The 57671-nt window shown below is 75.7% G+C and carries 49 protein-coding genes, 1 tRNA gene and 1 riboswitch (1 of these 51 running past the window's edge); of the genes, 24 read left to right on the top strand and 26 right to left on the bottom strand.

The genetic code is table 11. The annotated features are described in order from the left end of the window. The 3 genes from KJP73_RS01590 to KJP73_RS01580 all read right to left on the bottom strand — a co-directional run. Positions 1–281: the start of a LuxR C-terminal-related transcriptional regulator gene (locus KJP73_RS01590; protein ID WP_213281006.1), read on the bottom strand. Its footprint begins 2416 nt before the window's first position; only the first 281 of its 2697 coding nucleotides appear in the window; the start codon lies at positions 279–281; the stop codon falls past the left edge of the window. Positions 282–482: 201 nt separating this feature from the next. Then, positions 483–556: transfer RNA gene (locus KJP73_RS01585), tRNA-Met, on the bottom strand. Positions 557–876: 320 nt separating this feature from the next. Further along, positions 877–3900, bottom strand: coding sequence for a UPF0182 family membrane protein (locus KJP73_RS01580; protein ID WP_213281005.1), 3024 nt, complete (start codon positions 3898–3900; stop codon positions 877–879). 158 nt (positions 3901–4058) lie between these two features. Here KJP73_RS01580 and KJP73_RS01575 point away from each other — a divergent pair, with 158 nt between their 5' ends. Beyond that, positions 4059–4622, top strand: coding sequence for a PPA1309 family protein (locus KJP73_RS01575; RefSeq protein WP_213281004.1), 564 nt, complete (start codon positions 4059–4061; stop codon positions 4620–4622). Between the two features lie 18 nt (positions 4623–4640). On the opposite strand, the gene KJP73_RS01570 is transcribed toward KJP73_RS01575, so the two are convergent. Beyond that, positions 4641–5849 (bottom strand): YlbL family protein, encoded by a 1209-nt coding sequence (locus tag KJP73_RS01570; protein ID WP_249669010.1) that lies wholly within the window; start codon positions 5847–5849, stop codon positions 4641–4643. A 126-nt stretch (positions 5850–5975) separates the two neighbouring features. Here KJP73_RS01570 and KJP73_RS01565 point away from each other — a divergent pair, with 126 nt between their 5' ends. Continuing rightward, on the top strand, positions 5976–7409 hold the full coding sequence (locus KJP73_RS01565; RefSeq protein WP_213281003.1) for a zinc-dependent metalloprotease: 1434 nt from the start codon (positions 5976–5978) through the stop codon (positions 7407–7409). A 17-nt stretch (positions 7410–7426) separates the two neighbouring features. On the opposite strand, the gene KJP73_RS01560 is transcribed toward KJP73_RS01565, so the two are convergent. Both KJP73_RS01560 and KJP73_RS01555 read right to left on the bottom strand, forming a co-directional pair. Next, complete coding sequence (locus tag KJP73_RS01560; protein ID WP_213281002.1) at positions 7427–8458, bottom strand: PDDEXK nuclease domain-containing protein; 1032 nt, start codon at positions 8456–8458, stop codon at positions 7427–7429. Between the two features lie 88 nt (positions 8459–8546). Continuing rightward, a complete protein-coding gene (locus KJP73_RS01555) occupies positions 8547–9122 on the bottom strand; it encodes a YgjP-like metallopeptidase domain-containing protein (protein ID WP_213281023.1) in 576 nt (191 codons plus the stop codon). Between the two features lie 315 nt (positions 9123–9437). Here KJP73_RS01555 and KJP73_RS01550 point away from each other — a divergent pair, with 315 nt between their 5' ends. Both KJP73_RS01550 and KJP73_RS01545 read left to right on the top strand, forming a co-directional pair. Next, the gene (locus tag KJP73_RS01550) at positions 9438–9596 is read left to right on the top strand and encodes a DUF5679 domain-containing protein (RefSeq protein WP_146844118.1); all 159 of its coding nucleotides are present in this window, start codon (positions 9438–9440) and stop codon (positions 9594–9596) included. Between the two features lie 84 nt (positions 9597–9680). After that, a complete protein-coding gene (locus KJP73_RS01545; RefSeq protein ID WP_213281001.1) occupies positions 9681–10685 on the top strand; it encodes a ThiF family adenylyltransferase in 1005 nt (334 codons plus the stop codon). A gap of 6 nt (positions 10686–10691) precedes the next feature. Here KJP73_RS01545 and KJP73_RS01540 read toward each other — a convergent pair whose 3' ends face one another. The 3 genes from KJP73_RS01540 to KJP73_RS01530 form a co-directional block, all read right to left on the bottom strand. Next, a complete protein-coding gene (locus KJP73_RS01540; protein ID WP_213281000.1) occupies positions 10692–11039 on the bottom strand; it encodes a WhiB family transcriptional regulator in 348 nt (115 codons plus the stop codon). A 139-nt stretch (positions 11040–11178) separates the two neighbouring features. Then, entirely contained in the window at positions 11179–11379 is a 201-nt protein-coding gene (locus tag KJP73_RS01535; RefSeq protein ID WP_213280999.1) for a hypothetical protein, read from the bottom strand. Positions 11380–11630: 251 nt separating this feature from the next. Further along, on the bottom strand, positions 11631–13673 hold the full coding sequence (locus KJP73_RS01530) for an ATP-dependent helicase (protein WP_213280998.1): 2043 nt from the start codon (positions 13671–13673) through the stop codon (positions 11631–11633). 197 nt (positions 13674–13870) lie between these two features. On the opposite strand from KJP73_RS01530, the gene KJP73_RS01525 reads away from it, so the two are divergent. Continuing rightward, on the top strand, positions 13871–14137 hold the full coding sequence (locus KJP73_RS01525) for a mycoredoxin (protein ID WP_213280997.1): 267 nt from the start codon (positions 13871–13873) through the stop codon (positions 14135–14137). Positions 14138–14184: 47 nt separating this feature from the next. Here the strand turns inward: KJP73_RS01525 and nudC are convergent, their stop codons facing one another. Continuing rightward, complete coding sequence (nudC, locus tag KJP73_RS01520) at positions 14185–15417, bottom strand: NAD(+) diphosphatase (protein WP_213280996.1); 1233 nt, start codon at positions 15415–15417, stop codon at positions 14185–14187. Between the two features lie 125 nt (positions 15418–15542). On the opposite strand from nudC, the gene KJP73_RS01515 reads away from it, so the two are divergent. Beyond that, entirely contained in the window at positions 15543–16478 is a 936-nt protein-coding gene (locus KJP73_RS01515; protein ID WP_213280995.1) for a phosphotransferase, read from the top strand. 101 nt (positions 16479–16579) lie between these two features. Here KJP73_RS01515 and KJP73_RS01510 read toward each other — a convergent pair whose 3' ends face one another. Both KJP73_RS01510 and KJP73_RS01505 read right to left on the bottom strand, forming a co-directional pair. Beyond that, positions 16580–20113, bottom strand: a complete 3534-nt coding sequence (locus KJP73_RS01510; RefSeq protein WP_213280994.1) for an ATP-dependent DNA helicase — start codon at positions 20111–20113, stop codon at positions 16580–16582. Further along, entirely contained in the window at positions 20110–23472 is a 3363-nt protein-coding gene (locus KJP73_RS01505; RefSeq protein ID WP_249669008.1) for an ATP-dependent helicase, read from the bottom strand. The genes KJP73_RS01510 and KJP73_RS01505 overlap by 4 nt, the downstream gene beginning before the upstream one ends. Before the next feature lie 109 nt (positions 23473–23581). Between KJP73_RS01505 and KJP73_RS01500 the strand changes: the two genes are divergently transcribed. Both KJP73_RS01500 and KJP73_RS01495 read left to right on the top strand, forming a co-directional pair. Further along, entirely contained in the window at positions 23582–24301 is a 720-nt protein-coding gene (locus KJP73_RS01500) for a TetR/AcrR family transcriptional regulator (protein ID WP_213280992.1), read from the top strand. Between the two features lie 42 nt (positions 24302–24343). Beyond that, positions 24344–24568 carry a DUF3107 domain-containing protein gene (locus KJP73_RS01495; protein WP_146840067.1) on the top strand — a complete coding sequence of 75 codons (225 nt, stop codon included), beginning with the start codon at positions 24344–24346 and terminating at the stop codon, positions 24566–24568. A gap of 75 nt (positions 24569–24643) precedes the next feature. Here KJP73_RS01495 and KJP73_RS01490 read toward each other — a convergent pair whose 3' ends face one another. Continuing rightward, positions 24644–25390, bottom strand: a complete 747-nt coding sequence (locus tag KJP73_RS01490) for a ferritin-like fold-containing protein (protein WP_213280991.1) — start codon at positions 25388–25390, stop codon at positions 24644–24646. A 141-nt stretch (positions 25391–25531) separates the two neighbouring features. On the opposite strand from KJP73_RS01490, the gene KJP73_RS01485 reads away from it, so the two are divergent. Both KJP73_RS01485 and KJP73_RS01480 read left to right on the top strand, forming a co-directional pair. Then, positions 25532–26785, top strand: a complete 1254-nt coding sequence (locus tag KJP73_RS01485; RefSeq protein WP_213280990.1) for an MFS transporter — start codon at positions 25532–25534, stop codon at positions 26783–26785. A gap of 196 nt (positions 26786–26981) precedes the next feature. Beyond that, complete coding sequence (locus tag KJP73_RS01480) at positions 26982–28748, top strand: DEAD/DEAH box helicase (protein ID WP_213280989.1); 1767 nt, start codon at positions 26982–26984, stop codon at positions 28746–28748. Between the two features lie 180 nt (positions 28749–28928). Here KJP73_RS01480 and KJP73_RS01475 read toward each other — a convergent pair whose 3' ends face one another. The 3 genes from KJP73_RS01475 to KJP73_RS01465 are packed head-to-tail and all read right to left on the bottom strand — an operon-like array spanning position 28929 to position 31332. Then, positions 28929–29813, bottom strand: a complete 885-nt coding sequence (locus tag KJP73_RS01475) for an oxygenase MpaB family protein (RefSeq protein WP_249669007.1) — start codon at positions 29811–29813, stop codon at positions 28929–28931. A gap of 56 nt (positions 29814–29869) precedes the next feature. Then, entirely contained in the window at positions 29870–30493 is a 624-nt protein-coding gene (locus KJP73_RS01470; protein ID WP_213280988.1) for a MarC family protein, read from the bottom strand. Beyond that, positions 30490–31332, bottom strand: a complete 843-nt coding sequence (locus KJP73_RS01465) for a PHP domain-containing protein (RefSeq protein ID WP_213280985.1) — start codon at positions 31330–31332, stop codon at positions 30490–30492. The genes KJP73_RS01470 and KJP73_RS01465 overlap by 4 nt, the downstream gene beginning before the upstream one ends. A 70-nt stretch (positions 31333–31402) precedes the next feature. Between KJP73_RS01465 and KJP73_RS01460 the strand changes: the two genes are divergently transcribed. Next, entirely contained in the window at positions 31403–32962 is a 1560-nt protein-coding gene (locus KJP73_RS01460; RefSeq protein ID WP_213280983.1) for an aminopeptidase P family protein, read from the top strand. A 60-nt stretch (positions 32963–33022) separates the two neighbouring features. Here the strand turns inward: KJP73_RS01460 and KJP73_RS01455 are convergent, their stop codons facing one another. Then, positions 33023–33745 (bottom strand): general stress protein, encoded by a 723-nt coding sequence (locus KJP73_RS01455; RefSeq protein ID WP_213280981.1) that lies wholly within the window; start codon positions 33743–33745, stop codon positions 33023–33025. 163 nt (positions 33746–33908) lie between these two features. Here KJP73_RS01455 and KJP73_RS01450 point away from each other — a divergent pair, with 163 nt between their 5' ends. The 6 genes from KJP73_RS01450 (at position 33909) to galK (ending at position 40280) form a co-directional block, all read left to right on the top strand. After that, complete coding sequence (locus KJP73_RS01450) at positions 33909–35261, top strand: magnesium transporter MgtE N-terminal domain-containing protein (RefSeq protein ID WP_213280980.1); 1353 nt, start codon at positions 33909–33911, stop codon at positions 35259–35261. Continuing rightward, positions 35254–35865 (top strand): DUF1003 domain-containing protein, encoded by a 612-nt coding sequence (locus KJP73_RS01445; protein ID WP_213280979.1) that lies wholly within the window; start codon positions 35254–35256, stop codon positions 35863–35865. The genes KJP73_RS01450 and KJP73_RS01445 overlap by 8 nt, the downstream gene beginning before the upstream one ends. A gap of 69 nt (positions 35866–35934) precedes the next feature. After that, on the top strand, positions 35935–37101 hold the full coding sequence (locus KJP73_RS01440; RefSeq protein ID WP_213280978.1) for an Mrp/NBP35 family ATP-binding protein: 1167 nt from the start codon (positions 35935–35937) through the stop codon (positions 37099–37101). A 106-nt stretch (positions 37102–37207) separates the two neighbouring features. Next, positions 37208–38089 carry an NAD(P)H-binding protein gene (locus tag KJP73_RS01435; protein WP_213280977.1) on the top strand — a complete coding sequence of 294 codons (882 nt, stop codon included), beginning with the start codon at positions 37208–37210 and terminating at the stop codon, positions 38087–38089. A gap of 80 nt (positions 38090–38169) precedes the next feature. Next, positions 38170–39024, top strand: coding sequence for a DeoR/GlpR family DNA-binding transcription regulator (locus tag KJP73_RS01430; RefSeq protein ID WP_213281021.1), 855 nt, complete (start codon positions 38170–38172; stop codon positions 39022–39024). Beyond that, positions 39021–40280: a galactokinase gene (gene galK / locus KJP73_RS01425; protein WP_213280976.1), complete on the top strand. Its 1260-nt coding sequence runs from the start codon at positions 39021–39023 to the stop codon at positions 40278–40280. The genes KJP73_RS01430 and galK overlap by 4 nt, the downstream gene beginning before the upstream one ends. A 22-nt stretch (positions 40281–40302) precedes the next feature. On the opposite strand, the gene KJP73_RS01420 is transcribed toward galK, so the two are convergent. Beyond that, positions 40303–40848: an ArsR/SmtB family transcription factor gene (locus KJP73_RS01420; RefSeq protein WP_213280975.1), complete on the bottom strand. Its 546-nt coding sequence runs from the start codon at positions 40846–40848 to the stop codon at positions 40303–40305. Positions 40849–40904: 56 nt separating this feature from the next. Here KJP73_RS01420 and KJP73_RS01415 point away from each other — a divergent pair, with 56 nt between their 5' ends. Next, positions 40905–42197 carry an MFS transporter gene (locus KJP73_RS01415; protein ID WP_213280974.1) on the top strand — a complete coding sequence of 431 codons (1293 nt, stop codon included), beginning with the start codon at positions 40905–40907 and terminating at the stop codon, positions 42195–42197. A 21-nt stretch (positions 42198–42218) separates the two neighbouring features. Here KJP73_RS01415 and KJP73_RS01410 read toward each other — a convergent pair whose 3' ends face one another. Together KJP73_RS01410 and KJP73_RS01405 are read right to left on the bottom strand one after the other, a co-directional pair. Then, positions 42219–43016 (bottom strand): exodeoxyribonuclease III, encoded by a 798-nt coding sequence (locus tag KJP73_RS01410; protein ID WP_213280973.1) that lies wholly within the window; start codon positions 43014–43016, stop codon positions 42219–42221. 44 nt (positions 43017–43060) lie between these two features. Beyond that, positions 43061–44305: a TetR/AcrR family transcriptional regulator gene (locus KJP73_RS01405; protein ID WP_213280972.1), complete on the bottom strand. Its 1245-nt coding sequence runs from the start codon at positions 44303–44305 to the stop codon at positions 43061–43063. An 87-nt stretch (positions 44306–44392) separates the two neighbouring features. On the opposite strand from KJP73_RS01405, the gene KJP73_RS01400 reads away from it, so the two are divergent. The 5 genes from KJP73_RS01400 (at position 44393) to KJP73_RS01380 (ending at position 49609) form a co-directional block, all read left to right on the top strand. Further along, the gene (locus KJP73_RS01400; protein ID WP_213280971.1) at positions 44393–45325 is read left to right on the top strand and encodes an ATP-binding cassette domain-containing protein; all 933 of its coding nucleotides are present in this window, start codon (positions 44393–44395) and stop codon (positions 45323–45325) included. Beyond that, positions 45322–46134: an ABC transporter permease gene (locus tag KJP73_RS01395; protein ID WP_213280970.1), complete on the top strand. Its 813-nt coding sequence runs from the start codon at positions 45322–45324 to the stop codon at positions 46132–46134. The genes KJP73_RS01400 and KJP73_RS01395 overlap by 4 nt, the downstream gene beginning before the upstream one ends. A gap of 115 nt (positions 46135–46249) precedes the next feature. After that, complete coding sequence (locus KJP73_RS01390; protein ID WP_213280969.1) at positions 46250–47440, top strand: MalY/PatB family protein; 1191 nt, start codon at positions 46250–46252, stop codon at positions 47438–47440. A 58-nt stretch (positions 47441–47498) separates the two neighbouring features. After that, positions 47499–49043 carry a purine-cytosine permease family protein gene (locus KJP73_RS01385; protein ID WP_213280968.1) on the top strand — a complete coding sequence of 515 codons (1545 nt, stop codon included), beginning with the start codon at positions 47499–47501 and terminating at the stop codon, positions 49041–49043. Further along, a complete protein-coding gene (locus KJP73_RS01380) occupies positions 49040–49609 on the top strand; it encodes a cysteine hydrolase family protein (protein ID WP_213280967.1) in 570 nt (189 codons plus the stop codon). Before KJP73_RS01385 ends, KJP73_RS01380 begins: the two co-directional genes overlap by 4 nt. A 404-nt stretch (positions 49610–50013) precedes the next feature. On the opposite strand, the gene KJP73_RS01375 is transcribed toward KJP73_RS01380, so the two are convergent. The 3 genes from KJP73_RS01375 to KJP73_RS01365 form a co-directional block, all read right to left on the bottom strand. Continuing rightward, the gene (locus KJP73_RS01375) at positions 50014–50889 is read right to left on the bottom strand and encodes a bifunctional methylenetetrahydrofolate dehydrogenase/methenyltetrahydrofolate cyclohydrolase (RefSeq protein ID WP_213280966.1); all 876 of its coding nucleotides are present in this window, start codon (positions 50887–50889) and stop codon (positions 50014–50016) included. 13 nt (positions 50890–50902) lie between these two features. Next, positions 50903–52192, bottom strand: a complete 1290-nt coding sequence (gene glyA / locus KJP73_RS01370; RefSeq protein WP_213280965.1) for a serine hydroxymethyltransferase — start codon at positions 52190–52192, stop codon at positions 50903–50905. Positions 52193–52252: 60 nt separating this feature from the next. Next, positions 52253–52340: riboswitch (ZMP/ZTP riboswitch) on the bottom strand. Positions 52341–52391: 51 nt separating this feature from the next. Next, on the bottom strand, positions 52392–52892 hold the full coding sequence (locus tag KJP73_RS01365) for a GNAT family N-acetyltransferase (protein ID WP_213280964.1): 501 nt from the start codon (positions 52890–52892) through the stop codon (positions 52392–52394). 120 nt (positions 52893–53012) lie between these two features. Here KJP73_RS01365 and purU point away from each other — a divergent pair, with 120 nt between their 5' ends. Then, a complete protein-coding gene (gene purU, locus KJP73_RS01360) occupies positions 53013–53870 on the top strand; it encodes a formyltetrahydrofolate deformylase (RefSeq protein ID WP_213280963.1) in 858 nt (285 codons plus the stop codon). An 18-nt stretch (positions 53871–53888) separates the two neighbouring features. Here purU and KJP73_RS01355 read toward each other — a convergent pair whose 3' ends face one another. From KJP73_RS01355 to KJP73_RS01345, 3 genes are all read right to left on the bottom strand, one after another. Then, a complete protein-coding gene (locus tag KJP73_RS01355; protein ID WP_213280962.1) occupies positions 53889–54659 on the bottom strand; it encodes an ATP-binding cassette domain-containing protein in 771 nt (256 codons plus the stop codon). Between the two features lie 49 nt (positions 54660–54708). Further along, positions 54709–55827, bottom strand: coding sequence for an ROK family transcriptional regulator (locus KJP73_RS01350; protein ID WP_249669006.1), 1119 nt, complete (start codon positions 55825–55827; stop codon positions 54709–54711). A 231-nt stretch (positions 55828–56058) separates the two neighbouring features. Next, positions 56059–57276, bottom strand: coding sequence for an NADP-dependent isocitrate dehydrogenase (locus KJP73_RS01345; RefSeq protein ID WP_213280960.1), 1218 nt, complete (start codon positions 57274–57276; stop codon positions 56059–56061). Positions 57277–57671: the final 395 nt, after the last annotated feature.

The raw sequence follows: 57671 nt of genomic DNA, 5'->3' as shown, positions 1-57671 counted from the left end.
GCACCCGGCACCGCCGCGTCGAGCGCGTCGAGCACGGACGGCCACAGGACGGCGGGGTCGCCGTCCCGGTCGTCGAGCGCCACCCAGCCGACGCGGGCACCACCCGCCCCGGCGGCGAGCCACTGCGCCAGGAGCGTGCTCTTGCCGTAGCCCGCCGGTGCGGTGACGACCGTCAGGCGCGCGTGCGTGACGGACGCCAGCAGGTCCAGCAGCCGCGGACGCGCGACCCGGCCCGGACGCGCCGGCGGGACCCGCACCCGGCCCATGGGGGCTGCCTGCATGTCACTCCCGGTCGCCGCTCGCCGCGGCGTCACCCGCACCGCGCGGGGAATGTCTACCACGCCGCCCGGACGCCGCCGTCGGGCGGTCCGGAGCCGCCCCGCGCGGCTGGCCGGCGGGCGGGCGGGCGACGACGTGCGGGAACGACGAAGGCCCGGACCAACTGGTCCGGGCCTTCGTCACCGATCTGCATCGGCACTGTGTAGCGGGGGCAGGATTTGAACCTGCGACCTCTGGGTTATGAGCCCAGCGAGCTACCGAGCTGCTCCACCCCGCGTCGGTGATCACTACGTTACGCCAGCGTGACGGCAGGTCCAAATCGAGCCCCCGTGCCCTCGGTCACACACCTCGCCCCTCCGGCCCCGCCCCGCGCACCCGGGCCCAACCCGTGCCGGACTGGAGCGTTCGGCCGGACTCGCCGAAGCGTGTCGGGCCGAACGCTCCACTCGGCGACGGAGCTCCACTCGGCGACGGAGCGCGGGACGGCGACGGAGCTCACACCCGCGCGACGACGCCGCGCCCACCCCCGGGACACGGCCACGGGCCGGCCCCCCACCTAGGACGACCGGCCCGTCGCCGTCACGTCACGCCGCCGCGTCAGCCGCCAGGGTTGAGCTCCTGGTCGGCCGCCACCGCGTCGTCGAGGGCCTGCTGCAGCCGCTCCTGGGCCTCGCCGTACCCGGCGAAGTCGCCCTCGGCGAGCGCCGCCTGGCCGTCCTGGATGGCCTGGTTCGCGGCCTCCAGCGCCTGGCTCAGTCGCGCGGCGGCATCGGCGGGCGCCTCGGTGGCCCCGCCCGTCGGCGCGGGCGTCGGTGCGGGCTCGGCGGTGCCGCCGTCGCCCTCCCCGGTGCCCTCGCCCGTGTCCGGCGGCTGCGGGTCGTTGCCCGCGTCGCCGGCCGTCGCGCCGTCGTCCCCGCCGAACACCTGGTCGAGCGCCTCGTCCAGGGTGCTGGCGAACCCGATCTGGTCACCGAAGGCGACGAGCACCCGCTGCAGCAGCGGGAACTGGGTGCCGCTGGCCGCCTGCACGTAGACCGGCTGGACGTACAGCAGGCCGCCGCCGACGGGCAGGGTGAGCAGGTTGCCGCGGATGACCTCGGAGTCGCCGCGACCCAGGATGTTCAGCTCGTTCGACACGTCGGGGTTCGACGTGAAGTTGTTGTTCATCTGGTTCGGCCCGGGCACCGTGGAGTCGCGTGGCAGCTCCAGGAGCCGGAGCTTGCCGTACCCCTCGGCCGGCTCACCCGCCGCCGACCCCGCTTCCGCGTCGACCGCGACGTACCCGGTCAGCACGTCACGGGCGTTGCCGCCCGCCGGCACGTACGTCGACATCAGCGAGAACGACGCCTGGTCCTGCGTCGGCATCTCCAGCGTCAGGTAGTACGGCGGCTGCGCGACGTTGGCGTCACCGGCGGTCGGGTCGTTCGGCGTGCGCCACGCGTCGTTGCCGGAGAAGAACTGCTCCGGCTCGGTGACGTGGTACGTGCCGAGCAGCGTGCGCTGCACCTTGAAGAGGTCCTCCGGGTACCGGATGTGGCTCATCAGGTCGGCGCTGATCTCCGAGACCGGCGCGAGCGAGGTGTCGAACACCTTGCTCCACGACTGCAGCACCGGGTCCTCGGCGTCCCACGCGTACAGCGTGACGCTGCCGTCGTAGGCGTCGACCGTGGCCTTCACGGAGTTGCGGATGTAGTTCACCGTCTCCGGCTGCAGGGCCTCGATGCTCGTGGAGGCGACCGTCAGGGAGTCCGTGGTGGCGTCCTCGAGGGACTGCGCCGCCGCGTACGGGTACTGGTCCGACGTGGTGTAGCCGTCGACGATCCACTTGACCCGGCCGTCCACGACCGCCGGGTACACGCGGCCGTCGAGGGTCAGGTACGGCGCGACCTTCTGCACGCGCTCGACGGGGTCGCGGTCGTAGAGGATCTGCGACTCCTCGGTGACGCGCTCGGAGAACAGGATCTGCTCGGACCCGAACTTGATCGAGTAGAGCAGCTTGTTCCAGAAGCTGCCGATCTCCGGGCCGGCCGACACCTCGTCGGTCGGGAACGACGTGTTCACGGCGCCGCCGGACTCGTCGTCGGGGTAGTCGAGCTCCCACTCCTGACCCTCGGGGGCGCCGACGATCGAGTAGGTCGGCGAGCTCTGGCCGAAGTAGATCCGGGGCTCGTACTCGCCCATCTCACCGGTGGACGGGATCCCGCCCTCCCAGAACGACGGGGCGCCGGTGGACGACGTCGCGTTGCCGTAGGCCGCGACGACGCCGTAGCCGTGCGTGTACACGGTGGTGTCGTTGGTCCAGTTCCGGCGCTGCGCGTCGAGGCCCTCGAGATCGAGCTCGCGCACGGCGATCACGGTGTCGCGGCTCTCGCCCTCGATCTCGTACCGGTCGACCGACAGGGTGTCCGGGAAGGAGTAGAAGCCGCGGATCTGCTCGAGCTGCTTGAAGGAGTTCGAGACCTCCTGCGGGTCGAGCAGCCGGATCGACGCGGTGGTCTCCGCGTCCTCGCGCAGGGCGCCCGGCTCGGCCGTCACCTTCGCGTCGTAGGTCTCGATCTCGACGTCCTCGAGGTCGTAGGCCTGCAGGGTCGCGTCGATGTTCCGTTGGATGTACTCGGCCTCCGCGTCCTGCTGGTTCGGGTTGACCTGGAACCGCTGGACCACCGCCGGGTAGATGCCGCCGATGACGACCGCGCCGACGACCATGAGGCCGACGCCGAGGGCCGGGACGCGCCACGTGCCGCGCACCGCGGTGATGATGAACATGATCGCCACGAGCAGGGCGATGACCGCGAGGATCCGCTTGGACGGGATGACGGCGTGCACGTCGGTGTACGACGCGCCCTCGAACCGGTCACCCTCCTTCGTGAGGATCGAGTACTGGTCGAGCCAGTAGTTCGCGGCGATCAGCACCATGAGCACGGTCGCGATGACGGACAGGTGCACCCGCGCGGCCTTGGTGGTGCGCGGCGTGCTGCTGGACCCGCCGACGCGGAAGCCGCCGTACAGGTACTGGGTCGCGAGGCCCGCGATGGCCGCCAGGACGGTCACCGCCATGAGGAAGCTCACGACGAACCGCAGCCCGGGCAGCACGAACATGTAGAACGACACGTCGATGCCGTACTGCGCGTCGGTCTCGCCGACCGGCGTGCTGTGCATCCACAGCTGCACGGTGCTCCACTGCTGGGAGGCCGCGATGCCGGCGAACAGGCCGAGGACGGCGGGGCCGGCCACGAGCACGACCCGGCGCAGCGGCTCGATGGCCTCGCGGTAGGAGTCGAGGCTGATCTGCTCCTGGTTCGACGGCGCGTACACCGGCCGGCTGCGGTAGCCCACGGCGAGGCTGGTGAAGACGGCGCCGCCCATGATCACGAAGCCGCCGGCGAACAGCGCGGCGCGGGTCAGCCACTGCGTCCACAGGACCTCGGAGTACCCGAGCTGGTCGAACCACATGACCTCGGTCCACAGCTGGGCGAGGACCAGCACCGCGATGACGACCACCGCGAGCACGACGATGGTCAGGGCGATGGGGCTGGGGCGCCGGCGGCCGGCGGCCCCTCGGGGTGGCCGGGGCGGGCGCGGCCCCCGGGGCTGTCGGGCGGACGGGTTGGCGAAGGTCACGGCCTGGGGGTCCTCGTCGTCGGGTACAAGTCACGCGCGCACGCGCCGGTTCACACACCCGGCGCACACGCTGGTCACAACGCGCCAGGCGAGGCCCAGGTTCCCACACCGTCGCGGCCTCGCCGGGCCCCGGCGAGGCGCGCGTAGGTGGTGGGAGGATGACCGCCGTGACGCACTCCCCCGCGAGCACCCCCGCGCAGGCGGCGCTCGCCGCGGCCGTCGTCGAGATCGAGCGGCACGTCGCGTCCGGCGGCTGGGACGGGCCCGTGCGGGTGTTCGCCCTGGTCCGGACGCAGGCCGCCCTCGACGCGGAGCCCGCCCTGGCCGGCCAGCTGCCGCCCGACGTGCTCGCCGCCGCGGCCGCCGACCCGCACCACCTGACCTCGGTCGAGCAGGAGGGGCTGCCGCCGAGCGACGACCTCGAGGGCCTGCTCGGGGCCATCGCCTGGCCCGACGGCGTCGACGGGGCGGCGCTGACCGTCGAGCGCATCGTGCTGCCGCCGGAGGCCGAGGAGGGCCTGCCGCAGGACCCGGCCGCCGCGCTCGACGCGCTGCTCGCCCACCCGCAGCGGCAGGACGTGCGGCTCGCGGTCGGGGTGCTGCGCGACGGCACCTCGTGGTGCGCCGTCCGGCAGCGCGCGGCCGACCTCGACGAGGCCGTCGGCCAGGGGCCGGACGTGGTCCCGGGGCTGCTCGACGCGCTGCGGGCGACGTTCGCCTGAGGCCTCGGCCCTCGCCCCTCAGCCGGCGGCGACGTCCGCGGCCGTGCAGGTCGGCAGGTCGTCCGCCGTGCCCGCGCCGATCGCCTCGACGGCCTCCCGCGCCTCGTGCAGCGTCGACACCTTGACGACCTGGAGGCCGTCGGGCACGTGGCCGACCACGTCGCCGCAGTTGCGCACCGGCGCCAGGAACCAGTCCGCGCCGTCCCGGACCGCGCCGGCCATCTTCTGGCGGATCCCGCCGATCGGCCCGACCGCACCGTCCAGGTCCAGGGTGCCGGTGCCGGCGATGACCTGGCCCGCGGCCTCGTCCTCCGGCGTCAGCCGGTCGATGATCCCGAGCGCGAACATCGTGCCGGCGCTGGAGCCGCCGATCTCCTCGATCTGGATGCTGACGTCCACCGGCGGGTCGAACGCCGGGTCGATGTAGACCCCGAGCTGGCTGCCGCCGTCCTCGCGCTCGCCGGTGACGAGGTCGAGGTCGAGGTCGGTGCCGTCGCGCTGCACGCCGAGCGTGACGGTGCTGCCCGGCTCGGTCTCGTCGAGCAGGTCGATGAGCTGGCCGTACGAGGTCAGCGGCGTGCCGTCGAAGGTGAGCAGCACGTCCCCCGGCTCGACGACGCCGACCGCGCCGGTGCCCTCGACCGCGTCGTGCACCGTCAGCGTGACCGGCACCGTGTACCCGAGCTCCTCGAGCGCCGCGACGGTCGCGTTCTCCTGGGAGGACACCATCTGCGCCTGGGTCTGCTCGTCGAGCTGCTCCTGCGTCGCGTCCTGCGGGAACACCGCCTCGACCGGCAGCACCTGGCGGGACGGGTCGACCCACCCGGCCAGGACGCCGAGCACGCTCGACGGGTAGCCCGGGCCGCCCGTCGTCGACACCGTGGTGAGCCGCAGCTCGCCCGTCGAGTCGAACGTCTCCGCGCCCTCGATGCTGATGAGGTCCGTGTCGTCGTGCGAGCCGAGCGTGTCGAGCGTCGGCCCGGGCGAGTACACCGCGTACGGCACGGGCATGAGCAGCAGCACGACGAGCAGCACCGCCGCGAGCAGCATGCCGCCGGACAGGAGCGCCGCGCGCCGGGTCACCGGCTCGGCGCGGCGGTCCCCGTCGGAGGCCGTGCCGGGCGCTGCGTCGGGCGCCGGGTCCGCCGTGCCGGGCGCGGCGTCGGGCTCCGTGCCGGGCCGGGGGGCGGCGGACGGGTCCTGCGGGAGGTCGGGCTGGGCGTGCACCGGACGATCATGCCGCACCCGCCCGTGAGGGACCCGTGCGCCCTCAGCGAACCGCCGGCCCCGGCCTGGTGGACCCGCAGCCACCTGTGGTTACGGTGGCACCTCGACGAGCCTCGGGAGTCTTCGATGAGCACCGACGACCAGCGCCAGCCGGGCGACCCCTCCGGCGCCTCCGCCTGGGAGCAGATGCTGCGGCAGATGTTCGGCGACGAGGCCGACGAGGCCCTGCGCCAGATGCGCGAGCAGGGCCTCGACCCCGCCGAGATGGCCAAGGCGTCCGGCCTGCCCGACGACCCGGCCCTGGTGAACCAGGTCATCGCGCAGGTGCAGCGCATGCTCTCGGCGAGCGGCGACGGGCCGGTCAACTGGGACGTGGCGCACGACTACGCCCGGCAGGTCGCCGTCACCGGGGGCGACCCGTCGCTCAGCCCGGCCGAGGTCCGGCAGTCCACCGAGGCGCTGGGCGTCGCCGAGCTGTGGCTCGACGCCGCCACCGACCTGCCCCCGGCGGGCGGGCACGTCCGGGCGCTGTCCCGCTCCGAGTGGGTCGAGCAGACGCTGCCGACGTGGCGCACGCTCACCGAGCCCGTCGCCACGTCCATGTCGACCGCGCTCGCCGCGACGCTCGCGGACCAGCTGCCCGAGAGCATGGAGCTCCCCGCCGGGCTCGGGGCAGGCGGGCTCGACCCGGCGGCGATGATGCGGCAGCTCGGCGCGCTCGTGTTCGGCATGCAGGTCGGTCAGGCCGCGGGCTCCCTGTCCCGCGAAGCGTTCGGCCTCACCGACGCGGGCCTGCCGCTCGTGGCCGAGCCCGCGACCGCGCTCGTGCCGCGCAACGTCGCCGACTTCGCGGAGGGGCTCGACGTCCCGCTGGAGGAGGTGCGGCTGTTCCTCGCGCTGCGCGAGGCGGCGCACGCCCGCCTGTTCACGCACGTGACGTGGCTGCGCGGGCACCTGCTCGCCGCCGTCGACGCGTACGCGCGCGGCATCACCATCGACGTCGAGAGCCTCGAGGAGTCGGTGCGCTCCATCGACCCGACCGACCCGAGCGCCCTGCAGGGCGCGCTCTCGTCCGGGGTGTTCGCCCCGCAGAACACCCCGGAGCAGCGGGCGGTGCTCGCCCGCCTGGAGACGGCGCTCGCGCTCGTCGAGGGCTGGGTCGACGAGGTCACGGCGACCGCCGCCCTCCCGCACCTGCCGCACAGCGTCGCGCTGCGCGAGATGATCCGCCGCCGCCGTGCCGCGGGCGGGCCCGCCGAGCAGACGTTCGCGACGCTCGTCGGCCTGGAGCTGCGGCCGCGGCGGTCCCGCGACGCGGCCGCCCTCTGGGCGCGGATCGCCCGGGAGCAGGGACCCGAGGCGCGCGACGCGGTCTGGGACCACCCGGACCTGCTGCCGACGGCCGAGGACCTCGACGACCCCGCCGGGTACGCCGGGCGCCGCGCGGCCGCCGAGGGCGAGCACGCGGACCTCGACAAGGCGCTGGCCGAGATCCTCGGCGACGACGACGGCACGCCCCCCGCCCCGGGCACCGACGAGGACGGCCCGACGCAGGGCTGACGCCGGGCTGGCGCCGGTCAGCGCCTGAGCTCGGCGTCGACCACCGCCTGCAGCTCGTCGGCCGACGGCAGGGCCGCGCGGGCGTCCTCCGGCAGCCCCTGGTAGTCGGCGACCGCCACCGGCGCCGCGGTCGACGCCAGCGCGTACCGGACGGCCGCGCCGCCCTTGCCCGTGCAGAGCAGGATGCCGACCGTCGGCGCGTGCACCGCAGGCCGCCGCAGCTCGCCGTCGACGGCCGCCACGTACGCGCCGAGCTGCCCGAGGTGCGCCGGGGTGAACGGGCCGACCTTGAGCTCGACGACGACGTACCTCAGCTGCTCGACGTGGAAGAGCAGCAGGTCGATCACGAACTCGTCGCCGTCACCCAGCGGCAGCCGGAGCTGACGCCCCACCAGCGACATCCCCCGGCCCAGCTCCATCAGCGTGTCCTGCAGCCGGTCCATCAGCGCCTGCTCGACGTCGCGCTCGCGACTCGTCGCCACCAGCGCGAGGTGCTCGAAGACGTACGGGTCCTTCACGAGCTGACGCGCGAGGTCGGACTCCGCCGGGTCGAGCACCTGGTCGAAGTTCGTCGGCGCGGAGCCGACGGCCCTGCGGAGGTCGCCACCGACGTGGTGCTCCAGCACGGCGCGCGACCAGCCCTGATCCGCGGCGCGGGCGGCGTACCAGTCCCGGTCCTCACGCTCCGCCAGGCGGTCGAGCAGCACCCTGACGTGGCCCCACGGCAGTTGTCCCACAGGCTGCGGGACGAAGTCGGTCCACCCCTCCGCGAACGCGCGCATGTACATGAGGTTCGACCGCGACCACCCCCGCATCTCCGGGAGCTCGCGTCGCAGGTCGGCGGCCAGCCGGTCGACGACCTTGCCGCCCCAGCCGGCCGTCCGCTGGCGGTCGAGGATGTCGTGCCCGATCGACCAGTAGAGCCGCAGCACCTCGGTGTTCGCGGCCCGCACCGCCCGGAGCTGCGCACCGCGTACCCGCGCCTTCAGCTGCTCGAGCAGGTCCCCGTAGCCGGGCGGCTCGACCGGTGCGTCCCCGTGCGTCTCCATCGGGCCATCCTGTCCGGCGTCCGGCACCACCGGTCGCCGCGGCGACCACTCAGCCGGGACCACTCAGCGGCGAATCCGCGACAGCCGCTCAGGCTCCGTCCTCGACCTCGACCGCCTCGGTGTCCTCGTCGACCCCGGCCACGTCGTCCGCGCCGGTCCCGTCGACGGGGTCCTCGCCGGGGGCCCGCTCCGCGAACGAGTAGCCCTCGAGGAACCCGCGCGCCCGCTCAGTGCGCGGGTACGCCTCGAGCTCGGCCCAGAACTCCGGGCCGTGGCCCGCGTGCAGGAGGTGCGCCAGCTCGTGCAGCAGCACGTAGTCGGTGACCCACGACGGCATGCCCCGCAGGCGGTCCGAGATCCGGATGCTGCCGTCACCGACCGTGCAGGAGCCCCAGCGGCGGCCCTGGTTGCCGGACCACCGGACGCTGGAGGGGACGGCCCGGCCGCCGAGGTAGCGCGACGACAGCTCGGCCGCACGCCGCACGAGCTGGTCGTCGGAGGGGCGGCGGCGCTGCTCCTGGGTCGCGAGCCGGTCGAGCATCCGACGGACCCACTCCCGCTCCTGCGCGCGCGTGAAGCGCGCGGGGATCGCGACGATCGTGCGACCGCCCTCGCGGTACGCGGTGACGGTCCGGGACCGGCGCCGCGACCGGCGGACCTCCACCGGGCCGAGGCGCGGGTCGACCGTCCACCCGTCGTCGTCCCGGGGCGCGGCCGCACGCGCCGGCACGGTGGCGGGGGCACCGGAGGGACGGGGGCCCGTCGCGGCGGAGGGCGCGCGGGAGGGGGCCGGGTCTCCCGGCGCCGGGTGGTGCTCCCTCGACGGCTGCACGCCCTGCACGGTAGCGGTTCACGCCCCTGAACACGGTGAACTTCTCCGCCGACGTGCGGCAGAACCCTCCCGTGCCCGGCGTCCGGCGTGGATACTGGGCCGGTCGCCGGGACGCGGCGGCACCCACCAGCACCTGAGGAGACAGACATGGCCGAGACCTACGCCGGCGAGTTCTACTGCGTGAAGTGCAAGGAGAAGCGCCAGGCCGAGGGTGACGTCGTCGTCTCCGAGTCGGGTCGTCGGATGGCGAAGGCCGTCTGCCCCGTCTGCGGCACCAAGCTCAACCGCATCCTCGGCAAGGCCTGACGAGACCCGTCCTGTGGACGACGGGTCCCGCCCCCGTCCGACGTGCCACCGTGGTGACCGTCGACGGGACGGGGGTGGGACGCCGTGCAGCTCAAGCGAGGGCTCCGCGTGCTGCGACGCGCCGCGGACGAGGTGCAGGTCGGGACGGATCCCCGCTGGGCGGTGCGGATCCGGGGCCTGACCCCAGACCAGGCGGAGCGCCTGCTCGGCACGGGTGACCGCGCGCTCGACGCGTCGCTGCCGCGCCCGGTGCTCGACGGGTTGGCAGCCGCCGGCCTGGTGCGTTCCCCGCGCGCCCGCCCGCCGCGCGTCGCCGGGCGGCTGGCCCCCGAGCTCCTGGGAGCCGACCTGACGTCCGGCGAGGGCGACGGGGTGGAGGCGCTGCGTCGTCGCGCGGGCGCCACCGTCGCGATCACCGGGCTCGACCGCGTCGGCGTCGCGGTGGCCACGACCCTCGTGGCCTCCGGCGTCGGGACGCTCCAGCTCGACGACCCCGGTGACGTGCGGCCGGGTGACGTGGGTGGCGGTGTGACCGCGGACCACGTGGGCCTGCGCCGGGACCAGGTGGTGACGGACCTGGTCCGCGCGCTCGCGCCGTCCGTGCGGGTACGCCGGCCCGGCCAGGCGTCGCCCGACGTGGTCGTGACCGTCGCGGCAGGTGCCACGGACCCCGGCACGGCCCTGGAGCTGCTGGGGGCCGACGTCGCGCACCTGCCCGTGGTCGTGCGGGAGGCGGACGCGGCCGTCGGACCGTTCGTGGTCCCGGTGGCGCTCGCCCCGGCCGGGCGACCCCTGCCGTGCGTCCGGTGCGTCGACCTGCACCGGGCGGCGCTGGACCCCGCGTGGCCGGTGCTGCTCGCGCAGCTGACCGCCCGGGACCGCCCGGGCAGGCCGGCCGTGGTGGGGGCCAGTGCCGTGCTCGCCGCGGTGGCCGGGGGGCTCGCCGCGGCCGAGGTGCTCGCGCACCTCGACGGTCACGCGCCCCGCACGCTCGGGGCCCAGTACGAGATCCCCCTGCCCGAGGCGGAGCCCCGGTTGCGCCGGTGGGCGGCGCACCCGGACTGCGGGTGCGCCGCCCTCGCGACGTGAGCCGTGTCAGGCCGCCGGGCTGGCGTCCTTGCGGGGCCGGCCGCGCCCGCGCTTGACGGCGACGACCTGACCTCCGACGAAGACCTCCCCGCCCCACACGCCCCACGGCTCCTGCCGCTCGACCGCCCCGGCGAGGCAGCCCTCGAGGAGCGGGCAGGTGCGGCAGAGCGCCTTGGCGCGCTCGACCTCGGCCGTGCGCTCGGCGAACCAGAGCTCCGGGTCGTTCGAGCGGCACGGGATGAGGCCGGCGACCAGCGCGTCGAACTGCACGTCGGCGACGGCGGTCGTCTCGGCGGGTGGCCAGGGGCCGGAACCGCCCTGGTTGACCGTGTCGAGCAGCGTCGTGAGCCGCACGATGTCCTCCTGATGACTTGCGGGTTGAGCGAGGTGGCGGTGGATCCGCGTCCTCGCTCCCCCCTTGCATCAAGGGCGGAAATGACGAGGGCCGCGGGATCCGGTGGACTCCGCGGCCTGGAAGAGATCGGTCATCGACTCAGATGACCGGTCCTCCTGGGACGGAGTCGGGGGCGACCGTGAGATCGCGTGCACGCAGCCGGAGACCGGCGCCGCCGAAGCCCGGGTCGATCCCGAGGCCGCGGACGGCAGAGGGCGCAGTGGTCCCCTGGAACACGCCGGTGGTGGGTGCGGTGAACGGCGACGCGATCACGGAGATCCCGTTCTTCATGTTCTTCACAGCTGCCCACCTCCTTCTTCGTGTCGCCGACCGGCTGCTGGCGCAGCGTGGTCTTCCATCAGGACTCGTTCACCGTAGAGGTGCCCGGACGGGCCGCACAACCGAATAACCGAGAAAGTTCCGACGAGTTTCTGCCACGGCTCATTGCGGCCCGTGACGGGCGGCGCCGGACCGCCGCCACAGGGCCCGTCCAGCCGGCGCTCAGCGACGGCGGGACCTGCGTCACACCGGACGGGGGCCGGTGCGCCGGGTCAGCCCGCCGCCGCCTCGCCCGCGGCCGCCGGGCGGTGGCCCGCGACGAGGGCGAGCAGCTCGGGTCCGTACCGGTCGATCTTCGCGGGACCGATGCCCTGGACCCGCGCCAGCTCGGGCACGCTCGCCGGCCGGAGCTCGGCGATCGCGGAGAGCGTCGCGTCCCCGAGAACCGTGTACGTCGGCTTGGACGTCCGCCGGGCGAGGTCCGCCCGCCAGGACTGCAGGGCGGACAGCAGCTCGGCGTCGACCTCGCCCGTGAGCCGCGGGACCGCGCGGGGGCGGCCGTCGCCGAACCGCGCTCGACCCTCCTGGGGCCACAGACCGTCGAGGAACCGGGACCGGCGACGGGTGGCGCGCCCGCCCGGCGTGCGGGAGCGGCCGTAGGACAGCTCCAGGTGCTGCCGCGCGCGGGTGATGCCGACGTAGAGCAGGCGGCGCTCCTCGGCGATGTCGGCGGCGGTGTCCGCGGAGGCCCACGGCACCAGACCCTCGCTCAACCCCGTGAGGAACACCGCGTCCCACTCCAGGCCCTTGGCGGCGTGCAGGGACGCGAGCGTGACGCCCTCGACCGTCGGTGCGTGCTGCGCCGCGGCGCGCTCGTCCAGCTCGGCGACGAGGTCCGACACGGTGGCCCGCTTCCCGGCCCGCTCGGCGGCGGCGGCGACGTCGTCCCCGAGCGCCACGAGCGCGTTCATGGAGTCCCAGCGCTCCCGCGCCGCACCCCGCGCGGCGGGCGGCTCGTCGGTCCAGCCGGCGGAGCGCAGCGCGTCCCGCACCGTCTCCTGCATCGGGGCGTCCGCGTCGGCTGCGACGGCGGCACCGCGCAGCCGGACGATCGCGTCCCGGACCTCCTTGCGGGCGAAGAAGCGCTCGCCGCCGCGCAGGACGTAGCCGATCCCGATGGCAGCGAGCGCCTGCTCGAACGTCTCCGACTGCGAGTTCGTCCGGTACAGCACCGCGATCTCGCTGGGCCGGGTGCCCGCGGCGACGAGCCGCCCGATCCGGGTGGCGACGCCCGCGGCCTCCGCCTCGTCGTCGTCGTACACCGCGAACCGCACCGGCCCGGCGGACGGCCGCTGCGCGACGAGCTCGAGCGGCTCCCACCGGGCCGCGCGGTCCTTCGGGGCCCGCCGCAGCACCTCGTTCGCCAGCCCCACCACCTGCGGCGTCGACCGGTAGTCGCGGACCAGACGCACGACCTGCGCCTTCGGGTGCTCGGCCGTGAACCGCGTGAGGTAGTGCGGCGTCGCGCCGGCGAACGAGTAGATGGTCTGGCTCGGGTCGCCGACCACGCACAGCTCGTCGCGGCCGCCGAGCCACTGCTCGAGCAGGAACTTCTGCAGCGGGGAGATGTCCTGGTACTCGTCGACCACGAACCGGCGGTACTGGCCGCGCACCTCGTCGGCCACGGCGCCGTTCTCGACGAGCATCCCGGCCAGCAGCCAGAGGATGTCCTCCATGTCCATCACGCCGCGGGCGTCCTTGGCGTCCTCGTACGCGGTGATGAGGCGGGCGACGGCGTGGTGGTCGTGGCCGGCGGGCGCGGGCCGGTCCGCGGCGGCGGCCGCGCGGACGTAGTCCTCCGAGGTGATCCGGGAGACCTTGGCCCACTCGATCTCGGACGCGAGGTCGCGGACCGAGACGCGGTCGACGGACAGGCCGAGGCGGTGGCACGCGTCGGCGACGACGGGCGCCTTCTGCGCGAGCACCTCGGGCACGGGCCCGCCGACGACCTTCGGCCAGAAGTACCGCAGCTGCCGCAGCGCCGCGGAGTGGAAGGTCCGGGCCTGCACGCCGGGGACACCGAGGTCGCGGAGCCGGGTGCGCATCTCCCCCGCGGCGCGCGCGGTGAACGTCACGGCGAGCACGCTGGTCGGCGCGTACACGCCGGACTGGACCCCGTACGCGATGCGGTGGGTGATCGCGCGCGTCTTGCCGGTACCGGCACCGGCCAGGACGCACACCGGCCCGGTGAGGGCGCGCGCGACCTCCCGCTGGTCCGGGTCCAGGGCGTCGAGGAGGGCGTCGGCGGAAGGCATCGCCCCGATCCTCGCACCCCGCACCGACACCCGTGACCGTCGTCCCCAGGCGGCCGGGCAGGCACCCGGCACGACGTCCCGCAGTGTGACCGGTCGCGCACGCCGGGGCCGCGCGAGGGGGATGATCCTGCGGCGCCCGGGCGTTCACCCCGGTGCACGAGCACGACCGCACGACCCACCGAGCCAGAAGGCAGACGATGACGACCACGCAGGACCTGCCCGCCACGGGCACCGTGACGATGTACTCGACCACCTGGTGCGGCTACTGCCGGCGCCTGAAGACGCAGCTCGACTCCGCGGGCATCGCGTACACCGAGGTCGACATCGAGCAGCAGCCCGACGCCGCGGCGTTCGTCGAGCAGGTCAACGGCGGCAACCAGACCGTGCCGACCGTGCTGTTCCCGGACGGGTCCGCGGCGACGAACCCGTCCCTCGTCCAGGTCCGGGAGCGCCTCGGCGCCTGACGCGCCGTCGGGGCTCGCCCGCGCCGCTCAGCGCTCGCCCGCGCCGCTCAGCGCGTGCCGGGCGGGCCCTCGTCGACGGGGCCGGGCGCGGCGCGGCGCCCCTGCCGCCGGGTGCGTCCCGGTACCTGCTCGGACGCGACCGCCCCGGCCTGGTCAGGCCCGGCCTCATCCGCCCCGGCCTGATCCGGCTGCGCTGCGGCCGGCTCGGCTGCGGCGGGCGTGGCCGCAGCGCGTCCCGTGACCGACCCGTCCGACGACGGCGTGCCCTCGGGCGGCACGGCACCGCGGCTCCAGCCGTCCCGCAGCGGGTCGCTCGGCAGCGGCTCGCCGAACCAGTCCTCGATGAGCGCGCGGGCGATCGAGGTCCCCGGCGGGAGCACCACCGCCCCGCTCGCGACCTCGGACCGCAGCGTGTCGCGGTCGAACCACCGCGCGGCGCGCAGCTCGACGCCGTCGACGGTGATGTCGGTCGACAGCGCCCGGGCACGGAACCCGAGCATCAGCGAGGCCGGGAACGGCCACGGCTGGCTGCCCCGGTACTCGACCTCGCCCACGACGACCGACGACTCCTCCCGGACCTCGCGGCGGATGGCGTGCTCCACCGACTCCCCCGGCTCGACGAAGCCGGCGAGGGTCGAGAACCGGTGCTGCGGCCACGCCGCGGAGTTGGCGAGCAGCAGCCGGTCGTCGTCGTCGACGACGGCCATGATCACCGCGGGGTCCGTGCGGGGGTAGTGGTCCGAGCCGTCGACCGGGCACCGGCGGACCCAGCCGCTCGACACCGGCGTCGTCGCGGCGCCGCAGCGCGGGCAGCGCGGGTGCCGGACGTGCCACTCGAACAGGGCGACGGCGGCGGTCGCGAGGCCCACGTCGCGGGCCGACAGGTCGTTGCCGACCTCGCGGAGCGGGGCCCAGTCGTCGCCCGCCGGGAGCGCGGCCGTCGCGCCCTCGGGCACGTGGTGCGCGACGTACGCCGGGCCGCCGGGCCGGGTCTCCGTGGGCGCGACGCCCGGGACCTGGTCGGCGTCGTCGTAGCCGAGGAACGCCCAGCGCTCCTCGAGCGACCCCGTCGGGGCGCGCAGCGCGGCCTCCTGGGGCGAGTACAGGGCCAGGCCGCGGCGGCGGCCGTTCCGGGAGCGGGTGACCACCCGCCCGCCGGAGACCAGCAGGACCCGGGTGGTGTCGTCGTCGAGCAGCGCGGCCAGCAGGTTCTCGTCACCGCGGAGGTCCGCGGCCCGGTCCGTGACCGTCCGCGACAGAGGGAGGTCGGAGGCGAACACGTCGCCACCGTACGCGCCGCGCGGCCCGGTCGCAGTCGGCGGCCGACGCCCGGACACCCGCGGCCGTGACACGCCCAGCGGGTCAGGGGACGGCCCTCGGCGTGTGCGGGTCCTACCCTGGGACGGTGCGTTCACCCCTCGCCCTCGCCGCCCTCGCGACCGTCGCCGTCCCCGGCTTCGACGCCCGTGAGGTGCGCCCGGGTGCGAGCGCGGGGGACGACGACGTCGCGCTGGTGACCGACGGCCAGCGCGGGCACTGGGTGGTGCGCGCGCCGCGGAGCGCCGCCGCCGGGGCCGCCCTGGAGGCGGAGCTGGTGCTGCTGGCGTCGCTGGCGGAGCAGGTCGACGCCGGGCGGCTGCCGTTCGACGTCCCGCGGGTCGCCGGTGCCGCACCGCTGGAGGAGGGCGGGCGCGTGGTCGTGCACCGGGAGCTGCCCGGCCGGCCCGTCGCGCTCGAGCACCTGGCGCCCGGCCCCGGGGTCGCGGCGTCCCTCGGGCGGTCGATCGCCGCGCTGCACGAGCTCCCGGTGGCCGTGGTCGAGGACGCCGGCCTGCCGGTGTACGACGCCGCCGCGTACCGCCAGCGCCGCCAGGCCGAGGTGGACGAGGCCGCGCGCACGGGCCGCGTGCCCGCGACGCTCCTGCGGCGCTGGGAGGAGCGGCTCGAGGACGTCTCCCTGTGGAAGTTCAGCCCGACGGTGGTGCACGGCGACCTCTCCGCCGACCACGTGCTGGTCGCCGACGGCGCCGTGACCGGCATGGTCGCCTGGGGCGACGCCAAGGTGGCCGACCCCGCGGACGACCTCGCGTGGCTGCTGGTCGCCGCACCCCAGGACGCCGTGGACTCGATCATGGAGGCCTACCAGCTGCGTCGCACCGAGCTCACCGACCGGCACCTCGCCGACCGTGCGCTGCTCGCCGGCGAGCTCGCCCTGGCCCGCTGGCTGCTCTACGGGGTGCGCTCGGGCGACGACGAGGTGGTGGCGGACGCCGTGCAGATGCTCGACGAGCTCGACGAGCAGACCCGCGACGTCGCCGAGCCGGGCGCCGCGCCGGTCTGAGCCGCGCCGGTCTGAGCGCGCCGGCCCGAGCGACGCCGGCCGCAGCGGGCCCGAGCAACGCCGGCCGGGCGGGTCCTCGCTCGCGCGGTCCCGCCCCCCGGTCAGTCCCGCCCGCCGGGCCGCGCCCCGGGTTCGGCGGTCGCCGCCAGGAGCAGCCGCTCGATCTCGTCGGCCTCGAGCAGCCGCTCGGGACGCACGGTCCGCCCCGCGCCGACGTAGCAGAACGCCGCGCCGACCCGGTCCAGCGGCGTGCCGGTCCACCGGGACCACGCGAGCCGGTACACGGCGAGCTGGAGCTCCCGCACCGCCGTCGCGGCCGGGTCGGACGGCGGCGCACCCGTCTTCCAGTCCACGACCACGACGGCCCCGGGCACGCCCGGCCGGTCCGGGTCGGGGAACACGGCGTCGATCCGCGAGCGGAGCACGTAGCCGGCGACCGTCGTCTCGACGTCGACCTCGACGGCCGTCGGCACGAGCGAGGCCCAGGGCGTGGCCAGGAACGCGGCACGCAGGGCCGCCTCGTCGGCGTCGACGGTCACGGAGTCGTCGTCCGCCCCGGGCAGGTCCTCGATGTCCACGAGCGTCGGCGCCCCGTAGAAGCCCTCGACCCACGCGTGGAACTGGGTCCCGCGACGCGCCTGCGGCGACGGGCGGTTCGGCACGGGCCGGCGCAGCGCGCGGGCGAACTCGCCGGCGTCGGCCGCCAGCCGCACCACGGCGGACGCGGAGAGGTGCGCCGGGAGCTCGACCTCGGAGCGGGGCCGCGACTCCGCCTCGCGCTCGGCCAGCAGCAGGTCGACGGTCCGGTCCCACGCCGTCGCGACCCGGGGGGCGTCCTCCGCGGCCAGCGCGGCGCGCACGGCGGCAGCGGCCGCCTCCACCGCCGGCCGGCGGGACGGCGTCGCGTCCCCCGCACCGGCGAACGGGTCGACCGGCCACATCGCGGAGGCCTGCTCCTGGGTGCGGGGGTTCTCCACGCCGTCCTCGGGCTCGAGAGCCCAGGTCTCGACGCGCGCGAGCCCCGCCCCCACCACCTCGGTGAGGAACAGCGACGGCGGCCGGATGCGGCTGCCGTCCCCCCACCAGGCACCCGTCAGGAGCAGCGCCGAGCGCGCGCGGGTGAACGCGACGTACGCGAGCCGGCGCTCCTCGGCCACCTGGTGGTCGCCGGCGTCCCGGAGGAACTGCTTGCGCCGCTCCTCCAGGTCCTTGGGGTCGGCGGCGCCCGCCACCTCGAGCTGCGGCAGGTCGTGCCGGTCCCCGCGCAGCGGGTAGGGCAGCTCGCCGAGCCCGGTCAGCCACGCGGAGTCGGTCGGGCCGTCCTTGCCCTGGGTCCGGGTTGCGGGCAGCCCGCCGTCCACGAGCCCGGCGACCGCGACGACGTCCCACTCGAGGCCCTTGGCGGCGTGCACGGTGATGAGCTGGACCGCGTCGGGATCGGGCTCCGCGACGGGCATGTCGAGGCCGTGCTCGTGCGCGTCGGCGGACTCCAGCCACGCCAGGAAGCCGCCGAGCGTCGGGTCGTCCGTCGCGTCGGAGTACCGCACCGCGACCTCGCGGAAGGCGTCCAGGTGCGCCCGGGCGCGACCCGGGGCCAGCCCGGGACGGGCGGCGACCTCGATGTCGAGCCCCCACAGCCGCTCCGCGTGCGCGACGAGCTCCGGCAGCGACAGGTAGGTGTGCTGGCGGATCGCCCGCAGCACCTCGCCGACCTGGGCCACGCGCGCGAGGCCGGCAGGGGTGAGCCGGCGCCCGGAAGGGCTGGTCCAGCCGGGCGGGGGCGGGGCGTCCACGGCGTCGACGATGCTGCGCTCGTCGACCACGTCGGCGACGACCGGGGCGGCCGCCGGGTCGGCGGTCGTGGCCTCGCCCGGCGGGGCCTCGCCCGCCGGGGCGGCGCTCGTCGGGACGGCGCTCGTCGCATCGGCGTCCGGCCCGGCGCCGTCGGCCGTCCCCGCGGCCCGCTCCCGGGCGGCGGCCGCCGCGGCGCGCCGGTCCAGCCCCTGCGCGAGGTGCGCTGACCAGTCGGCGAGGGCGTGCAGGTCCGCGGCGCCGAGGCGGGTGCGCGCACCCGTGAGCAGGCGCATGAGCGCGTCGCCGCGCGAGGGGTCGTGCGCCGCCTGCAGGAGCGCCACCACGTCGACCACCTCGGGCGTGGCGAGCAGACCGCCGAGCCCGACGACCTCGACCGGGAGGCCGGCCGCGCGCAGGGCGCGGTGCAGCACCGGGAACTGCGCGCGCTTGCGGCAGAGCACGGCGGCGGTCACGCGTGCCCCTCCGGGCGCCGGCGCGCCGCCCGCGACACCGGGGCCGCCCTCGGGACGCCACCGCGCGGCGACGAAGTCCGCGACGGCCTGCGCCTCCTCCTCGAGCGTGGGGGCGAGGTGCGCGACGACGTCGCCCTGCCCGGCGCCGGGGCGGGCGGCGAGCGTCGGCAGCGCGACCTTCGCCCGGTCGGCGCGGCGCAGCGGGGCGGCGACGTGGTTCGCGGCGTCCAGCACGGCGACGTCGTTGCGCCAGGACGTGGACAGCGCGTAGACGGCGGCCGGTCGGCGGTCGCCGTCCTCGGCGACGTCCGGGAAGTCGGTCGGGAACCGCTCGAGGCCGCCCGCGCTGGCCCCGCGCCAGCCGTAGATGGACTGGTGCGGGTCGCCGACGGCGGTGACGGGGTGCCCCGCGCCGAACAACGCCGACAGCAGGACGAGCTGCGCGTAGGAGGTGTCCTGGTACTCGTCGAGCAGCACCACCCGGAACCGGGCCCGCTCCCCTGCGGCCACCTCGGGGACGTCCCGCGCCAGGCGGGCGGCGATCGCCACCTGGTCGCCGAAGTCGAGGGCGTCGACGGCCCGCTTGCGGTCCCGGTACGCCGCGACGAGGTCGAGCATCCGCTGCCGCTCCCGCAGGGACCCCACGAGCTCGCGGACCTTGGCGTACGGCGCGCGCGGCGGCGTGCCGGGGGGCGTTTGCTCGATCGCGTCGACGATGTCGTCGATCCCCCGCCGCGCGCGGTCCGGGTCCAGCAGGTGCTCGTCGAGCGCGCCCGACAGCGTGAGCACCGCCTCGATCACCGTCGACACGGCGGCGGCGGAGTCGAGGTCGGCTGTCCAGGACTCGACGACCTCGCTCGCGAGCTGCCACTGCGCGGCCTCGCCGAGCAGGCGCGCGGCGGGCTCGACGCCGAGGCGCAGCCCGTGGTCGGCGACCAGCGACGCGGCGTAGGCGTTGTACGTCGAGATCGTCGGGCGGGCGACGGTGAGCAGCGCCGCGCCGCCGTCGGACGCGTCCTCCGCGACGGTCAGGCCCGGCAGGTGCACGCCCTCGGCCGCCGCGGCCCGCGCGAGGTGCCGCAGGCGGCGGCGGACGCGCTCCGCGAGCTCGCCCGCCGCCTTGCGGGTGAACGTGAGGCCGAGCACCTCCTCCGGGGCGACCAGCCCGTTCGCGAGCAGCCACACGACGCGGGCGGCCATCGTCTCGGTCTTGCCCGACCCGGCTCCGGCGACCACGAGCGCGGGCCGCAGCGGCGACTCGATGACGGCGACCTGCTCGTCGGTCGGGAGGTCGCGACGCAGCAGCCGGGCGATGTCCTGGGCGGACAGCACGGCGGTGGCGGCCACGGGCACGGCGGGCACGGTCATCCGGCCACCACCTGCCCGCCCTCGTCGCGCAGCGGGCAGGACCGACGCACGGGGCACCGGTCGCACAGCGCGTTGACGGTCGCGGGGAACGTCGCGGCGGCCATCCGCTCCGCGACCTCCTCGATGTGGGTGCGCGCCCAGGACGGCGCGTCCGGGGACTCCGGCCCGAGCGCCGGCTGCTCCCGGAGGGCCGCCTTCGCCTTGTTGACGTCGGAGACGAACACGAGCTGCGCGCCCGCGCTCCGCGCCCCGGCGGGGAGCCCCTCGACCGCCCCGGCGTCGACGGCGAGCTGGTAGGCGCCCAGCTGCGGGTTGGTGGTGGCCTCCTGCGCCGACGGCGCGGTGCGGCCGGTCTTGAGGTCGACGACGCGCACGGGCGTCCCGCCGTCGGGGTCGTCGTCGGCCGCCCGCTCGACGCGGTCCAGGCTGCCGCGCACGACCGCCCGGTCCAGGGAGAGCTCGAACCGCGCCTCGACCGCCAGCGGCTCCCCCGCCTTCGCGAGGTAGTCGGCGAGCCGGTCGACCATCACCTCGGCGCGGCGGCGCTCCAGGGTCGCGGGCCAGCCGTGACCGAGCCCGAGCTCCGGCCAGCGCCGGTCCAGCTCGGCCAGCAGCTCGTCCCGGCCGCCGCGCGGGTAGGCCTGCGCGAGGGCGTGCACCAGCGTGCCGAGCGACTGCCGCGCGCTGCTGGGCGCCGTCCCGCCGGCGGCCTCGAGCGCCCACCGCAGGGTGCAGGTCCCCGCGGTCTCCACCCGCGACGGCGAGACCGGCACGCGCGCCCCGGGCCCCCAGAGCGGCTCGTCGGTCGACGGGTCCGCGAGGCCGTGCCACTCGGCCGGGTCCGCGCCGGGGACGCCCTCGCGGGCGAGGCGCGCCAGCACGGCCGCGGCCGCGGGGTCGGCGGCGCCCAGGCGGGCGGTGTGCTCGACGCGCGCCCGCAGCTGCGCCACCAGCCCGCGCAGGTCCAGCGGCGCGGGCGACGACGTCCGGCGGGGGTCGTCGTCCTCGTCGTTCGGCTCCACGAGGTCCAGGAACGGCGACGGCTGGTCGTCCTCGTCCGAGACCGCCGTGACGAGCAGCACGCGGCGGGCGCGGGAGACGGCCACGTGGAACGACCGCAGCTCGTCCGCGAGCACCGCCGCCCGCGCCGCCGCACCCGCCTGCGCCTGGGCGTGCGCCTGCGCCTCGGCGTCGGCGTGCCGGGGCCCGCCGCGGCCGGCGAGCACGTCGACCAGCGCCTGGGAGCCGAGCAGCGAGTCCCGCAGCCGCAGGTCGGGCCACACGCCCTCCTGCACGCCGGCGACCGCGACGACGTCCCACTCGCTGCCGGCGGCCCCCGCGGGCGTCAGCACGGACACCGCGTCCCGGCGGGCGCGCGCAGCGATCGTGTCGGACGGCAGCTCCTGGGCCTCGACCCACTCGAGGAACGCCGCGGCGCGGGCCTGCGGCATCCGGTCCACGAACGTCTCCGCCGCGCGGAACAGCGCGAGCACGGCGTCGAGGTCGCGGTCCGCGCGCGCCCCACCGGGGCCGCCGGCGAGCGCGGACCGGCGCCACGGCTCCGCGAGCCCGGACGCGTCCCACAGCGCCCACAGCACCGTCTGGGCGTCCGCCCCGGGCACCGCCGCCGCGGCCCGGCCCTGCGCGAGCACGGTGGCCAGCCGGCCGACCCCGCGGCGCAGGGCGGGGGGCAGCACCGAGGCGGCGGACGGCGCCGCCAGCACCTCGACCAGCAGCTCGTCGCTCGGCCGGCCGCCGCCCCCGGCGACCTCCTCCGCGCGCAGGGTGCGGCGCAGCCGGCGCAGGCTGACCGCGTCCAGCCCGCCCAGCGGCGAGCAGCACAGCCGCGCGGCGAGCTCCGCGTCCAGCTCGGCGCCGCCCGCCTCCGGCCCGAGGGCGCAGCGCAGGGCGTCGAGCAGCGGCCGGACGGCCGGCTCGTCGCGCAGGGGGACGTCGCTGCCCACCACCGCGACGGGCACCTCGGCCGCCCCGAGCGACCGGCGCAGCGCGGTCACCTGCGCGCCGGACCGGGCGATCACCGCCATCCGGTCCCACGGGGTGCCGTCCTCCAGGTGCGCCCGGCGCAGGGCGTGCGCCACCCAGGCGGCCTCCTGCGCCGCGCTCGGCAGCACGGCGGCGCGCACCACGTCGGCCGGGGCGCCCGACGCCGCGTCACGGTCACGGGCGGCGGGCACGCCCACCGGCGGCGCCACGTCGTGCGCCACCGGGAGCGCCCGACGGTGCGCCGCACCGCCCACGACCGCGATCCGCTCGGCCACCCGCGCCGCGACCGCCCGCACCGCGGGCCCGTGCCGCCGGACGCCGTCCAGCACCAGGCGGGTCGCCCCCAGCTCGCCCGGCCCGTCGCCGGCCACGTCGGCCCGGCCGACCAGCGCCGGCGTCGCACCGCGGAACGTCTGCACGGCCGCGTCCGGGTCGGCGAGCAGCAGCAGGCGGGCACCGTCGTCCTGGAGCACGCGCAGCAGCCGGGCCGTGGCCTCGGTCGCCTCCTGGTAGTCGTCCACCACCACGACGCGCCAGCGCGGGCGCGGGTGCCCGGGGAGCTCCGTGTCCCACGCCCGCAGCGCCTCCGCGGCCTCCTCGACCACCACGGCCGGGTCGTGCCGCGCGCCCGCGTCGGGCGTCCCGGACCGCAGCGTCGTGACGTCGAGGTACTCCTGGTAGAGCACGGCGGCGGACACCCACTCCGGGCGGTGGTACCGCTCGCCGAGCAGGGCGAGGTCCTCCGGCGCCAGCCCGCGCTCCGAGGCGCGCATGATGAGGTCGCGCAGCTCGCCGCGGAACGACCGCAGGGTGAGCGCCTCCTCCGGGACGCCGGCCGACCAGCGCAGCGGCACGCCCTCGCCGGCGGCGTGCCCCGCGAGCAGCTCGGCGAGCGCCAGGTCCTGCTCCGGCCCGGAGATGAGGGTGGGCGGCGGCTCGCCCACCAGCGCGGCGCGGGCACGCAGCACCGCGAAGGCCGCCGACGCCGCCGTCCGCACCATCGCCTGCCCCGTGGTCCGGCGGACGCGCGCACCGATCCGGTCCCGGAGCTCGGCGGCGGCGCGCCGGGACGCCGCCAGCACCAGCACCTCGTCCGGGGCCGGGCGGTCCGGCGAGGGGAACAGCGCGTCCTCGTCCTCGCCCAGCAGCGCGGCGACCGCCTCGACCGCGAGCAGCGTCTTGCCGGTGCCCGCCGCACCGACCGCGAGCAGCGCCCGGTCGGTGCCCGTGACCAGCCGGTCCACGACCGCGCGCTGGTCCGCACCCAGGCGCACGAGCTCCGGCGCGTCCGCCAGCGCGGGACGCACCAGCCGCAGCGGGCCGGCCGGCTGCGCGGCGGTGGCGGTCGGGTTCACGACAGCGATCCCATCACACGGCACCGACATCGCCGGACCACCCACGGACCGTCGGTGCTCACCCGCGGACGGCCCGATGACGGCGACCCGCGCTGGCTATCATCGCCCGATGGACCAGCCCTCCGCCGGCCGCGGACGCCCGGTGCGCATGCCTCGCGCGCTGCGCCGGGCGCAGGTGCTCCGGATCGCCCAGGAGCTGTTCACCTCCGAGGGCTTCCACCACGTCTCGATGGACGACATCGCCGACCGGGCCGAGGTGAGCAAGCCGGTCCTCTACCGGCACTTCCCGTCCAAGCTGGACCTGTACCTGACCGTCGTCGACGCCCGCGGCGACGAGCTGCTGTCCGCGGTGGACGCCGCCGTGGCGACCCACCCGCCGGGCGAGGTCCGGCCGCACGACGCCCGCGCCATCGTCACCGGGGTCGTCCGCGCGTACCTGGATTTCGTGGACGGCGCCGGGGAGTCCTCCGCCCTGCTGTTCGAGTCGGACGTCCGGCACGACCTGGAGGTGCGGGCCCGCGTCGAGCGCGCGACCGAGGCCGTGACGCGACGCCTGCAGGCCGTGCTGACCGACGTCGGGGGCGTCCCCGCGGAGACGTCCGCCGTGCTGGCGCCGGCCGTCGCGGCGATGGCCCAGGCCGCGGCGACGCGCCGGCTCCGCACCCCGAGCACCGAGCCCGCCCGGGACACCGCCGCGCTGGTCGCCCGGCTGGCGTGGGGCGGCGTCGCGGACTTCGTCCCCCGTCCGGACGAGCCGGACGAGCCCGCCGAGTCGGCCGAGGGCGAACGCGGCCCCCTGGGCGGACCTGCGGGCGCGCGCCCGGCCTAGGATGACCGGGCACGAGCCGGACGAGCGAGGAGACGACGAAGCGTGGACATCACGATCGGTGTGCAGAACCTGCCGCGCGAGCTGGTGATCGAGTCGGACCAGACCGCCGACGAGGTCACCGCCGCCGTCACCGCGGCCCTGACCGGCAAGCCGGTCCTCGAGCTGGTCGACACCCGGGGGCGGCGCGTCGTCGTCCCGTCCGCGTCGATCGGCTACGTCGAGATCGGCACGGAGTCGAAGGGCCGGGTCGGCTTCGGCGCGATCTGAGCCTGCCGCACCCCCGACGCAGCGACGCCCCGCACCGGTCCGGTGCGGGGCGTCGTCGTGTGCGGGGCCGACGTGTCAGGCCGTGAGGCCGAGGCGGGACATCCGCCGGGTGTGCTCCGCCGTCAGCTCGCCGAAGAGCTTCCCGGCCGCCGCCGGGTCCGCCTGCGGGGTCTCGCCCCCGGCCGTCGTCTGCTCCGCGGCCACGGTGCCCGCCTCCGCCTCGCCGCGCCGGACCACCAGGCGCCCGAGACCGGGGTGCGCCGACATCGCCTGCTGGACGACGCCGAGCGCCTCGCCGACGAGCCGCCGGCCCCACAGGGCGAGCCGGGACACGAGCACCTCGTCCTGCGCGCCCGCCGCCTCGAGCTCGCCGACCGCGAGGTCCTCGTGCGCCGCGTCGTCCAGGACCTCGAGCAGCAGCGCGCGGGACCGCTCGTCCACGGTGGCGGCGGCGATCCGGCAGAAGTCGTCGGACACGCCGTCGGTCACGTACGACCGCAGCAGGCGCTCCCACCAGGTGCTCGGCTGCGTGCGGGAGTCGAAGTCCTCCATGAGCCGCGCGTAGGCACCGAGGCTCCGGTCGGCGTCCCCGCCGAGCTCGACGACGCGCGCCAGGACGCGGTCGCGGCGGTCGACGGCCGCCGCGGCGAGCCGGCTCAGCTCGAGCTGCTGGGCGGTGGTGGGGGCCACGCGCGCGTCCTCGGCGAGCCGGCCGAACGCGACGTGCTGGAGGTGGGCGACCAGCCCCAGCAGCTCGACGGTGTCGGCGGCGGCGTCGACGGTCGGGGTGCGCGGCTGGGCGTCGGGAGCGGCCTCGGTCATCCGCCGATCGTAGCGCCGCGGCACCGCACGGGCCGTCCCGCGCGGCGCCCGGCTAGCATGGTCGTCAGCACAGGGACCCGGACGCGACCTGGAGGCGGGGAGGCGCGTCGCTCCGCCTCGCACACCCGGAGGGTCCCTCTCGTGTCCGCCCTGAACGCCTACGGGCGCCTGTTCCGCCTGGCCGGCCCCGCGTACGTCCTCGTCGCCTTCCTGGGCCGCCTGCCCATGGCGATGGCCCAGCTCGGCGCCCTGCTCCTCGTCTCGACCGCGACCGGTACCTACGGGCTCGGCGGCCTGGCCGCGGGCGCGCTCGCCGTCGCGAACGCCGTCGGGGCGCCCGTCGCCGGTGGCCTCGCCGACCGGTACGGGCAGCGTCCCGTGGTGCTGGTGCAGTCCCTCGCGGGAGCCGCGTCCCTCGCGCTCCTCACCGTGCTGGCCCAGCAGGACGCCGGCGGCCCCGCGCTCGTGGCCGTCTCCGCCGTCACCGGTCTCGCGATGCCGCAGGTCGGGCCGCTCGCCCGGGTGCGCTGGCGGCCCATCACCGCCGGCACCGGCGCCGAGCAGCGCCGCCTGGTGGACGCCGCGTTCTCCTACGAGGGCGCCGTCGACGAGGCCTCGTTCGCGATCGGCCCGGCGCTCGTCGGCGTGGTCGCCGTGGCCCTGTCCCCCGCCGGCGCGCTGGTGACCGCCGCCGCGCTGCTCGCCGTGTTCGGCACGGCGTTCGCCCTGCACCCGACCGCCCGGCGCACCGCCACGGGCCCGCACGTCCGGCCCACGGGGCGTCTGGTCACGCCGGCGTTCGCGGTGCTGATCGTCGCGCAGTCCGCCGTCGGCGTGCTGTTCGGCGCGACCCAGACGGGCACCACGGTGCTCGCCACCCAGGCCGGGCAGCCCGGGCTGGCCGGCCTCATCCACGCCGTGCTCGGGGTCGGCAGCGCCGCCGCGGGCATCGGCACGGCGTTCATCCCCGCGCGGATCGGGCACGAGCGGCGGGTCCTGGTGGCGGCCGCCGCGATGGTCGCCCTGTCGTGGCCGCTGCTGCTGGTCGGCACGCTCCCCGCCCTGACGGCGGCCGTCGCGGTGCTCGGGTTCGCCATCGCGCCGTACATGATCGGCGTCTTCTCGCTGGGCGAGCGCGTGGTCCCCGCCGGTCGGACCGGGGCCGCGATGACCGCCCTGGCGAGCGCGACGGGCGTCGGGTACGCGCTCGGCTCGAGCGTCGCCGGGCGGCTCGCCGACCTGTCGGGGCACCGCGCCGCGTTCGCCGTGACGGTCTGCGCCACCGTGCTCGCGCTGACCCTCGCGGCCACGCAGCAGCGGCGGCTGACGGCGGCGGTGCACGCCGCGCAGGTCGCGACGGACGCCGCGGCACCCGCGACCGTGCCCGCCGCGTAGGGCCTGCCCACCCCGCCGCACCGGCCCCCTCCCGCGCCCCGACGGGGCCGGTGCGTATCATGGGAGGCGTTCATCGGTTGCCCGGTCGTCTCGACCACGGTGCTCCGAGCGCGTCGCGACGCCCAGGTGTCGCCGGCCGCCCTCGACTGACCTGCACGATCGGCTGCCGGACCACCTGTGGCGATGCCCGTCGCGGATGCCCCCACGCGGGCGCGACGTGCGGCACGCCACCTTCACGAGTGAAGAGCAGTCCGTGACCTCGACCGAACCCACCACCGACGACGGCCTCGCGCCCGAGGACGTCGCCGTGGAGACCATCGACACCCCGACCGCCGCGTCCGTCCAGGCCGCCGACGTGACCTTCGCGGACTTCGACGTCCGCCCGGAGATCGTCGCCGCGCTCGCCGACGCGGGCATCACCACCCCGTTCCCGATCCAGGCGATGACCCTGCCCGTGGCGCTGTCCGGCCACGACATCATCGGCCAGGCGAAGACCGGCACCGGCAAGACGCTGGGCTTCGGCGTCCCGCTGCTGCACCGCGTCGTCGCCCCGGACGAGGAGGGCTTCGACGCCCTGCCCGCGCCCGGCAAGCCGCAGGCCCTCGTCGTCGTGCCGACCCGCGAGCTCGCGGTGCAGGTCGCCGGCGACCTGGAGACCGCGTCGAAGCGCCGGTCCGTCCGCATCGCGCTGCTGTACGGCGGCCGCGCGTACGAGCCGCAGATCGACATGCTGCAGCGCGGCGTCGAGGTCGTCGTCGGCACCCCGGGCCGCATGATCGACCTGATGAACCAGGGCCACCTGGACCTGTCGCGCGTGAAGTGCGTCGTGCTCGACGAGGCCGACGAGATGCTCGACCTCGGCTTCCTGCCCGACGTCGAGAAGCTGCTCGCCCGGACCCCCGCGTCGCGGCACACCATGCTGTTCTCGGCGACCATGCCGGGCGCCGTCGTCGCGATGGCGCGCCGCTACATGACGCAGCCGACGCACATCCGCGCGAGCGAGCCGGACGACATCGGCCAGACCGTCAAGAACATCAAGCAGGTCGTCTACCGCGCCCACGCGCTGGACAAGGTCGAGGTGCTGGCCCGCATCCTGCAGTCCGAGGGCCGCGGCCTGACCATCGTCTTCGCGCGCACCAAGCGCACCGCCGCGAAGGTCGCGGACGACCTGGTCGAGCGCGGGTTCGCCGCCGGCGCGCTGCACGGCGACCTGGGCCAGGGCGCCCGCGAGCAGGCGCTGCGCGCGTTCCGCAACGGCAAGGTCGACGTCCTCGTCGCCACCGACGTCGCCGCCCGCGGCATCGACGTCGACGACGTCACCCACGTCGTGAACTACCAGTGCCCCGAGGACGAGAAGACCTACCTGCACCGCACCGGCCGCACGGGCCGCGCGGGCAACAAGGGCACCGCCGTCACGTTCGTCGACTGGGACGACGTGCCGCGCTGGGGCCTGATCAACAAGGCGCTCGAGCTCGGCTTCCCGGAGCCGCAGGAGACCTACTCCAGCTCGCCGCACCTGTACACCGACCTGAACATCCCCGCCGGCACCACGGGCCGGCTCCCCCGGTCCAAGCGCACCCGCGAGGGCCTGGGCGCCGAGGTGCTCGAGGACCTGGGCGAGACCGGCAAGCGGCACTCGTCGGGCCGCGAGACCGGTCGTGACGGCGGCTCGCGTGACGGCGGGCGCGGCTCGCGTGACGGCGGCCCGCGTGACGGCGGCCGCGGCGAGCACGGCGACGGCGGCCGGCAGCGCAACCGCCGGCACGGATCCGGCGAGCGCCCGGCCGAGGCCACCGAGGGCTCGACCGGTCCCGCCGAGGGCACGTCCGGCTCGACGGGCCCCGCCGAGGGCCGCACCGAGGACGGCGGCGCCCCGCGTCGTCGCCGCAACCGCCGTCGCACGCGCGGTGGCGGCTCGTCCGCCGAGGGCGCCTCGGAGCAGCCCACCTCCACGGAGGGCTGACCGCCCACGCACGACCCGACGAGGGCGCTCCCACCACCGGTGGGGGCGCCCTCGCCGCGTCCGCCCTGCGCTACGCCGCCGGCCGCCAGGGGCCGACGAGGTCGTCACACGTGGACGAGGTCGTCCGTCCCACATGACGACCTCGTCCACGACTGACGACCTCGCGGCCGGCAGGCGCCGTCAGGCGTCGGCCGACGGGGTCGGCGGCGGGGGCTGGGTCGCCAGGGCCCAGCGGACGGCGCGCGTGACCGCGTGCCCGCCGGCGCGCGCGAGCGTCGCGTCGACCCACGGCAGGTCCGGCAGGCCCAGCGGCCGGCGTGCGGCCCGGGGCAGCAGCGCGATCGCGGCGCCCGCGAGCACGCCGTACGGGACCAGCACGGGCAGGGGGACGGGCGGGCGCGCGAGCAGGAACCGGGCGGCCTCCCGCGCCTCGGGGGTGCCGCGCAGCTCCGGCACGTACGCGTCCAGGTCGGCGCGGAGCTCCGCGACGGTCTCCGGCGGGTGCTCCGCGCCGAGCGCCCGCGCGACCCGGGCGGCCTGCGCCACGTAGGCGTCGCAGCCGGCGGCGTCGAGCGGCCGGGCGCCGTACCGCTGGTGCGCCGTGAGGAACGCGTGCACCTCCGTGATGTGCACCCAGCGCAGCAGGTGCGGGTCGGACGCCGCGTACGGCTCGCCCTGCGGGGTGACGCCCGCGATCTCGTCGTGGATGCGCCGCACCATGCCCACGGCCTGCTCGGCGTGCTGGGCTGTGCCGAACGTGGTGACGGCGAGGAACGTGCTGGTGCGCTGCAGCCGGCCCCAGGGGTCGCTGCGGTAGCCGGAGTGCGCGGCGACGGCCGCCATCGCCAGCGGGTGCCACGACTGCAGGAGCAGCGCGGTGAGCCCGCCGACGAACATCGACGCGTCGCCGTGCACGCGGCGGATCTCGTCGTCGGGCGCGAACCACCGGGGCCCGGGCGTGCCGTGGATCCGGTCGCGGACCTGCGCGCCGCGCGGGCCGGCGACGCGGGCGAACAGCTCGCCGCCGAGCCGCCCGCGCAGCCGGGTGGTGGTGGAGATCGTCACGCCGCGATCCTCACCCCGGGGGCGCCGCGCCGCGACCCCGCGCCCTCAGCCGGTCCTCAGCCGGCCTCGACGAACGCCCGCACCGCGTCGGCGACCAGCTGCACCGCGATGGCCGCGAGCAGCAGACCGGCGATGCGGGTCACCAGCGTCGTGCCGGAGTCGCCGAGCAGCCGGTGGATGACGCCGGCGAACCGCATCGCGAGCCACAGGCACAGGTGCACGAGCACGATGCCGACCGCGATGGCCGTCCAGTCGGCGAGGGTGCCGTCGCTCTGCTGCACGAACACCATCACCGCGACGATCGCGCCCGGCCCGGCGAGCAGCGGCGTCCCCAGCGGGACGAGCGCGACGTTGACCTTGGCGTTCCCGGACGGCTGCGGCTCCTCCGACTTGCCGGTCAGCAGCTCCATCGCGACGAGCAGCAGCAGCAGGCCGCCGGACGCCTGGAGCGCGGGCAGGGAGATGTGCATGTACGACAGCAGGCTCTGCCCGAACACCGCGAACGCGAGGATGACGCCGAACGCCACGAGGATCGCCTGGCGCGCGGCCCGGTTGCGCTGCTGCCGGGTCATCGCCCCGGTGAGGCCCAGGAAGATCGGGACCGTCCCGGGCGGGTCCATGATGACGAACAGGGTGATGAAGACCTCGGAGAGGAGTCGCCAGTCGAGCACGGTGCTCATGGTCGCACCACCGCGGTCCGGCCCTGGCGCTCGATCTCGGCGAGCACCTCCGGCGCGGTGGTGTGCTCGCCGAGCCGGTTGTCCTTGCCCGTGCCGTGGTAGTCGCTCGACCCGGTGACGAGCAGCCCGAGGCGGTCCGCGAGCGCCGTGAGCCGCGCGCGCTGCTCGGGCGTGTGGTCGCGGTGGTGCACCTCGAGCCCCGCCAGGCCGGCCTCCGCGAGCTCGGCGATCACGGCGTCGGGCACGATCCGCCCGCGGCCGTCGGCGCCCGGGTGCGCGAACACCGGCACCCCGCCGGACGCGCGGATCGCCTCGACGGCCTCGACCGCCTCGGGCGCGTAGTAGGGCACGTAGTAGCCGCCGCCGGCCGACAGGAGGTCGGCGAACGCGGCGGTCCGGTCGGCGACGAGGCCGAGCGCGACCAGGGCGTCGGCGATGTGCGGCCGGCCGACGACCGTGCCGGGCGCCTGCTGGGCGAGCACGTCGTCCCAGGTGATCGGCAGGTCGGCCGACAGCCGCTCGACGATGGCCCGCCCGCGGTGCAGCCGCGCCTCGCGGGTCTGCGCGATCAGCCGGCCGAGCGCGGGGTCGGCCGGGTCCTGCAGGTAGGACAGCAGGTGCACGCTGACGTCGCGCGACAGGGCGGACACCTCCGTGCCCCGCACGAGCGCGACGCCGTGGGTGAGCGCGGCCTCGGCCGCCGCCGCCCAGCCGGACGTCGTGTCGTGGTCGGTGAGCGCGACCACGTCGAGGCCGGCCGCCGCCGCCGACGCCACCACCCCGCCGGGGGGCTCGGTCCCGTCGGAGGCCGACGAGTGGGTGTGGAGGTCGATGCGCACCGCGGAAGCCTACTCACCGGTGCACCCGGGCTCGGCCCGCCGGGTCCCGGGCGGTGCCAGACTGGGGGCCATGGCCACCGACACCACCCCCGAGTCCCCCGCGCCCGCACAGGCCCCGGCCGAGCAGACCCTCGCCGACCGCGGGCAGAACCGCAGCCAGCGCCCGTCGTCCGCCGCGTTCCTCGAGTGGGTGACGTCCGGCTGGGCCGAGCGTCCCGCGAGCACGGCCGTGGCCGCCGACGTGGCGCCGTTCGCGGCCGCCCGCCGCGCCCGCCTGGCGGCGCAGTTCCCCGGCGAGCGCCTGGTGGTGCCCGCCGGCGCGTACAAGGTGCGCTCGAACGACACCGACTACCGGTTCCGCCCGCACTCCGCGTTCGCCCACCTGACCGGGCTCGGCGCGGAGCAGGAGCCGGACGCGGTGCTGGTGCTGCACCCCGCCGCGGACGGCGAGGGCGACGAGCTGCCCGACGGCGGCCGGTCGACGCACCGCGCCGTCCTGTACATGCGCCCCCTGGCCGGCCGGGACACCGAGGAGTTCTTCTCCGACGCCCGGTACGGGGAGTTCTGGGTGGGCCCGCGCCCGACGCTCGAGGACATGGCGACGGTCACGGGCATCCGCACCGCGCACCGCGACGGGCTCCACGACGCCCTGGCCAAGGACGTCGGCGCCGACGGCGTGCGGCTGCTGGTCGTCCCGGACGTGGACGAGGCCGTCGAGGCCGTCGTCGAGGAGATCCGGGCGGCCGAGGACGCCGGCGAGCGCGACGCCGCCCTGGTCGAGGCCCTCTCGGAGCTGCGGCTGATCAAGGACGCGCACGAGGTCGCCGAGCTGCGCAGCGCCGTCGACGCGACGATCCAGGGCTTCGAGCAGGTCGTGCGGCGGCTCCCCGAGGCGGTCGCGCACCGCCGCGGCGAGCGGGTCATCGAGGGCACGTTCCTGTCGCAGGCCCGCGTCGAGGGCAACTACGTCGGCTACGAGACCATCGCCGCCGCGGGCGCGCACGCCACGACGCTGCACTGGACGGACAACGACGGCCAGGTCCGCGCGGGCGAGCTCGTGCTGATCGACGCCGGCGTCGAGGTCGACTCCCTCTACACGGCGGACGTCACCCGCACGCTCCCGGTCGACGGCACGTGGACCGACGCCCAGCGCCGCGTCTACCAGGCGGTGCTGGACGCCGCCGACGCCGCGTTCGCCGCCGCCGTGCCGGGCAACCGGTTCCGCGACGTGCACGCCGCCGCGATGGAGGTCATCGCCGCGCGGCTGGACGAGTGGGGCATGCTGCCGGTCCCCGCCGCGGAGTCGCTGGCCCCCGAGGGGCAGCAGCACCGCCGGTGGATGGTGCACGGCACGAGCCACCACCTGGGCCTCGACGTGCACGACTGCGCGCAGGCCCGCCGGGAGATGTACCTGGACGCGGTGATCGAGCCCGGCATGGTGTTCACCATCGAGCCCGGCCTGTACTTCCAGGTCGACGACCTGCGGGTGCCGGAGGAGCTGCGGGGCATCGGCGTGCGCATCGAGGACGACGTGCTGATCACCGCCGACGGCAACGAGAACCTGTCGGCCGCCCTCCCCCGGCGCCCCGAGGACGTCGAGGCCTGGATGGCGGGCCTGCTCGGCCGCTGACGCCCCGGACGCGACGACGGCCCGTCCCCCGCTGCGGGGGGACGGGCCGTCGTCGTCGGGTCAGTCCTGCTTCGCCGGCGCCTCGGGGTCCTGCGGCTGCTGCGGCGGCTGGGGCGCGAGCTGGCCGTACCGCGGCTCGGCGGGCGGCTGCGGCGCGAGCTGCCCGTAGCGCGGCGGGGCGGGCGGGGTCGCCGGCTGGGCCTGCGGCGTCCCCGGCGTGGCCTGCGGGTGGGCGGCGGCCGGGTCGGAGGGGCGCACGCCGACGGGCGCCGCGGGCGGCGGCACGGGCGTCGCGGCACCGACCCGCACCCCGCCGACCTCGCGGAGCAGCTGCCGGGCGTCGTGCGCGCGGTCGGACTGGCACAGCACCGCGTACTGGGACGCGACGATCTGGCTCTGCGACGTGAAGTCGCGCTTGCCGCGGCTGGTGGCGTACACGAGCACCGCGAGCAGCAGGCCGGCCGCGCCGCCGAACAGCACGGCGGCGAGCAGGATCCCCTGGCTGCCGCCCGCCATGAGGAACAGCAGGCCGATGAACACGCCGAACCAGGCACCGGAGCCGAAGCCGCCGACGGCCACGCGCGCGTACGTGAGCCGGCCGGTCACCCGCTCGACCATGCGCAGGTCCGTGCCGACGATCGTGACGAGCTGCACCGGGAACTGGTGGTCCGAGAGGTGGTCCACCGCCTTCTGCGCCTCGAGGTAGGTGCCGTAGGACGCGACGGTCTCGCCCTGCGGCAGCGTGGGGGTGTTGGGGACGCGGGCACCACCGGTGAACGACATGCCCCCATCCTCGCCCCCGCGGGCGCGCGTTGGCCAGGCGTCACCCCCTGTACGCAGGGAGTTCATGCGCAGCTCCCAGGACGTGCCCAGCCGCCGCGGACGTGACGTCGGCCACGCGGACGGGCGCGCGCCGGGCGCCGACCCGGCGTCTACGCTGACCCCCGTGAGCGGACCCGGGACCCGAGTGTTCGTCGCGCGCCTCGCCGGAACCTCCGTCTTCGACCCGATCGGCGACCAGGTGGGGCGGGTGCGCGACGTCGTCGTGCTGCTGCGCCCCAAGGGCGCCCCGCGCGCCGTCGGGCTCGTGGTGGAGGTGCCCGGGAAGCGGCGGGTGTTCGTGCCGCTCACCCGCGTCACCGCGATCGACGCCGGGCAGGTGATCTCGACCGGCCTGGTGAACATGCGGCGGTTCGAGCAGCGCCCGTTCGAGACGCTGGTGGTCGGCGAGCTCTTCGACCGGACGGTGCAGCTCGCGGACGGCACGGGCACCGCCACGGTCGAGGACGTCGCCCTGGAGCGGCAGCGCAACGGCGACTGGCTGGTGTCGAAGGTGTTCGTCCGCAAGCACCGCCCCGGCCGCACGGGGCTGCTGCGGCGGCGCGGCGAGGCGGAGCTCCTGGACATCGACGAGATCGCCGGGCTGGCCCGCACCGCCGCCGACGCGCAGGGCGCCGCGCTGCTGCTCGCGCAGTACGACGGGCTCAAGCCCGCCGACCTCGCGGACGTGCTGCACGACATGGGGACGACCCGGCGGATGGAGGTCGCCACGGCGCTCGACAACGAGCGGCTCGCCGACGTCCTGGAGGAGCTGCCCGAGGACGACCAGGTCGCGATCCTGTCGAGCCTGGAGCGCACCCGGGCGGCGGACGTCCTGGAGGCCATGCAGCCCGACGACGCGGCCGACCTGCTGGGTGAGCTGCCCGACGACCAGGCCGCCGAGCTGCTGGAGCTGATGGAGCCCGAGGAGGCGCGCGACGTCCGCCGGCTGCTGGCGTACGAGGACAACACCGCCGGCGGCCTGATGACCACGGAGCCGGTGGTCCTGGGCCCGGAGACGCCGATCGCCGCGGCCCTCGCGCACGTCCGCCGGCGGGACCTCACGCCCGCGCTCGCGTCCATGGTGTTCGTCGTGCGGCCCCCGCTGGAGACGCCGACCGGCCGGTTCATCGGCGTCGTCCACCTGCAGCGGCTGCTGCGCGAGCCCCCGCACGAGGCGATCGGCACGCTGGTCGACACCGACATCGACCCGGTGCTGGTCGACGCCCCGCTGCTCGCGGTCACCCGCCGGATGGCCACCTACGACCTGCTGGCGATCCCGGTCGTCGACGCCGAGCGCCGGCTGCTCGGTGCGGTGAGCGTCGACGACGTGCTGGACCACCTGCTGCCCGAGGACTGGCGCGAGACCGACGAGGAGGAGCACCCCACCGGGGCGGTCCCCGCGGCCCCGCAGCCGCTCGCCGACCGCGCGGGCGCCCGGCACGTCGGACCCGCCCCGAGGGGAGGCCGGCGTGGCTGAGCGCCTCGACACCCCGAAGGCCGCCCGCCGGACGTTCCTGCCCAAGCTGCAGGAGGACGCGTTCGGCAAGGTGTCCGAGGGCATCGCCCGGTTCATGGGCACCCCGCGGTTCCTGCTCTGGCTGAGCCTGTTCTGCGCGGTGTGGCTGGTGTGGAACTCGTGGGGTCCGGAGGCCCTGCGGTTCGACAAGGCGGCGAACGGCTTCACCGCGCTGACCCTGATGCTGTCGCTCCAGGCGTCCTACTCCGCCCCGCTGATCCTGCTCGCGCAGAACCGGCAGACCGACCGGGACCGCGTGCAGGCCGAGCAGGACCGGCAGCGGGCCGAGCGGAACCTCGCGGACACCGAGTTCCTGGCCCGGGAGATGGCCGCCCTGCGCATCGCGCTGTCGGAGGTCGCCACCCGTGACTTCGTCCGCTCGGAGCTGCGCAACCTGCTCGAGGAGCTGGTGGAGGAGCGCGAGGCCGCGGCCGGTGAGGACGGCGAAGGGCTCGACCGCCCGGAGCGGGCCGACCGCCCCGACCGCACGGACCGGCGGGAGCGCACGGACCGCACCGAGCGGCGCGACCGCACCGACCGGCCCGAGCTCCGCGGGCGCGCCTGAGGGTCACGGGCGGTCCTCGGCCCCGGGGTCCCGGGGGGTGCGCCCCGGCGCGCACCTACGATGGACGACATGCCGCCCGTCCTGGACACCCGTGACCCCGAGGCCGTCGCCGCCGCCGTGCGGGAGGCCCTCACCCGGGTGATCGACCCCGAGATCCGCCGACCGATCACGGACCTCGGCATGGTGCGCTCGGTGGACGTCGACACGGCGGCCCCGGAGGGCGCCCACGTCACGGTCGGCATCGACCTGACGACGGCCGGCTGCCCCCTGCGCGACACCATCACGAAGGACGTCACCGCCGCGGTGCAGGCCGTCGAGGGCGTCGCGGAGGTGCGGATGGCGCTGGGCGTGATGAGCCCCGAGCAGCGGGCGGCGCTCACGGAGCGGCTGCGCGGCGGTCCCGAGCCGGTCATCCCGTTCAGCAAGCCCACGTCGCTGACCAAGGTGTTCGCGGTCGCGTCCGGCAAGGGCGGGGTCGGCAAGTCGTCCGTCACCGCGAACCTCGCCGTCGCGATGGCCGCCGACGGCCTGCGGGTCGGGGTCGTCGACGCGGACATCTACGGCTTCTCGATCCCGCGCATGCTCGGCGTCACGCAGCCCCCCACGCGCGTGGACGAGATGCTGCTGCCGCCGATCGCGCACGACGTCAAGGTCATCTCGATCGGCATGTTCGTCCCGCCCGGCCAGCCCGTGGTGTGGCGCGGGCCGATGCTGCACCGCGCGCTGCAGCAGTTCCTGTCCGACGTGTTCTGGGGCGACCTGGACGTGCTCCTGCTGGACCTGCCGCCCGGGACCGGCGACATCGCCATCTCGGTGGCCCAGCTGCTCCCGGGCTCCGAGCTCGTGGTGGTGACGACCCCGCAGCTCGCCGCGGCGGAGGTCGCGGAGCGCGCCGGGTCGATCGCGACGCAGACGCGGCAGGGCGTGGTCGGGGTCGTCGAGAACATGGCGTGGCTCGAGCAGCCGGACGGCAGCCGGCTCGAGCTGTTCGGCTCCGGCGGCGGGACGCGCGTCGCGGACGGGCTGTCCCGGTCCACGGGCACCCCGGTGCCGCTGCTGGGGCAGGTGCCGCTCGACATCCGGCTCCGCGAGGCCGGCGACGGCGGGACGCCCGTCGTGCTGACGGACCCCGACTCCCCCGCGGCGCAGGCGCTGCGCGGTGTGGCCCGCACCCTGGCGGCCCGCTCCCGCGGCCTAGCGGGGAAGTCGCTGGGGCTGACGCCCGTCGGTCGGTAGGACCGCTCGCACGGGAGGACCGCTCGCGCGGGAGGGCCCTGACGGCCGTGTCGGTGGTCGGCGGCAGCATGGGACCGGTCGCCTCACCCCCGTCGAAGGAGCCGCCGTGCGCGTCGTCGTCAGCACCCCGTCCGGTCGCGTCGGGTCCCGTGTCGCCACCCTGCTGGTCCAGGCGGGCGAGCGCCCGGTGCTGCTCGCCCGCGACCCCGGCCGCCTGGACCCGGCGCTCCGCGAGGCCGCCGACGTGGTCCCCGTCGACCTGACGGACGCGGACGCCGTCGTCGCGGCGACCGCGGGGGCCGACGCGATCCACTGGGTGAGCCCGTCGGTCCCGGCCGACGACCCCGTCGAGGCGTACGCGGGGCTCGGCGCGGTGGTGGCGCGCGCGGTGCGCGAGAACGGCATCGGGCGGGTCGTCCACCAGAGCAGCGTCGGGGCGGAGGCGCGGCACGGCGTCGGCGAGATCGACGGGCTCGGCCGCGTCGAGGAGCTCCTGGACGCCACGGGCGCGTCGGTGACGCACCTGCGCTGCGGGTACTTCTTCACGAACCTGCTGTTCGACGTCGCGGGCCTGCTGCGCGGGACGCTCACCACGACGTTCCCGCTGGACCGGCGCCTCGCGTGGGTGGACCCGCGCGACGTCGGGGACGTGGCCGCGGCGCGGCTGCTGTCGACAGCCTGGTCCGGGCGGCACACGCAGGGCGTGCACGGCCCGGAGGACCTGTCGTTCGCCGAGGCGGCGTCGGTGCTCGCGGACGCGCTCGGCCGGCCGGTGCGGGCGGTGCGCATCACGGACGCGGAGGCCGCCGCGCCGCTGCGCGAGCTCGGCCTCACCGACGCGCAGGTGGACGGCATGGTCGGGATGCTGCGGGGGCTGCGTGACCTCACCCCGCAGGACGGCCGGTCGGTGCGGACGACCACGCCCACGACGCTCGCCGCCTGGGCCCGGACGGTGCTGCACCCCGCGGTCGACGCGGCCCCGGGCTGAGCCGGCACGCACCGGCCGGCCGGCTGCCTGCTGGTGCGGCGCGTGTTGGTTCGTGTGCGGTCGTGGTGGATACTGTCGCGGTGCTCGCGAGTCAACGGCAGGACCGCATCCTCGCGGAGGTGCGCGCCCACGGGGCGGTGCGGGTCGCCGACCTGGTGGAGCAGCTCGACGTCTCCGAGATGACGGTTCGCCGGGACATCACGGAGCTGGACCGGGCGGGGCTGGTGCGGCGGGTGCACGGCGGCGCGGTCGCCCCCGACGGCGCCGGCCGCCCCACGGACGAGCCCGGGTTCGAGGCGAAGAGCTCCTGGTCGACGGACGAGAAGGAGGCGATCGCCGCGCTGGCCGCCGCGACCGTCGAGCCGGGCCAGGCGATCGCGCTGTCGGCCGGGACGACCACGCACCTGCTCGCCCGGCGCATCGCCGCCGACCCGGCCCTGCGGCCGCTGACCGTCGTGACGAACTCCCTGCCCGTGGCCGGGACGCTGCACCGCGCGACCGCGGGCGCCGGTGCCCTCGACGTCATCCTCACCGGTGGCAGCCGCACCCCGTCGGACGCGCTGGTCGGGCCCGTGGCGGACACCGCGCTGGCGACGCTCCGGGTCGACCGCCTGTTCCTCGGCGTGCACGGGCTGGACGAGTCCGGTCTGATGACCCCGAACCTCGCGGAGGCCGCGACCGACCGGGCGCTGCTGCACTGCGCGGCGGCCGTCACCGTGCTGGCCGACCACACCAAGTGGGGCGTCGTCGGGCTCGCCCGGATCGCCGCGCTGGAGGAGGTCGACGTGCTGGTCAGCGACGCCGGGCTGCCCGAGCCGGCCCGTGCCGTGCTCGCCGACGCCGGCTGCACGCTGCTGGTGCCCGCCCCCGACGACGACCCGGCCCGCGTGCCGGCCGAGAACCCCGTGTCCCGTCACCCAGGAGGTACCCCATGAACGCCCCGACGAACGCCCCCGTGTGGGTGGGTGCCTGGGAGCCCGCCGACGGCGCCGCGCGGGTGCGCCAGCTGTTCGCCGACCGGTTCGGCGCCGAGCCGGACGGCACCTGGTCCGCTCCCGGCCGCGTGAACCTGATCGGCGAGCACACCGACTACAACGGCGGGCTGTGCCTCCCGTTCGACCTCCCCCACCGGACCTACGTGGCGGTGCGCCGCACCGACGGCGACGCCGTCCGGCTGGTGTCCGCGCAGGAGTCGACGGGCGTGCGCGAGGTCGCGCTGTCCGAGGTCGCGCCCGGCACGGTCAGCGGCTGGCCGGCGTACGTCGTGGGCGTCGCCTGGGCGCTGCGCGAGGCGGGGCACCAGGTCGGCGGGTTCGACATCGCGGTCGACTCCTGCGTGCCCTACGGCGCCGGGCTGTCGTCGTCCGCCGCGCTGGAGTGCTCGGCGGCGGTCGCGCTGGACGCGCTGTTCGGCCTGGGGCTGGCCGGCACTTCCGAGCAGCCGGACGACGCCGGGCGGGCCGTCCTGGCCGAGGCCTGCATCCGCGCGGAGAACGAGATCGCCGGCGCCAGCACGGGCGGCATGGACCAGTCGGTGTCGCTGCGCGGCCGCGCGGGCCACGCCCTGCTGCTCGACACGCGCGACGGCTCCGTCCGGCACGTGCCGTTCGACCTGACCGCCCACGACCTGGCGCTGCTGGTCATCGACACCAAGGCCGAGCACGCGCTGGTCGACGGGCAGTACGCCGCCCGCCGGGCCGCGTGCGACGAGGCCGCCGCCCGGCTGGGCGTCAGCACCCTGCGGGAGATCGACCCCGACCGGCTCGGCGACGCGCTCGCCACGCTCGCCCACGGCACCGGCGCGGTCGGCGAGGGGTCGCACGACGCCGAGGTGCTCGTGAAGCGCGTCCGGCACGTGGTCACGGAGATCGCGCGCGTCGAGGAGTTCGTGGCGCTGCTCGACGCGGACCGCGTCGAGGAGGTCGGCGCGGCCATGGACGCGTCGCACGCCTCCCTGCGCGACGACTACGAGGTGTCGTGCCGCGAGCTGGACGTCGCGGTGGACGCCGCGCGTGCCGCGGGGGCGCTCGGGGCGCGGATGACCGGCGGCGGGTTCGGCGGCTCGGCCATCGCGCTGGTCCGCGCCGGTGACGTCGACGCGGTCGCCGCGGCCGTCGCGCGGGCGTTCGAGGACGAGGGCCTGCACGCCCCGGCGTTCCTGGTGGCGGTCGCCAGCGACCCCGCGGCCTGACGGCGGGCGCCGGCCGGGCCGCTCAGCCGGCGCCGGCCGCGCCGCCCCCGCGCGGCAGACGGCCCGCGTCCTCGTGCAGGGCGAAGAGCAGGGAGTACGGCGTGCCGTCCGGCGTCGGCCGGCGCTCCGCCAGCTCGGCGAAGAAGCCGTCCACGCGGGACATCAGCTCCGCGTGCTCCGCCTCGCTCAGCCGGACGCCGAGCCGGGTCATCCGCACCGACGCGGGGTCGGCCTCCGCGACCTCCTCGAGGAACGTCCGGAGCATCAGCTGCCACTTGCCGGGGAAGTCGGGCGACCGCCACGACTTCCCCGTCGCCAGGTAGGGCACCTCGCGCGAGCCGCGGGCACCCCGCCGGACCGGCTCCGCCGCGAGGTACCCGCGGTCGACCAGCGTGCGCACGTGGTGCAGGACGGTGGCGGGGTTCCGGCCCAGCCGGTCGGCGATCTCGCGGTTGGTCAGCGGCTCGTCCAGGCACAGCCGCAGGATCCGCAGGCGGGTCGACGAGGCGAGGGCGCGCGCGTCGGCGTCGGCGTCGCGGTCGACGTCGGCGCCGGGGTCGGTCGTCATGCCCTGATCGTAGCCACTGATTGACTTCTCCCAATCAGTAGCCCCACGCTGGTCGCATGACCTCCGCCCCGGGTGCCCCCGCGGGTCGCCGCGGCTCGCTCGCCCGGCACCCGGACTTCCGCCGCCTGTGGCTCGGCGACGCCCTGGGTCAGCTCGGCGCGCAGCTGAGCATCCTCGCGCTGCCGGTGCTCGCCGTGCGGGAGCTCGGCGCCACCGAGTGGCAGATGGGGCTGCTCACCGCCGCGGAGACGGCGGCGTTCCTGGTGATCGGGCTGCCCACCGGCGCGTGGGTGGACCGGATGCGCAAGCGGCGGGTCCTGGTGGTCGCCGACCTCGTGCGCGCCGCCGTCCTCGCGACGGTCGTCGCGCTCGCCCTGAGCGGGCACGCCTCGATGGCGGTGCTCTACGCGGGCGCGCTCGTGATGAGCGTGGCGACGGTGTTCTTCGACGTCGCGCACCAGTCCTACGTCCCCGGCCTCGTCGGGCTGGAGCACGTCGGCGAGGGCAACGCGAAGCTCCAGGCGACCCAGTCGGTCGCGGCGGTCGTCGCACCGGCGCTCGGCGGGGCGCTGCTGCGGGTCGTCGCGCCGCCGTACGTGCTGGCGGTCAACGCCGTGACCTACCTGCTCTCCGCGGCGTCGGTCCACCGGATCCGGCAGGTCGAGACGCTGCCGCCCGTCGAGGGCCGGCGCCCGCTCCGGGAGGAGATCGCCGAGGGTCTCCGGTTCGTCCTGCACCAGCCGCTGCTGCGCCGGATCGTGGCGTGCACCGCGCTCGGGAACCTGTTCTCCGGCGTCTCGGGGGCGCTGCTGGTGCTGTACGCGCTGCGGGACCTCGGGCTCGACGTGGCGCAGTACGGTGCCGTCGTCTCGGCCTCGGCCGTGGGCGGGCTGCTGGGGGCGCTGACCGCCGACCGACTGGCCCGCCGGGTCGGCGAGGCCCGGATCATCCCGCTCGCCGCCGTCGCCCTCGCCCCGGGCGCCGCGCTCGTCCCCCTGGCCGCCGTGCTGCCCCTGCCGCCGCAGGCCGTGCTGATCGCGGGCGGGGTGCTGTTCTGGGGGGCGGTCGTCGTCTACAACGTGGCGCAGGTGAGCTTCCGGCAGCGCATCTGCCCGCCCGCCCTGCTCGGGCGGATGAACGCGTCGGTGCGGTTCGTCGTCTGGGGGACGACGCCCGTCGGCGGGCTGCTCGGCGGCTGGATCGGGCACACGTGGGGCGTGGTGCCGGCGCTGTGGGTGGCGGCCGCGGGCACCGCCGTCGCGGCGCTGCCGGTGCTCGCGTCCCCGCTGCTGCGGATGCGTGACCTGCCCGGCGCGCCGGTGCCGGCCGACGCGCCCGCGGCCGGCTGAGCCACCCGCGGGCCGAGCCCCTCAGACGTCGTAGGCCACGACCACGGGCGCGTGGTCGCTGAACCGCGCGTCGTACGTCGCGGCGCGGTCGATCGCGACGCTGCGCACCGTGTCCGCCAGCCCGGGCGTCGCGAGCTGGTAGTCGATCCGCCAGCCGGAGTCGTTGTCGAACGCCTGCCCGCGCCAGGACCACCACGTGTACGGGCCGGGACCCTCGCCGCCGTGCTCGCGACCGAGGTCCCGCCAGCCCTGCTCGTCGAGCCACGTGTCCAGGTACGCGCGCTCCTGCGGCAGGAAGCCCGCCGACTTGAGGTTGCCCTTCCAGTTCTTGATGTCCGCCTCGCGGTGGGCGATGTTCAGGTCCCCCGCGACGACGGCGTGCTGGTTCTCGCCCGCGAGCTCGGCCATCCGCTTCGTCATGACGTCGAGGAAGGCGTACTTCTCGTCCATCTTGGGCGTGCCCGCCTGGCCGGAGTGCACGTAGGCCGACACGACGGTGAGCAGCCCGCCGCCCGGCAGCTCCAGGTCGGCCTCCACCCAGCGGCCGCTGTCGGACGGCACGCCGGTGCCGATGCCGATCCGCACGGCGCGCATGGGCAGGCGGGACGCGATCGCGACGCCCGCACGGCCCTTCGTCTCGCTCGCCTCGTGCGCGAGGTGCCACTCCTGCGCCGACAGGTGGTCGCCGAGGATCTCGTCGGACGCCCGCACCTCCTGCAGCAGCAGGACGTCGGGCCGCCTCTGCTCGATCCAGTCCCCCATCCCCCGCTTGAAGGCGGCACGGATCCCGTTCACGTTCGCAGTCGCTACCGTCAGCACGCGGACCATCCAACCCCATGCCACCGACACGGCCGACAGCGCCGTCAGACCCTGTCCTGCAGCCGGCCCCGGGCCCGCTCCACCAGCGCGGCCACCCCGTCGAGCATCATCCGCAGCGCGAGGTCCGGGTCGTCCCCCTCCCCCGGCTCGTCTGAGGTGTCGTCGAACGCGCCCGCGGCGACGGCCTCGCTGAGCACCGGGTGCCGCTCGGGGTCCACGACCGCCCGCAGCACCGTGGCGTAGTCCAGCAGCGCGGGGTGCGTCGCCTCGTCGGCCCGTGGCGCGGGGTCGCCGTCCGCCGCCTCCGCCGCCGCGCGGGCCGCCCGCTCGGCCGTCGTCCGCGCGGCCACGACCTGGCTCTCGCTCAGCACGTGCAGCGACAGGTGCCCGACGACGGCCGTCCGCTCCGCCCACGTCAGCGGGGTGCCCTCGAGCGCCCGGAGCCCGCGCTCGAGGAACGCGACCCGCGCGGGTCCCGGCAGCGACGCCGTGACCGGGGCCTGCACCGACCAGGGGTGCACCTGCGCGAGCGCGAGCTGGTCGTGGCACCAGCGCTCGAGCGCCGTCCGCCAGGCCGGGACGCCGGGGGCCGCCGGGAGGTCCGAGGCCGCTCGCTCGGCCGCGTCGACCGCCTCGCCCAGCGCCGTCTCCATCATCAGCGCCAGCAGGTCGTCCTTGCTCGACACGTACCGGTACAGCGCCATGGTCGTGACGCCGACCCGCTCGGCGACGCGCGCCATGGAGACGGCCCCCAGACCCTCCGCGTCCGCGAGCGCGACGGCGGCCTGGGCGATGCCGGCCAGCGTCAGTCCGGGGCGGGGACCGCGGCGGCCCACGGGCGCGGGGCGCCAGAGCAGCGCGAGCCCCGGAGGAAGGTCCGGCGGGGCGTCCGGGCCCGGCTCCTCGACCGCCCGGGCGCGCAGGCGCGCGCGCTCCACCTGGCGTGCGGCGCGCTGCGCGGCGAGGCGGGCGTCGAGCGCCGCCTTCTCGGCCTCGCGCTCCGCACGGTCCGCCTCGCGCTCGACCTCCCGCACCTGCCGGTCCTGCTCGGCGCGGCGACGCCCGGCGTCCTTCTCGGCCGCGCGCGCGGCCTTCTCCCGCTCCCGCTGCGCCTTCTCCGCCTCGCGGACCGCCTTCTCGCGGTCGCGCTCGGCGCGCGCGGCCTCCTTGGCTGCCGCCTGCGCCGCCTTCTCGCGGTCCCTGCGCAGCGCCTCGGCCTGCCTGCGGGCGTCCTCGGCGTCGCGGCGGGCGACCGGGTCGAGGTCGCCGGTCGGGTGCTGCTCGTCCATCGGAACTCCTTGACCGCCGGGCTCGGAACTGTGTACAACATACACATCGCATCATCCGTGTACGACGTAGACAGAAAGGAGCCGGCCATGGACGACACCCCGATGATCCGGACGCGGGGCCTCCAGAAGGCCTTCGGCGCGACCCCCGTGCTCACCGCGGTCGACCTCACCGTGCCGCGCGGGCAGGTCCTGGGCCTGCTCGGGCCCAACGGTGCGGGCAAGACCACCACGGTCGAGATCCTCAGCACGCTGCTGCGCCCCGACGGCGGGACCGCGACCGTCGCCGGCCACGACGTCGTGCGCGAGCCCGAGCGGGTCCGCGAGACGATCAGCCTCACCGGCCAGTACGCCGCTGTCGACGAGCTGCTGACCGGGCGGGAGAACCTGCGGCTCATGGCCCGGCTCGCGCACCTCCCGCGGGCGGCGGGCCGGCGACGCGCCGACGAGCTGCTCGAGCTCTTCGACCTGGTGGACGCCGCCGACCGGCTCGTGCGGACCTACTCCGGCGGGATGCGCCGCCGCCTGGACCTCGCGGTCAGCCTGCTGACGCGCCCGCAGGTGATCTTCCTCGACGAGCCCACGACCGGCCTCGACCCGCGCAGCCGCGCGGACCTGTGGGAGGTCGTCCGCGACGTCGTGGCCGGCGGCGCCACCGTGCTGCTGACCACGCAGTACCTCGACGAGGCCGACGCGCTCGCCGACCGCGTCGCGGTGCTGGACCGCGGCCGGGTGATCGCCGACGGCACCGCCGCGGAGCTCAAGCGCCAGGTCGGCGCCGCGCACGTCGAGCTGCAGCTCGCCGACGGCCGCACCGAGCGCATCGCGACCGACGCCTCCGTCCCGGACGTCCGCCGCATCCTCGCCGACGTCGAGCGACGCGCCCTGCCCGTCGAGACCTGGCGGGTCGCGGTGCCGACCCTCGACGACGTGTTCCTCACCCTCACCGGCCACCACGCCGAGCACGCGGCCCCCGCGGGCGCCCTCGACACGCAGGCCCTGCTCGCCCGGGAGGCGTCATGACCACCACCCTCGCCCCGTCCGCGCCCGCGCGGGTGACCGTCCGGCCCCCGCTGGGCGGCTGGGCCCTGCAGGACACCGCGGCCATGATCGGCCGCAGCCTGCGCCGGTCGACCCGCACGCCCGACACCCTGATCATGGGGATCGCGCTGCCGGTCATCCTCATGCTGCTGTTCGTCTACGTGTTCGGCGGCGCGATCCGGACCGGCCAGAGCTACGTCGACTACGTCGTGCCGGGCATCATCCTGCTGTGCGCCGGGTACGGCGCCGCCACCACCGCGGTGTCCGTGGCCTCCGACATGACGGGCGGCCTGATGAACCGGTTCCGGACGCTGCCCGTGCGGCCGGTCGCCGTGCTCACCGGGCACGTCGTGGAGTCGGTGGTGCGCAACGCCGTCTCGACCGCCCTCGTCGTGGCCGTCGCGTACGCCGCGGGGTTCCGGCCGACGGCGGGCCTGTCCGAGTGGCTCGCCGTGTCGGGGGTCGTGCTGCTGTACGTGCTCGCGCTGACCTGGACCGCGGTGTGCATCGGCATGGTCGCGTCCGGGCCCGAGGCGGCGAACGGGTTCACCTTCGCGATCATGTTCCTGCCCTACGTGTCCAGCGCGTTCGTCCCGCCGGAGTCGATGCCGCGGGTGCTCGAGGTGGTCGCGACGTACCAGCCGGTGACCCCCGTGACCGACACCGTGCGGGCCTGGCTCACCGGCGCTCCCGGGGGGCAGCCGGTGGTCGCACTGGCGTGGTGCGTCGGCCTGCTCGTCGTCGCCCGGCTCACCGCCGCCTGGATGTTCCGGCGGCGCGCCGCACGCTGACGGTCCCCGGCCGCGCCCGGTCGTCCCCAGGCTGCTGCCGTGGGGGTGACCGGGCGCGGTTCGGGTGGTGGGATGGGGGCAGCACGCACCGCTCCGACACCGAGGACCAGCACCGATGGCCGCACCGGGCACCGCCACGCACGACGGCTTCGCGGCCGACGCCGACCGCCGTACCGTCGCCGACCTGCGCGCCGGCGGCGGCATCAAGTGGACGACGTTCCCGGACCAGATCGGCGCGTTCGTGGCCGAGGCCGACTTCGGCACCGCCCCGGAGGTCCGTGCCGCGCTGCGCGAGGCGGTGGACGCGGAGCGGTTCGGCTACCTGCCGCCGCCCACGGTCGACGCGCTGTCCGAGGCGTTCGCCGGCTGGGCCGCCCGGCGGTACGGCTGGGCGGTCGCGCCCGAGCGGGTGCGGCCGGTCGCGGACGTGATGGCCGCCTTCCGCGCGACGGTCCGGCACTACACAGCCCCGGGGTCGACGATCGTGCTGCCGACGCCCGCGTACATGCCGTTCCTCACCGTCCCCGCCACGCTCGGGCGCCGCGTCGTCCAGGTGCCCCTGGTGCGCGACGGCGACCGGCTGGTGCACGACCTCGACGGGATCGACCGGGCGCTCGCCGACGGCGGCGGGCTCGTCATGCTGGTCAACCCGCACAACCCCACCGGCCGGGTGCTCGACCGCGACGAGCTCCTGGGGATCGCGCAGGTCGCCGACGCGCACGGTGCCCGGGTGTTCGCCGACGAGATCCACGCACCGCTGGTCTACGCCGGGCGCCGGCACGTCCCGTACGCGTCCGTCGGCCCGGTCGCCGCCGGCCACGCAATCACCGCCGTGTCGGCGTCGAAGGCGTGGAACGTGCCGGGCCTGAAGTGCGCGCAGCTCGTGCTGAGCGACGACGCCGACGCGGAGCGGTGGGCGGGGCTCGCCGAGGAGTACGAGGAGGGCGCCTCGATCCTCGGCGCCGTGGCGAGCACCGCCGCGTACACGCACGGCGGCCCGTGGCTCGACGCCGCGCTCGACTACCTCGACGGCAACCGGCGGCTGCTCGGCGAGCTGCTGGCCGAGCAGCTGCCCGCCGTCCGGTACACCCCGCCGGAGGGCACGTACCTGGCGTGGCTGGACTGCCGCGCCCTCGGGCTGGGCGACCGGCCCGCGGAGCGGTTCGCCGCGGCGGGCGTGGCGCTCACGGACGGGCCGGCGTGCGGCGCGGCCGGCGCCGGCTTCGCCCGGTACACCCTCGCGACGCCCCGCCCCGTCCTGCGCGACACCGTCACCCGGCTGGCCGCCGCCGTCGCGTCGGGCTGACCGCCCGCGGCCCGCACCCCGCTCGTCCCGACACACCCGCCCCTCGCGAGGAGGACCGATGTCCGTCCCACCCCCGGCCACCACCGACCCGGGCGCCCGCCCGGACGCCGGCGCCGTGCCGTCCGGCAGCGCCCTGACCGTCGAGACCGCCGGCGTCGACATCATCGCCGACCGCGACCGCAAGGGGACGCCGCGGCAGCTGTTCTGGCCCTGGTTCGCCGCGAACGTGTCCGTGCTCGGGCTGTCCTACGGCGCCTGGGTGCTGGACTTCGGCGTCTCGTTCACCCAGGCCGTGATCGCGAGCGTCGTCGGGATCGTCTTCTCGTTCCTCCTGTGCGGCGTCGTCGCGCTCGCGGGCAAGCGCGGCTCCGCCCCGACCATGGTGCTGTCCCGGGCCGCCCTCGGCGTGCAGGGCAACCGGGTCGCCGCGGTGCTGTCCTGGCTGCTGACCGTCGGCTGGGAGACGATCCTCACCGCCCTCGCGACCCTGGCGACCGCGACGGTCGTGGAGGCGCTCGGCTGGGGCGGCGGCACGGGCGTGCAGGTCGTGGCGCTGGTCGTCGTGGCCGCGCTCATCATCGCCGGCGGGGTGTTCGGCTTCGACCTCATCATGCGGATGCAGACCGTCATCACCATCGTCACCGCGGTGCTGACCGTGGGCTACGTGCTGCTGGTGGTCGACCACGTCGACCTCGACGCCGTGACCGCGCTGCCAGCCGGGACCGCGCAGGCGTTCATCGGGGCCCTGGTGTTCATGATGACCGGCTTCGGGCTCGGGTGGGTCAACATGGCCGCCGACTACTCCCGCTACCTCCCCCGGCACACCTCCGGGCGCGGAGTCGTCGGGTGGACCACGTTCGGCGCCTCCCTCGCCCCGGTGCTCCTGGTCGTGTTCGGCCTGCTGCTGGCGGGGTCCGACGCCGAGCTCCGCGCGGCCATCAGCGGGGACCCGATCGGCGCGCTCACGACGGTGCTGCCCACCTGGTACCTGGTGCCGTTCGCGGTCGTCGCGGTGCTCGGCCTGATCGGCGGCGCCGTGCTCGACATCTACTCGTCGGGGCTGGCGCTCGTGTCGACGGGCCTGCCGATCACGCGGCCGGTCGCGGCCGGCATCGACGGCGTGATCATGGTGCTCGGGACGATCTACATCGTCTTCGGCTCCGACACGTTCTTCGGCGTCTTCCAGGGCTTCCTCATCACCCTGGGCGTCCCGATCGCCGCCTGGGCGGGGATCATGCTCGCCGACGTCCTGCTCCGGCGCCGGGACTACGACGACCTCGACCTGTACCGCCCCACCGGCCGGTACGGCCGTGCGCCCGCGGTGCCGCTGACCCTGCTGGCGCTCGGCACCGTCCTGGGCTGGGGGCTCGTCACCAACGCGTCGGCCGGCTGGCTGACCTGGCAGGGCTACCTGCTCGGACCCGTCGGCCTCGGTGGCAAGGAGGGCGCCTGGGCGTACGCGAACCTCGGCGTGCTCGTGGCGCTGGTCGTCGGCTTCGCCGGCACCGTGCTGCTCCGCCGCGGGGCGGTCCGCCGGCAGGAGTCGCTGCCGCCGTCCGGCCCCGGCGCACCGACGACCGCCGGCGCCGAGGCGGTCCGGTGACGGGCCGCAGCGTCCTGGTCGTCGTGGACATGCAGCCCGTGTTCGCCGACGACGGCAGCCCCTGGGCGGCGCCGAGGTTCGGCGAGGCGCTGCCCGTGGTCCGCTCGCTCGCGGAGGCGGCCGGCCCGGAGCGGACGGTCTTCACGCGCTTCGTGGCGCCCGAGCGGCCCGAGGGCTCGTGGGTCCCGTACTACGCCGAGTGGCCGTTCGCCCTGCAGTCGCCGGACGCCCCCGCCTACCGGGTGGTGCCCGCCCTGGAGGACCTCGCGGCCGTGTCGCCCGTCGTCACGGCCACGACGTTCGGCAAGTGGGGCGCCGAGCTCGCCGCGCACGTGCAGCCGGGCGACACGATGCTGCTCGTCGGCGTCTCGACCGACTGCTGCGTCCTGTCGACCGCCCTGGCCGCGGCCGACGCCGGGGTGGCGGTCCGGGTCGTCGCCGAGGGCTGCGCGGGGTCCGACGACGCCGCGCACACCCGGGCCCTCGACGCGATCCGGCTGTACGCGCCGCTCGCGGACGTCGTCGACACCACCACCGCGCGGGCGGTCCTGGCCACCACCACGTGAACCGGTCCGTCCGCGACGGGCACGACTCCGCCGGGCACCCACGAACGGTGTCGAGGGGCTCACCGTGACCACCGCAGTCACCGCGCCCCGCAGGGAATCCGCCGGACACCTCCGCCAACCGTGACCACCGCAGTCACCGCGCCCCGCAGCGACCCCGCCGGACACCTCCGCCAACCGCGACCACCGCAGTCACCGCGCCCCGCAGCGACCCCGCCGGACACCTCCGCCAACCGCGACCACCGCAGTCACCGCAGCCACGGCGGTCACCGTGGTCGCACTCCCCGGAAGTCGACCGCGACCCCCCGGAGCCACCGTGTACACGCGCGAGTGGCCCAGGCGGTGACGCGAACGCCCCGGGGGCGACCCGTGATCGAGTCGCCCCCGGGGCGGTGTCGTCCGGCGGTTCAGGCCAGGCGCTCGGCCGTCTCCACCACGTTGGCGAGCAGCATCGCGCGGGTCATGGGCCCGACGCCGCCCGGGTTCGGCGACACCCACGCGGCCACCTCGGCCACGCCGCGGTCGACGTCCCCGACGATGCGGCTCTTGCCGTCGCTGTCCGTCACCCGCGAGACGCCGACGTCGATCACCACGGCCCCCGGCTTCACCAGGTCGGCCGTCACCACGCCGGGGACGCCCGCCGCCGCGACGATGACGTCCGCGTTCCGGGTGTGCTCGCCGAGGTCCACCGTGCCGGTGTGCGTCAGCGTCACGGTCGCGTTCACGGCGCGGCGCGTCAGCAGCAGGCCGATGGACCGGCCCACGGTCGTGCCCCGGCCGATGACCGTGACGTCCGAACCGGCCAGCTCGATGCCGTGCCGCGTGAGCAGCTCGATGATCCCGCGCGGCGTGCAGGGCAGCGGCGACGTGATGTCGTCGTTGACCCGCAGCACCAGCCGGCCCAGGTTCGTCGGGTGCAGGCCGTCGGCGTCCTTGTCGGGGTCGACGAGCTCGAGCACCCGGTTGGTGTCGACACCCCGCGGCAGCGGCAGCTGCACGATGAACCCGGTGCAGGCCGGGTCCTCGTTCAGCCGCCGGACCGCGGCCTCGATGTCCTCCTGCGTCGCGTCGGCGGGCAGGTCCTCACGGATCGAGGCGATGCCGACCTCCGCGCAGTCACGGTGCTTCCCGGCGACGTAGGACACCGAGCCCGGGTCCTCCCCCACCAGCAGCGTGCCGAGCCCGGGGCGGACGCCCCGCGCCGCGAGCGCGTCGACCCGCTGCTTGAGCTCCGCCTTGATGGTGGCGGCCGTGGCCTTGCCGTCGAGCGTGCGTGCCGTCATCGTCGCTCCCCGCTCAGTACTGCTGGAGGCCGGGGTACAGCGGGAACGCGTCGGCCAGCTTGGCCACGCGCGCCCGGAGCGCCTCGACGTCGGCCGACGCGCCCGCCACCAGCGCCGTGGCGATGATGTCCGCGACCTCGGTGAACTCGGCGTCCCCGAACCCGCGGGTCGCGAGCGCCGGGGTGCCGATCCGCAGGCCGGAGGTGACGCGCGGGGGGCGGGGGTCGAACGGCACGGCGTTGCGGTTCACGGTGATGCCGACGTCGTGCAGGAGGTCCTCCGCCTGCTGGCCGTCCAGGGACGAGTTCCGCAGGTCCACGAGGACCAGGTGCACGTCGGTGCCGCCGGTCAGCACGGACACGCCCGCGGCGGCGACCTCCGGCGCGACGAGGCGCTCGGCGATGATCCGCGCGCCGTCGATCGTGCGCTGCTGACGGTCCTTGAACTCCTGGCCGCCGGCGATCTTGAACGACACGGCCTTGGCGGCGATGACGTGCATGAGCGGGCCGCCCTGCTGGCCCGGGAACACGGCGGAGTCGATCTTCTTGGCGTACTCCTGCTTGCTCAGGATGAAGCCCGACCGCGGTCCGCCGATGGTCTTGTGCACGGTCGACGACACGACGTCCGCGTACGGGACGGGCGACGGGTGCAGGCCCGCGGCCACCAGGCCCGCGAAGTGCGCCATGTCGACCCAGAGCTTCGCGCCGACCTCGTCGGCGATCTCCCGCATCGCGGCGAAGTCGAGGTGCCGCGGGTAGGCGGACCAGCCGCCGATGATCACGGCCGGGCGGTGCTTGAGGGCCGCCTCGCGGATCGCCTCCGGCTCGATGAGGAAGGTCTCCGGGTTCACCCCGTACGCGCCGACGTCGTAGAGCTTGCCGGAGAAGTTGATCTTCATGCCGTGTGTCAGGTGGCCGCCGTGCGCGAGCTCGAGGCCCAGGATGCGGTCGCCGGCGTTGGCCAGGGCGTGCAGCACGGCCGCGTTGGCGGTCGCGCCGGAGTGGGGCTGGACGTTGGCGTGCTCGGCGCCGAACAGCTCCTGGGCGCGGGAGATCGCCAGGTTCTCGGCGATGTCGACCTGCTCGCAGCCACCGTAGTAGCGGCGGCCCGGGTAACCCTCGGCGTACTTGTTCGTCAGCACGGAGCCCTGCGCCTGCAGGACGGCGCGCGGCACGAAGTTCTCGCTGGCGATCATCTCGAGCGTGCCCTGCTGGCGCGCCAGCTCCCCGTCCAGGACGGCGGCGATCTCGGGGTCGACCTGCGACAGGTTCTGGTCGAGCAGCGGCGTGTTCTCGGCGCTCATGCGTCTCCTCGGCAGTCGGCGTGCGCGGTCTGTCGACCGCACACCGATGGTGTGGGGTGACCGCGGGGCCCAGGCGTCCGACCCGACGTCGTGCTGCTGCGTCGCTCCCCGGTGGTGCCCCACCTGTGCGCCAGTCGCGACCCCGTCAGCCTAGCAACGTCACCGGGCACCGCGGGGAGGCGTCCGCCGGTCGGTCGCCTCAGGCGGACTCGGCGGTCTCGTCGTCGCCGAGGATCCGCCGCAGGTACGCGTACGTGAGGTCGCCCACCGTCTGGTCGTGCTCGTGGGTGTAGCCGTGCTTCTCGTACAGCGCGAGGTTGTGCACGGAGTCCCGGCCGGTGAACACCCAGATCTCCTCCACGTCCTCGGGCAGGTGCGGCAGGATCGCGAGCAGCAGCTGGGTGCCGATGCCGTGACCCTGCTGGTCGGGCGCGACGGCGAACCGGCCGAGCGTCGCCTTCCTGCCCTCCAGCACCACCCGGATCGAGCCGACGAGCCGGTGACCGGCCCACGCGCCGAGCGTCACGACGCCCTCGGCGGCGAGGTCGGCGCGCAGCTCGCTGAGCGTCTGGGTCAGCGGCGGGATGTGCGGGTCGTCGTACTGCTGCGCCTCGGTGACGAACGCGGCGCGGCGCAGCGTCAGCAGCTCCCCCGCCTCGGCGTCGACGACGGGTCGGATGGTCACCTCGGTCTCGCTCATGCCCCCATCGTCTCAGCCCCTGCGCGGGCTCGACCACTCACAGGTCCCATCACCCGGGTGAACGGCCGCAGTACGGTCGCCACCGGCACGCCGGGGGCGCCCGCCGGTACCCTCCACCTCGTGCCGAACTCGACCCCCACCTCCTGGGTGCTCTCCCTGTCCTGCCCCGACCAGCCGGGCATCGTCGCCGCGGTCGCCGGCCTGCTGGCGGAGCACGGGGGGAACATCACCGAGTCGCAGCAGTTCGGCGACCCCCTGTCGGGCCTGTTCTTCATGCGCGTCGAGGTCGCGTCGCAGGCGTCGCGGGAGGAGCTCGAGGCCGCCCTGACGGCGCTCGCCCCGCGGTTCGCCCTGGACTGGTCGCTGGACGTCGCCGGCCGGAAGATGCGCACGCTGCTCCTCGGGTCGACCGCCGCGCACTGCGTCAACGACCTGGCGTTCCGGCAGCGGTCCGAGAACCTGCCGATCGACATCGTGGGGCTCGTGTCGAACCACACCGCCCTCGCGGACCTGGCGCGGTTCTACGACATCGACTTCCACCACGTCCCGGTCACCCGGGACACCAAGGCGGCGGCGGAGGCCCGGCTCCTGGAGCTGGTCGACGAGCTCGACGTCGAGCTGGTCGTGCTGGCCCGCTACATGCAGATCCTGTCCGATGACCTGTGCCGGGCGCTCGCGGGCCGGATCATCAACATCCACCACTCGTTCCTGCCGTCGTTCAAGGGCGCCCGCCCCTACGCGCAGGCCCACGACCGCGGCGTGAAGCTGATCGGCGCCACCGCGCACTACGTGACCGGCGACCTCGACGAGGGACCGATCATCGAGCAGGACGTCGAGCGCGTCGACCACAGCCGCGGCGTGAACGACCTGGTCGCCCTCGGCCAGGACGTCGAGCGGCGGGCCCTGGCGCGGGCGGTGCGCTGGCACGCGGAGCACCGGGTGCTCCTGGACGGGCACCGCACGATCGTCTTCCGCTGAGCGGTCCGGCGCCCGGCCTCAGAGCGACGCGGGGCGGGTCGGCCGGGGTAGCCGGCCCGTCGGCGTGATGCCGGTGATCGCGGCGATCAGGTCCTCGTAGGACGCGTGCTGCGCGTCGAAGTCGCCGTTGATCCGGCCGAGGCGGAGCACGACGATGCGGTCGGCGACGGCCTGCACGTCGACCATCGAGTGGCTGATCATCACGACGCCGAGGCCGCTCTCCCGCAGGCGCTCGACCATGTTGAGCACCTCGGCGGTCTGCGAGATGCCGAGCGACGCCAGCGGCTCGTCCAGGACGACCACGCGCGGGTTCCCGACCAGGGTGCGGGCCACGGCGACGGCCTGCCGCTGCCCGCCGGACAGCGCGCGCACGGGGGCTCGCACGGAGGGCACCCGGGCGGCGAGCCGGCTCAGCACCTCCCACGCGCGGCGCTCCATCAGGCGCTCGTCCAGCATCCCGGCGCGGCGGAGCTCCTGGCCGAGGAAGAGGTTCTGCACCACGTCGAGGTTCTCGCACAGGGCGAGGTCCTGGAACACCGCGGCGATCCCGAGCTCCCGGGCCGCGCGCGTGGACGGCAGGGCGACGGGGGTGCCGTCGACCTCGATGTGCCCCGAGTCCGGGGCGAGCGCGCCGGACATCACGCGCGCCAGCGTCGACTTGCCGGCGCCGATGTCGCCGACGATCGCGACGACCTCGTGGGGGTGGATGTCGAGGTCGACGTCGACCAGCGCGCGCACGGCGCCGTAGTTGCGGGAGACGCCCCGCACCGACAGGACCGGCTGCTTCACCTGGCCTCCTCCGCTGCGTCCCTGCCGCGTGCCCTGCTGCACCCGTGGTTCATCCTGCCACCGCCATCGACTGCGCAATACCGGCGTGGTCCAGCGCCAGGGCCAGAGCGCCCCGCACCTCCGCGGCGGTGCCCAGCTCGGAGACGACCACCTCGACCGGCCCGGCGGTGCTCGGCAGGGTGCGCTGCGCGAGGACGTTCCTGAAGGTGTCCAGCAGGATCGGGCCGGCCTCCGCGAGCCGCCCGCCGACCACCACGAGCTCCGGGTCGAAGAGGTTGCACGTGTTCGCGGCGGCGACGGCGAGCGACCGCCCGGCGTCCGAGATCACCCGCCGGCACCCCGGGTCGCCCTCCTGCGCGCGGCTGATCACGTCGGGCAGGGTGAGGTGCCCGTGGCTCGCCTCGAGCATGGCGAGCAGCGCGGGCGCACCGATGAACGTCTCGAGGCACCCGCGGTTCCCGCACCGGCAGATCGGGCCGTTGTCGTCGATGGTGATGTGCCCGAACTCCCCCGCCGCGCCCGTCCGGCCGTGGAACACGCGCCCGTCGGCGATCAGGCCGCTGCCGACCCCGTGCGACACCCGCAGGTACAGGACGTGCCGGCGACCGCGGGCGGCACCCAGCCGCAGCTCGGCGAGCGCCCCGAGGTTGGAGTCGTTGTCGACCTGCACGGGCACGCCGAGCCGGCGCTCCAGGACCTCCGGCACCGACACCCCGTCCCAGCCGCGCAGCACGCCCACGGACACGATGCGGCCCGACACCGGGTCGACGGGCGCGGGGACGCCGACACCGACGGCCAGCACCTCGGACATCGACGCCTCGACGGAGTCGACGAGCTCGGTGAGCAGGAGGGACGCCCGTTCGAGGCCCGCGTCGGCGCGGTGGTCGGGCGGCAGGGGCATGCGCTGGTCGGCGACGATCCGGTGCGCGACGTCGGCGACGGTGACGCGCAGCGACCGGGAGCCGAAGTGGATGCCGCCGACGAGCCCGAGGTTCCGCGCGAGGGTGACCTGCTGGGCCCGGCGGCCGCTGCGGGAGGTGGGCGACGTGTGCAGGACGCCGGCGCCCGTGAGCTCCTTGACGATGTTCGACACGGTGGCGGGTGACAGCCCCGTGAGGCCGGCCAGCTCGACCTGCGTGAGGGAGCCACGCTGCTGGACGGCACTCACGATCCGGGCCCGGTTGGCTTCACGGAGTGAAGATTGCGAGCCCGGAGTCACCCGGTCAGTGCCCACGTCCCCGAGGATACAGCCGCGAACACCTAGCCCGGGACGCGGACGGCACCACTCAGCGATGCGTTCACTGCTCGACGGCAACCCCTGTCCAGAACCGGGCCGCGCACGACGACGGCCGCCGCCCGCGGGGTGCGCGGGCGGCGGCCGTCGGGCGGTCGCGGGACGTCAGCCGAGGCGCGTCGCCAGGTTCTCGTCCAGCGCGGCGAGGAAGTCCTCGGTGGTCAGCCACTGCTGCTCCGGGCCGACCAGCAGAGCGAGGTCCTTGGTCATCTTGCCGCTCTCGACGGTCTTCACCACGACGTCCTCGAGGGTCTCCGCGAACTGCGTGACCTCCGGGGTGCCGTCCAGCTTGCCGCGGTGCTTGAGGCCACCGGTCCAGGCGAAGATCGACGCGATCGGGTTGGTCGACGTCGGCTTGCCCTGCTGGTGCTGGCGGTAGTGCCGGGTCACCGTGCCGTGCGCCGCCTCGGCCTCGACGGTCTGGCCGTCGGGGGTCATGAGGACCGACGTCATGAGGCCGAGCGAGCCGAAGCCCTGCGCGACGGTGTCGGACTGGACGTCGCCGTCGTAGTTCTTGCAGGCCCAGACGTAGCCGCCCTCCCACTTCATGGCCGAGGCGACCATGTCGTCGATGAGGCGGTGCTCGTAGGTCAGCCCGGCCTCGGCGAACGCCGTCGCGAACTCCGCGTCGAAGACCTCCTGGAACAGGTCCTTGAACCGGCCGTCGTAGGCCTTGAGGATCGTGTTCTTCGTCGACAGGTACACCGGGTAGCTGCGCTGCAGGCCGTACGCGAACGAGGCGCGCGCGAAGTCGCGGATCGACTCGTCGAAGTTGTACATGGCCATCGCGACGCCGCCGCCCTCGGGGTACGTCACGACCTCCTGCTGGATCGGCTCGGAGCCGTCCGCCGGGGTGAACGTCAGGGTCAGCGTGCCGGCCCCCTGAACCGTGAAGTCCGTCGCCTTGTACTGGTCGCCGTGGGCGTGGCGGCCGATGATGATCGGCTTGTTCCAGCCCGGCACCAGGCGCGGGATGTTGCTGATGATGATCGGCTCGCGGAACACCACGCCGCCGAGGATGTTGCGGATGGTCCCGTTCGGGGACCGCCACATCTTCTTGAGCCCGAACTCCTCGACCCGCGCCTCGTCCGGCGTGATCGTGGCGCACTTGACGCCGACGCCGTGCTCCTTGATCGCGTGCGCGGCGTCGACCGTCACCTGGTCGTCCGTCGCGTCCCGGTTCTCGATCGACAGGTCGTAGTAGCGCAGGTCGATGTCGAGGTACGGATGGATGAGGCGGTCCTTGATGAACTGCCAGATGATCCGCGTCATCTCGTCACCGTCGAGCTCGACGACCGGTCCAACCACCTTGATCTTCGCCATGCGGCCAGATTACTTGACGTCGAGAGACTTCGCGGGCCGCCGGCCCGTCCCGGGGCGTCCAGGCACGGCACAGCGAACCCTGGCATGCTGGACGGATGTGCCCGACCCCGGGCGGCCGACGCGCCGGGACGGGGCCGGCACCGGCGCGGACGCCCTGTACCGCGGACCGCGCCCACCACCGCACTCCCGGACGAACGGATGATCATGCCGCAGGACAAGCCCGAGCCCACGAGACGCTACGCTATCTCGTATGCCGTCTTCTGCTTGAAAAAAAAAAATTTTTGCTCGATCCGCAACTGCTCGGGCGCTAGCGTGGATACGGGGCGGCTGTCTTCGTCGCGGTCGCCGTTGTGTTCTCTGCATAGGCCGTCTTATTCGTCCTGCGCCCCGTCCTC

Origin of the sequence: Cellulomonas hominis (assembly GCF_901521055.1) — a bacterium.
GTDB lineage: Bacteria > Actinomycetota > Actinomycetes > Actinomycetales > Cellulomonadaceae > Cellulomonas > Cellulomonas endometrii.
The sequence above is the reverse complement of the archived record's forward strand: the minus strand, read 5'-3'. Positions and strand labels throughout refer to the sequence as shown.

Coding starts and splice junctions, on each gene's coding strand:
- KJP73_RS01575 (WP_213281004.1), top strand. CDS start 4,059: ATGACCGCCGTGACGCACTCCCCCGCGAGCACCCCCGCGCAGGCGGCG.
- KJP73_RS01565 (WP_213281003.1), top strand. CDS start 5,976: ATGAGCACCGACGACCAGCGCCAGCCGGGCGACCCCTCCGGCGCCTCC.
- KJP73_RS01560 (WP_213281002.1), bottom strand. CDS start 8,458: ATGGAGACGCACGGGGACGCACCGGTCGAGCCGCCCGGCTACGGGGAC.
- KJP73_RS01550 (WP_146844118.1), top strand. CDS start 9,438: ATGGCCGAGACCTACGCCGGCGAGTTCTACTGCGTGAAGTGCAAGGAG.
- KJP73_RS01530 (WP_213280998.1), bottom strand. CDS start 13,673: ATGCCTTCCGCCGACGCCCTCCTCGACGCCCTGGACCCGGACCAGCGG.
- KJP73_RS01525 (WP_213280997.1), top strand. CDS start 13,871: ATGACGACCACGCAGGACCTGCCCGCCACGGGCACCGTGACGATGTAC.
- KJP73_RS01510 (WP_213280994.1), bottom strand. CDS start 20,113: ATGACCGTGCCCGCCGTGCCCGTGGCCGCCACCGCCGTGCTGTCCGCC.
- KJP73_RS01500 (WP_213280992.1), top strand. CDS start 23,582: ATGGACCAGCCCTCCGCCGGCCGCGGACGCCCGGTGCGCATGCCTCGC.
- KJP73_RS01490 (WP_213280991.1), bottom strand. CDS start 25,390: ATGACCGAGGCCGCTCCCGACGCCCAGCCGCGCACCCCGACCGTCGAC.
- KJP73_RS01480 (WP_213280989.1), top strand. CDS start 26,982: ATGCCCCCACGCGGGCGCGACGTGCGGCACGCCACCTTCACGAGTGAA.
- KJP73_RS01470 (WP_213280988.1), bottom strand. CDS start 30,493: ATGAGCACCGTGCTCGACTGGCGACTCCTCTCCGAGGTCTTCATCACC.
- KJP73_RS01460 (WP_213280983.1), top strand. CDS start 31,403: ATGGCCACCGACACCACCCCCGAGTCCCCCGCGCCCGCACAGGCCCCG.
- KJP73_RS01455 (WP_213280981.1), bottom strand. CDS start 33,745: ATGTCGTTCACCGGTGGTGCCCGCGTCCCCAACACCCCCACGCTGCCG.
- KJP73_RS01440 (WP_213280978.1), top strand. CDS start 35,935: ATGCCGCCCGTCCTGGACACCCGTGACCCCGAGGCCGTCGCCGCCGCC.
- galK (WP_213280976.1), top strand. CDS start 39,021: ATGAACGCCCCGACGAACGCCCCCGTGTGGGTGGGTGCCTGGGAGCCC.
- KJP73_RS01420 (WP_213280975.1), bottom strand. CDS start 40,848: ATGACGACCGACCCCGGCGCCGACGTCGACCGCGACGCCGACGCCGAC.
- KJP73_RS01415 (WP_213280974.1), top strand. CDS start 40,905: ATGACCTCCGCCCCGGGTGCCCCCGCGGGTCGCCGCGGCTCGCTCGCC.
- KJP73_RS01405 (WP_213280972.1), bottom strand. CDS start 44,305: ATGGACGAGCAGCACCCGACCGGCGACCTCGACCCGGTCGCCCGCCGC.
- KJP73_RS01400 (WP_213280971.1), top strand. CDS start 44,393: ATGGACGACACCCCGATGATCCGGACGCGGGGCCTCCAGAAGGCCTTC.
- KJP73_RS01395 (WP_213280970.1), top strand. CDS start 45,322: ATGACCACCACCCTCGCCCCGTCCGCGCCCGCGCGGGTGACCGTCCGG.
- KJP73_RS01390 (WP_213280969.1), top strand. CDS start 46,250: ATGGCCGCACCGGGCACCGCCACGCACGACGGCTTCGCGGCCGACGCC.
- KJP73_RS01385 (WP_213280968.1), top strand. CDS start 47,499: ATGTCCGTCCCACCCCCGGCCACCACCGACCCGGGCGCCCGCCCGGAC.
- KJP73_RS01375 (WP_213280966.1), bottom strand. CDS start 50,889: ATGACGGCACGCACGCTCGACGGCAAGGCCACGGCCGCCACCATCAAG.
- glyA (WP_213280965.1), bottom strand. CDS start 52,192: ATGAGCGCCGAGAACACGCCGCTGCTCGACCAGAACCTGTCGCAGGTC.
- KJP73_RS01365 (WP_213280964.1), bottom strand. CDS start 52,892: ATGAGCGAGACCGAGGTGACCATCCGACCCGTCGTCGACGCCGAGGCG.
- KJP73_RS01345 (WP_213280960.1), bottom strand. CDS start 57,276: ATGGCGAAGATCAAGGTGGTTGGACCGGTCGTCGAGCTCGACGGTGAC.